51 protein-coding genes and 1 tRNA gene (2 of these 52 cut by a window edge) are annotated in these 57,671 nt (G+C 42.0%); 41 read left to right on the forward strand and 11 right to left on the reverse strand.

The window, feature by feature from the left end; translation table 11 throughout:
• From ACQRBH_RS03670 to ACQRBH_RS03695, 6 genes are all read left to right on the forward strand, one after another.
• Nucleotides 1-253, forward strand: partial view of an ATP synthase subunit C gene (locus ACQRBH_RS03670; protein WP_427760918.1) — the 3' portion only. 182 nt of this gene lie to the left of the window's left edge; only the last 253 of its 435 coding nucleotides appear in the window; its start codon lies off the left edge, out of view; the stop codon is at nt 251-253.
• A gap of 1 nt (nt 254) precedes the next feature.
• Complete coding sequence (locus ACQRBH_RS03675) at nt 255-563, forward strand: V-type ATP synthase subunit F (RefSeq protein WP_235232004.1); 309 nt, start codon at nt 255-257, stop codon at nt 561-563.
• A 37-nt stretch (nt 564-600) separates the two neighbouring features.
• Complete coding sequence (locus ACQRBH_RS03680; RefSeq protein ID WP_235232003.1) at nt 601-1,188, forward strand: V-type ATP synthase subunit E; 588 nt, start codon at nt 601-603, stop codon at nt 1,186-1,188.
• Complete coding sequence (locus tag ACQRBH_RS03685; protein WP_427760919.1) at nt 1,181-2,953, forward strand: V-type ATP synthase subunit A; 1,773 nt, start codon at nt 1,181-1,183, stop codon at nt 2,951-2,953. Before ACQRBH_RS03680 ends, ACQRBH_RS03685 begins: the two co-directional genes overlap by 8 nt.
• A 14-nt stretch (nt 2,954-2,967) precedes the next feature.
• Complete coding sequence (locus tag ACQRBH_RS03690; RefSeq protein ID WP_235232001.1) at nt 2,968-4,350, forward strand: V-type ATP synthase subunit B; 1,383 nt, start codon at nt 2,968-2,970, stop codon at nt 4,348-4,350.
• 70 nt (nt 4,351-4,420) lie between these two features.
• The gene (locus ACQRBH_RS03695; RefSeq protein ID WP_347376170.1) at nt 4,421-5,038 is read left to right on the forward strand and encodes a V-type ATP synthase subunit D; all 618 of its coding nucleotides are present in this window, start codon (nt 4,421-4,423) and stop codon (nt 5,036-5,038) included.
• Between the two features lie 784 nt (nt 5,039-5,822).
• On the opposite strand, the gene proC is transcribed toward ACQRBH_RS03695, so the two are convergent.
• The 4 genes from proC to ACQRBH_RS03715 form a co-directional block, all read right to left on the reverse strand.
• A complete protein-coding gene (proC, locus tag ACQRBH_RS03700; protein ID WP_427760920.1) occupies nt 5,823-6,620 on the reverse strand; it encodes a pyrroline-5-carboxylate reductase in 798 nt (265 codons plus the stop codon).
• A gap of 79 nt (nt 6,621-6,699) precedes the next feature.
• Nucleotides 6,700-7,989 (reverse strand): amidohydrolase, encoded by a 1,290-nt coding sequence (locus ACQRBH_RS03705; protein WP_427760921.1) that lies wholly within the window; start codon nt 7,987-7,989, stop codon nt 6,700-6,702.
• Nucleotides 7,990-8,021: 32 nt separating this feature from the next.
• Entirely contained in the window at nt 8,022-8,723 is a 702-nt protein-coding gene (locus ACQRBH_RS03710) for an L-2-amino-thiazoline-4-carboxylic acid hydrolase (RefSeq protein ID WP_235231997.1), read from the reverse strand.
• A 121-nt stretch (nt 8,724-8,844) separates the two neighbouring features.
• A complete protein-coding gene (locus tag ACQRBH_RS03715) occupies nt 8,845-9,360 on the reverse strand; it encodes a DUF6512 family protein (RefSeq protein WP_427760922.1) in 516 nt (171 codons plus the stop codon).
• Between the two features lie 141 nt (nt 9,361-9,501).
• Here ACQRBH_RS03715 and ACQRBH_RS03720 point away from each other — a divergent pair.
• The 13 genes from ACQRBH_RS03720 (at nt 9,502) to ACQRBH_RS03780 (ending at nt 21,417) form a co-directional block, all read left to right on the forward strand.
• Nucleotides 9,502-9,574, forward strand: a tRNA-Lys gene (locus ACQRBH_RS03720).
• A gap of 161 nt (nt 9,575-9,735) precedes the next feature.
• Nucleotides 9,736-11,661, forward strand: coding sequence for an AAA family ATPase (locus tag ACQRBH_RS03725; RefSeq protein WP_427760923.1), 1,926 nt, complete (start codon nt 9,736-9,738; stop codon nt 11,659-11,661).
• A gap of 99 nt (nt 11,662-11,760) precedes the next feature.
• Complete coding sequence (locus tag ACQRBH_RS03730) at nt 11,761-12,192, forward strand: MarR family winged helix-turn-helix transcriptional regulator (protein WP_235231994.1); 432 nt, start codon at nt 11,761-11,763, stop codon at nt 12,190-12,192.
• Between the two features lie 216 nt (nt 12,193-12,408).
• Nucleotides 12,409-12,693, forward strand: a complete 285-nt coding sequence (locus ACQRBH_RS03735) for a co-chaperone GroES (protein WP_235231993.1) — start codon at nt 12,409-12,411, stop codon at nt 12,691-12,693.
• A gap of 34 nt (nt 12,694-12,727) precedes the next feature.
• Entirely contained in the window at nt 12,728-14,341 is a 1,614-nt protein-coding gene (groL, locus tag ACQRBH_RS03740) for a chaperonin GroEL (RefSeq protein ID WP_427760924.1), read from the forward strand.
• Between the two features lie 49 nt (nt 14,342-14,390).
• Nucleotides 14,391-14,909, forward strand: coding sequence for a hypothetical protein (locus tag ACQRBH_RS03745; RefSeq protein ID WP_427760925.1), 519 nt, complete (start codon nt 14,391-14,393; stop codon nt 14,907-14,909).
• Nucleotides 14,881-16,227 carry a citrate/2-methylcitrate synthase gene (locus ACQRBH_RS03750; RefSeq protein ID WP_427760926.1) on the forward strand — a complete coding sequence of 449 codons (1,347 nt, stop codon included), beginning with the start codon at nt 14,881-14,883 and terminating at the stop codon, nt 16,225-16,227. Before ACQRBH_RS03745 ends, ACQRBH_RS03750 begins: the two co-directional genes overlap by 29 nt.
• A gap of 43 nt (nt 16,228-16,270) precedes the next feature.
• The gene (locus ACQRBH_RS03755; protein ID WP_427760927.1) at nt 16,271-16,828 is read left to right on the forward strand and encodes a TetR/AcrR family transcriptional regulator; all 558 of its coding nucleotides are present in this window, start codon (nt 16,271-16,273) and stop codon (nt 16,826-16,828) included.
• 91 nt (nt 16,829-16,919) lie between these two features.
• Nucleotides 16,920-17,576 (forward strand): hypothetical protein, encoded by a 657-nt coding sequence (locus tag ACQRBH_RS03760; protein WP_427760928.1) that lies wholly within the window; start codon nt 16,920-16,922, stop codon nt 17,574-17,576.
• A gap of 7 nt (nt 17,577-17,583) precedes the next feature.
• Nucleotides 17,584-18,030 carry a hypothetical protein gene (locus ACQRBH_RS03765; RefSeq protein ID WP_235231987.1) on the forward strand — a complete coding sequence of 149 codons (447 nt, stop codon included), beginning with the start codon at nt 17,584-17,586 and terminating at the stop codon, nt 18,028-18,030.
• Between the two features lie 163 nt (nt 18,031-18,193).
• Nucleotides 18,194-19,075, forward strand: coding sequence for a 16S rRNA (adenine(1518)-N(6)/adenine(1519)-N(6))-dimethyltransferase RsmA (rsmA, locus tag ACQRBH_RS03770; protein ID WP_427742755.1), 882 nt, complete (start codon nt 18,194-18,196; stop codon nt 19,073-19,075).
• A 50-nt stretch (nt 19,076-19,125) separates the two neighbouring features.
• Nucleotides 19,126-20,496, forward strand: coding sequence for a citrate/2-methylcitrate synthase (locus ACQRBH_RS03775; protein ID WP_347376177.1), 1,371 nt, complete (start codon nt 19,126-19,128; stop codon nt 20,494-20,496).
• A complete protein-coding gene (locus ACQRBH_RS03780; RefSeq protein WP_427760929.1) occupies nt 20,497-21,417 on the forward strand; it encodes an alpha/beta fold hydrolase in 921 nt (306 codons plus the stop codon).
• On the opposite strand, the gene ACQRBH_RS03785 is transcribed toward ACQRBH_RS03780, so the two are convergent.
• The gene (locus tag ACQRBH_RS03785) at nt 21,412-23,196 is read right to left on the reverse strand and encodes a bifunctional homocysteine S-methyltransferase/methylenetetrahydrofolate reductase (RefSeq protein WP_427760930.1); all 1,785 of its coding nucleotides are present in this window, start codon (nt 23,194-23,196) and stop codon (nt 21,412-21,414) included. The genes ACQRBH_RS03780 and ACQRBH_RS03785 overlap by 6 nt on opposite strands.
• A 337-nt stretch (nt 23,197-23,533) precedes the next feature.
• Between ACQRBH_RS03785 and ACQRBH_RS03790 the strand changes: the two genes are divergently transcribed.
• The 7 genes from ACQRBH_RS03790 (at nt 23,534) to malQ (ending at nt 32,929) form a co-directional block, all read left to right on the forward strand.
• Nucleotides 23,534-25,159, forward strand: coding sequence for a response regulator (locus tag ACQRBH_RS03790; protein ID WP_427760931.1), 1,626 nt, complete (start codon nt 23,534-23,536; stop codon nt 25,157-25,159).
• Nucleotides 25,156-26,922 carry a sensor histidine kinase gene (locus tag ACQRBH_RS03795; RefSeq protein WP_427760932.1) on the forward strand — a complete coding sequence of 589 codons (1,767 nt, stop codon included), beginning with the start codon at nt 25,156-25,158 and terminating at the stop codon, nt 26,920-26,922. The genes ACQRBH_RS03790 and ACQRBH_RS03795 overlap by 4 nt, the downstream gene beginning before the upstream one ends.
• Entirely contained in the window at nt 26,912-28,210 is a 1,299-nt protein-coding gene (locus tag ACQRBH_RS03800; protein ID WP_427760933.1) for an ABC transporter substrate-binding protein, read from the forward strand. Before ACQRBH_RS03795 ends, ACQRBH_RS03800 begins: the two co-directional genes overlap by 11 nt.
• Nucleotides 28,211-28,335: 125 nt before the next feature.
• Entirely contained in the window at nt 28,336-29,631 is a 1,296-nt protein-coding gene (locus ACQRBH_RS03805; RefSeq protein WP_427760934.1) for an ABC transporter substrate-binding protein, read from the forward strand.
• 74 nt (nt 29,632-29,705) lie between these two features.
• Nucleotides 29,706-30,548 carry a carbohydrate ABC transporter permease gene (locus ACQRBH_RS03810; protein ID WP_235231978.1) on the forward strand — a complete coding sequence of 281 codons (843 nt, stop codon included), beginning with the start codon at nt 29,706-29,708 and terminating at the stop codon, nt 30,546-30,548.
• A complete protein-coding gene (locus ACQRBH_RS03815; protein WP_235231977.1) occupies nt 30,549-31,385 on the forward strand; it encodes a carbohydrate ABC transporter permease in 837 nt (278 codons plus the stop codon).
• A 50-nt stretch (nt 31,386-31,435) separates the two neighbouring features.
• A complete protein-coding gene (gene malQ, locus ACQRBH_RS03820) occupies nt 31,436-32,929 on the forward strand; it encodes a 4-alpha-glucanotransferase (RefSeq protein WP_427760959.1) in 1,494 nt (497 codons plus the stop codon).
• 276 nt (nt 32,930-33,205) lie between these two features.
• On the opposite strand, the gene ACQRBH_RS03825 is transcribed toward malQ, so the two are convergent.
• Nucleotides 33,206-33,556 carry a sporulation initiation factor Spo0A C-terminal domain-containing protein gene (locus ACQRBH_RS03825; protein WP_427760935.1) on the reverse strand — a complete coding sequence of 117 codons (351 nt, stop codon included), beginning with the start codon at nt 33,554-33,556 and terminating at the stop codon, nt 33,206-33,208.
• A 219-nt stretch (nt 33,557-33,775) separates the two neighbouring features.
• On the opposite strand from ACQRBH_RS03825, the gene ACQRBH_RS03830 reads away from it, so the two are divergent.
• The 9 genes from ACQRBH_RS03830 to ACQRBH_RS03870 all read left to right on the forward strand — a co-directional run bounded on the left by ACQRBH_RS03830 (nt 33,776) and on the right by ACQRBH_RS03870 (nt 45,028).
• Nucleotides 33,776-34,471 carry a response regulator transcription factor gene (locus ACQRBH_RS03830; RefSeq protein ID WP_427742764.1) on the forward strand — a complete coding sequence of 232 codons (696 nt, stop codon included), beginning with the start codon at nt 33,776-33,778 and terminating at the stop codon, nt 34,469-34,471.
• 12 nt (nt 34,472-34,483) lie between these two features.
• Nucleotides 34,484-37,096, forward strand: coding sequence for a histidine kinase dimerization/phospho-acceptor domain-containing protein (locus ACQRBH_RS03835; protein WP_427760936.1), 2,613 nt, complete (start codon nt 34,484-34,486; stop codon nt 37,094-37,096).
• Nucleotides 37,097-37,194: 98 nt separating this feature from the next.
• Nucleotides 37,195-38,352 carry a class I SAM-dependent methyltransferase gene (locus tag ACQRBH_RS03840; RefSeq protein WP_427760937.1) on the forward strand — a complete coding sequence of 386 codons (1,158 nt, stop codon included), beginning with the start codon at nt 37,195-37,197 and terminating at the stop codon, nt 38,350-38,352.
• A 13-nt stretch (nt 38,353-38,365) separates the two neighbouring features.
• On the forward strand, nt 38,366-40,804 hold the full coding sequence (locus ACQRBH_RS03845; RefSeq protein WP_427760938.1) for a hypothetical protein: 2,439 nt from the start codon (nt 38,366-38,368) through the stop codon (nt 40,802-40,804).
• A 119-nt stretch (nt 40,805-40,923) separates the two neighbouring features.
• On the forward strand, nt 40,924-41,751 hold the full coding sequence (locus tag ACQRBH_RS03850) for a transporter substrate-binding domain-containing protein (RefSeq protein WP_427742769.1): 828 nt from the start codon (nt 40,924-40,926) through the stop codon (nt 41,749-41,751).
• 24 nt (nt 41,752-41,775) lie between these two features.
• Entirely contained in the window at nt 41,776-42,441 is a 666-nt protein-coding gene (locus tag ACQRBH_RS03855; protein WP_427742770.1) for an amino acid ABC transporter permease, read from the forward strand.
• A gap of 19 nt (nt 42,442-42,460) precedes the next feature.
• Nucleotides 42,461-43,648, forward strand: a complete 1,188-nt coding sequence (locus tag ACQRBH_RS03860) for a GNAT family N-acetyltransferase (RefSeq protein WP_427760939.1) — start codon at nt 42,461-42,463, stop codon at nt 43,646-43,648.
• A 47-nt stretch (nt 43,649-43,695) separates the two neighbouring features.
• Nucleotides 43,696-44,853: a MalY/PatB family protein gene (locus ACQRBH_RS03865; protein ID WP_427760940.1), complete on the forward strand. Its 1,158-nt coding sequence runs from the start codon at nt 43,696-43,698 to the stop codon at nt 44,851-44,853.
• A 37-nt stretch (nt 44,854-44,890) separates the two neighbouring features.
• Complete coding sequence (locus tag ACQRBH_RS03870) at nt 44,891-45,028, forward strand: hypothetical protein (protein WP_427742773.1); 138 nt, start codon at nt 44,891-44,893, stop codon at nt 45,026-45,028.
• A 354-nt stretch (nt 45,029-45,382) separates the two neighbouring features.
• On the opposite strand, the gene ACQRBH_RS03875 is transcribed toward ACQRBH_RS03870, so the two are convergent.
• Nucleotides 45,383-45,880, reverse strand: a complete 498-nt coding sequence (locus tag ACQRBH_RS03875; protein WP_427742774.1) for a QueT transporter family protein — start codon at nt 45,878-45,880, stop codon at nt 45,383-45,385.
• Nucleotides 45,881-46,249: 369 nt separating this feature from the next.
• Here ACQRBH_RS03875 and asnS point away from each other — a divergent pair, with 369 nt between their 5' ends.
• The 5 genes from asnS to ACQRBH_RS03900 all read left to right on the forward strand — a co-directional run bounded on the left by asnS (nt 46,250) and on the right by ACQRBH_RS03900 (nt 52,187).
• On the forward strand, nt 46,250-47,641 hold the full coding sequence (gene asnS, locus ACQRBH_RS03880) for an asparagine--tRNA ligase (protein WP_427760941.1): 1,392 nt from the start codon (nt 46,250-46,252) through the stop codon (nt 47,639-47,641).
• 120 nt (nt 47,642-47,761) lie between these two features.
• Nucleotides 47,762-48,451 carry a VanR-ABDEGLN family response regulator transcription factor gene (gene vanR, locus ACQRBH_RS03885; protein ID WP_235231957.1) on the forward strand — a complete coding sequence of 230 codons (690 nt, stop codon included), beginning with the start codon at nt 47,762-47,764 and terminating at the stop codon, nt 48,449-48,451.
• Nucleotides 48,441-49,679, forward strand: a complete 1,239-nt coding sequence (locus ACQRBH_RS03890; RefSeq protein WP_235231956.1) for a sensor histidine kinase — start codon at nt 48,441-48,443, stop codon at nt 49,677-49,679. The genes vanR and ACQRBH_RS03890 overlap by 11 nt, the downstream gene beginning before the upstream one ends.
• Nucleotides 49,585-50,640 carry a metallophosphoesterase family protein gene (locus tag ACQRBH_RS03895; RefSeq protein ID WP_427742777.1) on the forward strand — a complete coding sequence of 352 codons (1,056 nt, stop codon included), beginning with the start codon at nt 49,585-49,587 and terminating at the stop codon, nt 50,638-50,640. The genes ACQRBH_RS03890 and ACQRBH_RS03895 overlap by 95 nt, the downstream gene beginning before the upstream one ends.
• A 2-nt stretch (nt 50,641-50,642) precedes the next feature.
• Complete coding sequence (locus ACQRBH_RS03900) at nt 50,643-52,187, forward strand: ATP-binding protein (protein ID WP_427742778.1); 1,545 nt, start codon at nt 50,643-50,645, stop codon at nt 52,185-52,187.
• Between the two features lie 23 nt (nt 52,188-52,210).
• Here ACQRBH_RS03900 and ACQRBH_RS03905 read toward each other — a convergent pair whose 3' ends face one another.
• The 4 genes from ACQRBH_RS03905 to murC all read right to left on the reverse strand — a co-directional run bounded on the left by ACQRBH_RS03905 (nt 52,211) and on the right by murC (nt 57,007).
• The gene (locus tag ACQRBH_RS03905) at nt 52,211-53,395 is read right to left on the reverse strand and encodes a ribose-phosphate pyrophosphokinase (RefSeq protein ID WP_427760942.1); all 1,185 of its coding nucleotides are present in this window, start codon (nt 53,393-53,395) and stop codon (nt 52,211-52,213) included.
• Nucleotides 53,382-54,395 (reverse strand): ATP-binding protein, encoded by a 1,014-nt coding sequence (locus tag ACQRBH_RS03910; RefSeq protein ID WP_427760943.1) that lies wholly within the window; start codon nt 54,393-54,395, stop codon nt 53,382-53,384. The genes ACQRBH_RS03905 and ACQRBH_RS03910 overlap by 14 nt, the downstream gene beginning before the upstream one ends.
• Before the next feature lie 29 nt (nt 54,396-54,424).
• Nucleotides 54,425-55,477: a DnaD domain protein gene (locus ACQRBH_RS03915; protein WP_235231951.1), complete on the reverse strand. Its 1,053-nt coding sequence runs from the start codon at nt 55,475-55,477 to the stop codon at nt 54,425-54,427.
• Between the two features lie 150 nt (nt 55,478-55,627).
• The gene (murC, locus tag ACQRBH_RS03920) at nt 55,628-57,007 is read right to left on the reverse strand and encodes a UDP-N-acetylmuramate--L-alanine ligase (protein WP_347376194.1); all 1,380 of its coding nucleotides are present in this window, start codon (nt 57,005-57,007) and stop codon (nt 55,628-55,630) included.
• Between the two features lie 231 nt (nt 57,008-57,238).
• On the opposite strand from murC, the gene ACQRBH_RS03925 reads away from it, so the two are divergent.
• Nucleotides 57,239-57,671: the 5' end (the start) of a glucose-1-phosphate adenylyltransferase gene (locus ACQRBH_RS03925; protein ID WP_427760944.1), read on the forward strand. The gene runs 842 nt beyond the window's last position; only the first 433 of its 1,275 coding nucleotides appear in the window; the start codon lies at nt 57,239-57,241; its stop codon lies off the right edge, out of view.

Consider the following 57,671-nt stretch of genomic DNA (forward strand, 5'->3'; position numbering starts at 1 on the left):
GGTACAGGCTGCTGACACTGCAGAAAATGTTGCTTCAAATGCTACAGGATTCGGTTACCTTGCCGCTGCACTTTCAACCGGTTTGTCTTGTGTAGGTGGTGGTATTGCCGTTGCCAGTGCTGCCAGTGCTGCTCTTGGAGCAATCAGTGAAGACTCCAGCGCACTTGGTAAGTCTCTGATCTTCGTAGGTCTTGCAGAAGGTGTATGTCTGTATGGACTGATCATCTCCTTCATGATCTTAGGTAAATTGTAAGATGAAGATGTATCTGATCAGTGATAATATCGATACGCTGACAGGAATGCGGCTGGCTGGTGTCGATGGTGTAGTGGTTCATGAAAGAGAGGAGCTTCGGGAGGCCATTGAGACTGCGATGAATGATAAGACAGTGGGAATCATACTGCTGACGGAAAAGTTCGGCAGAGAATTCCCGGATCTGATCGATGAGATCAAGCTGGGACGAGAGATGCCGCTTTTGATAGAGATTCCTGACAGACACGGAACCGGACGTAAGAAAGATTTTATCACATCATATGTAAATGAGGCGATTGGCCTGAAATTATAGATGGAATGAAATTCCAATTGAAAAGAAGGTGACACACTTGACAATAGAAGAGAAGATATCACATTTGCAGGCCGCAGCGATGGAAGAAGCCAGAACAGAGGGCAATGCTATTATGAAAAAGCATGAAGATGCGCTGATGGGCGTATTTGAGCAGCACCGCATAGAAGCAACCCGACAGTCGGAGATGAGAGTGAAGGCGGAAAGAGTCCATGCAAAGCAGCAGCTGAATATGGCGATGTCCAAGGCGCAGCTGGAATTAAAAAGAGAACTGGGAAAGACACAAAAAGAGTTGAAAAAGGAGCTGTTCCGGGAGGTTGAGGAACTGATACGGGACTTCATGAAGACGGAAGAATATAAGCGTCTTCTGATTGAGTATATTAATAAGTCGGCCCGATTTGCAGATGGGGCAGCTATGACGATCTACATTAATCCGACGGATGAAGATAAGAAAGATTATCTGGAGGAACATACCGGCATGGCACTTACCGTAAGTAAAGAGGACTTTATCGGAGGTGTGCGGGCCGTGATCAGAGAACGGAATATTCTGATTGATCATGCGTTCAAGGGCGCAATTGAAAAAGAATATCGTGAGTTTGTATTCAGAGGAGGTGCGGGAGTTGAATAGTGTATCAACTGGAAAAATCTACGGAATCAATGGTCCCGTTATCTACTTGAAAGGTATGACTGATTTTAAGATGTCAGAGATGGTATATGTAGGGGAACAGAGGCTGGTGGGCGAAGTGATTTCCCTGGATAAGGATCTGACAACGATACAGGTATATGAGGAAACATCAGGATTAAAACCGGGCGAGATCGTGGAGTCATCTGGATCAGCAGTATCCGTTACTCTGGCACCGGGAATTCTGAATAATATATTTGATGGAATTGAACGTCCGTTGGATCGAATCGCGGATACTGCCGGGTCATTTATCACCCGAGGAATCAGTGTGGATTCGCTGGACAGAGAAAAGTTGTGGGATACGCATATGACGGTGTGTGTTGGAGATGTGGTCCATGGCGGAAGCATTATTGCGGAGGTTCCGGAGACACGTGCAATTGTTCATAAGTGTATGGTGCCGCCAGATGTAGAAGGAACGGTTGTCTCCGTTGTTCCGGATGGGCAGTATACGATAGAGGATGTGCTGGTTACGCTGGAACTTTTGGATGGCAGCAGGAGAGATCTTACGATGACACAGCGCTGGCCGATCCGTGTTCCGAGACCGTCGGCTCATCGATTCCCGGCAAATATTCCACTGATTACAGGACAGCGTATCGTGGATACCATGTTCCCAATTGCAAAGGGAGGAACTGCAGCGATTCCGGGAGGCTTCGGAACAGGAAAGACGATGATGCAGCATCAGATTGCGAAGTGGGCGGATGCAGACATTATTATCTATATCGGATGTGGAGAGCGTGGGAATGAGATGACGCAGGTATTGGAAGAATTCTCTCAGCTGGAGGATCCGAGAACCGGTAACCCATTGATGGATCGTACCACTTTGATTGCCAATACTTCGAATATGCCTGTGGCAGCCCGTGAGGCTTCTATCTATACAGGACTTACACTGGCAGAGTATTATCGGGATATGGGATATGATGTGGCTATTATGGCTGATTCTACTTCGCGTTGGGCAGAGGCTCTGCGTGAGTTGTCCGGACGTCTGGAAGAGATGCCTGCTGAGGAAGGCTTTCCTGCATATCTGGCTTCCCGGCTGTCAGCATTTTATGAAAGAGCTGGTATGATGCAGACTTTGAATGGCAAGGTGGGGTCTGTATCCATTATCGGAGCAGTATCTCCTCAGGGAGGAGATTTTTCAGAACCAGTTACGCAGAATACCAAGCGATTTGTGAGATGCTTCTGGGGACTGGATAAATCTCTGGCGTATGCAAGACATTTTCCGGCAATTCACTGGCTGAACAGTTATAGTGAATATTTGAATGATCTCAGTGGATGGTACGCAGACCATGTGTCGCCGAAGTTTACAGATTATCGAAACAGAATGATGACCATTCTGAGCCAGGAGAGTAACCTGATGGAGATTGTAAAATTGATCGGCGGAGATGTACTTCCGGATGATCAGAAACTGATCCTGGAGATCGCCAGAGTAATCCGTCTGGGCTTCCTGCAGCAGAATGCTTTCCACAAAGATGATACCTGTGTATCGCCGGAAAAGCAGTTTAAGATGATGGATGTTATCTTATATCTGTATAAAACATCCCGGGCTCTTGTTGCAATGGGAATGCCGATGTCTGTGTTAAAGGCGGAAGGAATCTTCGAGAAAGTAATTGCAATGAAATATGATGTTCCAAACGATGATCTGCAGCTGCTAGATCTATATAAAGTGGAGATTGACCATTTTTATCAGAGAGTAATCGAAAAGAATGCATAAAGGAGGGACCGTAAATGGCAATAGAATATCTTGGACTGAGTAATATCAACGGACCTCTTGTTGTACTGGAAGGAGTGCAGAATGCTTTCTTTGACGAGATTGTTGAATTTGTCGTAGAAGGCAACATCAAGAAGATGGGCCGTATTGTTGAACTGAATGAAGACAAGGCGATTATACAGGTGTTTGAAGGAACGGAGAATATGTCCCTTCAGAATACGCATACAAAATTGACCGGGCGTCCGATGGAAGTGGCAGTATCACCGGATATGCTGGGGCGTACTTTTAACGGAATCGGAGAACCAATCGATGGACTGGGCTCGATTACGGCAGTGGAGCGAAGAGATGTCAACGGACTTCCACTGAACCCGGTGCGCAGAGAATATCCGCGAAACTATATCCGGACTGGAATCTCTGCAATTGATGGACTGACAACACTGATTCGTGGACAGAAGCTTCCGATCTTCTCGGGAAATGGACTGCCGCATGATCAGCTGGCAGCACAGATTGTTAAGCAGGCATCTCTGGGAGATGGCGCAGAAGGAGAATTTGCGATTGTATTTGGAGCAATGGGTGTAAAGCATGATGTGGCGGAATTCTTTCGGAAAACATTTGAAGAAAGCGGAGTATCTGACCATGTATGTATGTTCCTGAACCTGGCAAATGACCCAGTGGTGGAACGTCTGATCACACCGAAAGTTGCGCTGACAGTGGCAGAATATCTGGCATTTGAATGCAATATGCATATCCTTGTTATCCTGACGGATATGACCTCGTTTGCAGAAGCGTTACGAGAAGTCTCATCCTCCAAAGGAGAGATCCCTTCTCGAAAGGGATACCCGGGTTATCTGTACAGTGAGCTGGCAACCATCTATGAGCGTGCCGGAATTGTAGAGGGTTCAAATGGATCTGTAACGCAGCTTCCGATCCTTACGATGCCAAATGATGATATTACACATCCGATCCCGGATCTGACCGGATATATTACAGAGGGCCAGGTTGTATTAGACCGAAGCCTTCATGGGCAGGCGATCTATCCGCCGATCAGTGTACTTCCGTCCCTGTCACGTCTGATGAAGGATGGAATTGGAGCTGGATATACCCGTGAAGATCATCAGGATTTGGCAAACCAGTTGTTTTCTGCATATGCAAAAGTAGGAGAGGCAAGAAATCTGGCTTCTGTTATCGGCGAAGATGAATTGTCTCCGATTGATAAAAAATATCTGAAGTTTGGTGTAGAGTTTGAAAAACGTTACATCGGCCAGGGCCCGACGGAGAATCGGACGATTCAGGAAACGCTGGATCTGGGCTGGGAACTTCTGCGGTTATTGCCAAAAGAAGAGCTCGACCGAATTGATACAAAACTGATCGATAAATACTATACACCGGCAACAGACTAGTTGCGATATTTGGAAATAGCAGATAGTCTGTAGACTGTAATAAGATTAGCAGTAGAAAAGAGGTTTGTATATGGATCCGAGAGAATTTCCTACAAAAGGAAACTTAATGCTTGCTAAGAATTCGCTGGCACTTGCGCGTCAGGGATATGAGCTGATGGATAAGAAACGTAATATCCTCTTAAAGGAATTGATGGGGTTGATTGATGAGGCGAAAGATATCCAGGAAGAGATTGATTCGACCTTTACGAAAGCATATGCCTGTCTGCAGCGTGCCAATATTGAGCTGGGAATCAGTAAAGTACAGGAGTTGGCCTTTACTGTTCCGATAGAGGATTCTATCCGTATTCAGACGCGAAGTATTATGGGAACAGAAATTCCGCATATAAAATATGATGAGAAACAGAATAAACTGACTTATGCATTCGGTGCCACGCATGAGTCTATTGATATTGCCAGAGAGGCATTCCGTGAGGTGAAAGCATTGACGATCAAGCTGGCTGAAGTTGAAAATTCAGCTTATCGCCTGGCTACGAATATCAAGAAGACACAGAAACGCGCCAATGCACTGAAAAATATTACAATCCCGATGTATACTAATCTGGTTTATAACATCAGTAATGCCCTGGAAGAAAAAGAAAGAGAAGAATTTACCAGATTAAAGGTAATTAAAAGGATGCAGGGGAAGTAGGAATTTAGTTGAGTTAGTTGGTAATTGGAAGGTGTACGGCGCAAGGGAGCTGGATAGGCTGGTCTGTTTCCGGTATCCTTCGCTGAGAATCCATAACAGAAAAAAGAGTTGTAATTTCGTGACCGGACTGATTCACCGAGAAATTTGGATAATTTCTCGATTCAGCAGTCCTTTCGAATTTGGCTGGATGCCAAATTCTCACACGGAATTGCAACTCTTTTTTCTGTAACAGATTCTATCGCTTGGCTAGACGGAAACAGACCAGCCTATCCAACTCCCTTGCGCCTGACATTCCCAATTACTGAACGAACTCATCTGGAGGAATTCATGGCGCGAAGCGCAATGGGGAGCGATGTTTTTATACTATTCATCATTATTTCAATGGAAGAATCAGTTAGTTATTCTGCCAGTTTTTTGACAATATCTTTACTATGATCTTTCCCTCTGCATGACGCGCAGGAATTCTCTCGGATGAGGAAGTCGCGGATTTGGGGGATGTCAGGCGAGAAGATGGAGGGGATGGTTGCCATTCGTTGGACAAGCGATAGAATCCGTTACAGGAAAAGAAGCAGATATTTTGCGCGAAGATTTGGCTTCAAGCCAGATCTGAGAAGGCTGCTGAGCCTCGAAATCATCAGGATTTCGGGGTGAATCAGCCTGGTCACAAAATATCTGCTTCTTTTCCTGTTATGGATTCTTAGCGAAGGACTCCGCAATGGCAACCATCCCATCCATCCTCTCGCCGTACACACCCAATCACCAACTAACTCATCTAAATTCCCATCTATAACTTCTTGGATTTTTCAGCGGCTTTGTTGATGCAGTCGATAACGGCACCTCTCATGCCGCCTTTTTCCAGTGCCTCACATCCTTCGATGGTTGTTCCGCCTGGGGAGGTTACCATGTCTTTGATTTCACCTGGATGTAATTCTTTTTCAAGAATCATTTTGGCTGTACCGAGAGCAGTCTGTGCTGCAAGGCGATAAGCTGTTTTTCTAGGAAGCCCCTGTTTTACTCCACCATCGGCCATGGCTTCAATGAACATAGCAACGAAAGCAGGACCACCGCCGTTTAATGCACAGGCAGCATCAATCAAGTGTTCCGGTACCATTTCAATAATTCCGATTGTGCTGTAAATGGATTTTGCAATCTCTAATTCTTCTTCTGTAAAGTCATTGTCGGAACAGATTGCGAATGCTCCTTCGAATACCATAGCAGGAGTATTTGGCAATAGGCGAAGAATCCTTGGAGTACCGTCAATCATATTTCTCAGGCGTTCTACGGTTACTCCGGCAACGATTGACATCATTGCTTTTTCATCTAACGCTTTTTTACATTGAGATAACGCTTCGGCAGCATTCTGTGGTTTTACGGCCAAGAGGATAATATCGCTGCTTAAGCAGACATCTTCATCATCTTTAGCAAGGTTCACACCCCAGCCCTTGGCTTTTTCCATCATAACAGGATTAATGTCATATACATAGACATTCTCCTTAGGGAGAACGCCACTTTCCAATGCGCCGTAGAGAATAGCGCCACCCATGTTACCACATCCAATAACTCCAATTTTCTTTGTAATCATATTATGTACCTCCTTTATTGGGGACGTAGTAAAATGCAATTTTACTACGTCCCCATTTAACATTTGTGGTGTCACTTTTTTATAAATGGGGTGTCCCCAAATGATACTTCCATACTTTTTGTAAATTTTCTGGTTTCTCAAGTAATAATTTTGTTCCTTCTGCCATGCATCTTGCAGCGTATAGCATTCCTTTGTGGCCGATGCTCATTCCGGCTTGTTTGGCGGCTGCCCAGTGGTGCAGTGGTGTGCCTTTGCACATGGTTGCTGCGCTGATTGTGATGAGGGGAACGGTATGGCTTACTTCGGAAGCGTCTGTTCCAATGGATATGGGGACTGGTTCGTCTTCCAGTGGTTCTAATCCGGTGAAGTAGATACCGTTATTTTGAAGGCCTGCCTCGCGGGTAATATCTGCGGCAAAGGCGAGTTCTTCTTCTGTATATTCAGGGGTCGGAATCTGAGTCATGGCTTTGTAGTAGATCTCGGTCAATGGACGGTTGACTTTCATCTCTTTGCAACTTCCGACCAGTTCAATGTCGACGGATGTTCCAGTCATCATGGCAGCGCCTCTGGCGCAATTGTCGACTCGGATGCTTGCATCTTCGGTACGGGCACGTTTGGCGGATCGGATGAAATAATTGGTCTTGGCAAAGTCGGGGACGACATTTGCCGGCAAGCCGTTATCGATGTATGCATAGTGCATACGGACGTCGCCGGGGACGTGTTCTCTTAGATAATTGACGCCAATATTCATAAGTTCCGCTGCATCCAGTGCGCTTCTACCAGCTTCCGGTGCCTTGGAAGCGTGGGCGCTGATGCCGTGGAATGTGTAGTTTTTGATATCCTGAGATTGCCAGATATCGTTGCTTATACGGTTTCGGTCGAATGGATGCCACATGACGGCTGCATCCAAATCATCGAATACCCCTTTCTCATTCATTTTTATCTTGCCGGACATGATCTCTTCTGCCGGACAACCATACACGCGGATCGTTCCAGGTGTATGATTTTTTTTCATATCTGCTTTTAATGCGCAGGCTGCAGCACAGACTCCGGTGCCGAGAAGATTGTGCCCACAGGCATGTCCCAGTTCTGCAAGTGCATCGTATTCTGCAAGGAATCCAATAATTGGTTTTTCTTGAACAGGAGTACTATGCCATACAGCGGTAAATGCGGTCTCAATGTCGGCTGTTTTATATGTGACTTCGAATCCATGACCTTCCAGGTATTCTGCCAGATATCTGGAGGAAAGAGTTTCCTGGTAGGCGAGTTCCGGATGTTGGAAGAGGTAGCTGGCGGTTTCGATTAGTTCTGGCTTATGTTGGTCAATCCAGGATGCGATAATGTTCGTCGCATCTGCTTCATGGTTCATGTCATACCTCCTTGTAGTCAATGTGTTTTTAATTACTCTGCCGGATAAACATTTTCCAGGACATCCAGATATTCCTGACCGAAGGTGTCGGCATAATCCTTCAATGCCAGATCAACAGCTTTTTGCCCGTCTTTACCAAGAGTATCGATTAATGTCTTGCTGATTGTGTGCTTGATATGAGCAGTGTGAAAATTAAAATCTTTCATGCAGGAAGTTCCAAGCTCTTTTTTCTTTTCTGCGAGCTGAGTGACCTCATCAGGTGTCAGAGGATATCCCCAGTCAAATTCACATCTTTCTCCGCCCCAGCTCATGGAAGTGGCAGTTGGAGTGCAGACAAAATCAGAACGGAATCCCTGGTAAACTGCATTGTCAACATTGACACAATAAAATTTGCCGTATTCGGTCAATCCGTGTTTTTTCCAGGCATCGCACCAGGCACACTTGGAAATGTAGGTCTGCAGCGTTGGCTCGGTTCTCAATTGGCCGAATTCCATCTGACCGTTGTAATCGGGTTTCCATTCACCATATGCCTGATTAGTCATGGTTGTCAGCGGGTCTCCATGGGCAATTGCGTTGGCAGCCATACGGGCACCTCGTTCGTTGCCATAGGTAGTCATTCCGGTAAGAATGGCTTCTTTTCCTTTTTCACCGCATAATTCGATCGCGTGTTTTGCAAAGAGTGCAAATAAAACTGCATGGTGCTCTATCTTACATTGAACAGGTTTATTTTCCATAATCCCACGCTCCTTTCTTGTAACGTAATAAAGTATCAACACAATTATACTACAGTTATCTGAAAAATGCATTGCGGATTTGTGGATTGTGAAATAAATTCGTCGACACCCTGATTAAGAGTCAGAGTGTGGGAAAAAACAGAGGGATATCTGGTGGAAAGCAGGTAAAAGCAAAGAAACATATGGATACCAGAATCCAAAGAGAAAATACAATAGTCTGTGAAGGAAGCGTAAGTTCTCTTTGCTGTAGATAATGACAGATGGAGAAGGAGAGAAAAACACTAAAAATAAAGATAAGAAGATCAACGAAGAGAAAATGTTGTCCTATGACTCCTGTATACGTGTAAAATAATACAATAATAGAAAGTATTCCGCATAGAGCAGCGATAAATCGATAATAGAAGAAACGAATTGTATGGAAGTGAAATTTAAAATACTGGAAAACAGATACGAAAAGAAAAGGAAAGAACAAAAGCTTCAAATGTTCCCAGGTAGATTCATTTACCGGACAGAATATGGAGACCCCTGCCAGTTTTCCAGAAATATCATATAAAAAGTGATTCAGACAGCCCAGAACAATTACGATAAGTATATAAGGCTTGTCTTTTGCGTCAATATATTTTGATAAAAATTTCATAACAATACGCCTCCCTTCACTAGTATATGAAGGAAAATGCAAATATATGAAAAAAATATAAAAAAACACTTGCTTTTTTCAGAATGCTATTATATAATATCAATTGCGTTACGGAAGACGCAATAAAAATCAATAGTAGATGCGCGATTAGCTCAGTTGGTAGAGCACCTGACTCTTAATCAGGGTGTCCAGGGTTCGAACCCCTGATCGCGCACTTAGGAATCACTGTTTTTGGCGACATGAGAGCGTTGGGGGCGGTGATTTTTTTGCTGTATTTTTTTACAATAAAATGTTGCAATACGACACGACATAATGTTGCGATATGAAACATTACATGTTATACTTTAGGAAAGTACAAAGGGAGTTGATTCGGACATGAAAACGAAATTTCATGAGTATTTGATGCATCTGCGCAGAGTAAGGGGATATACGCAGGCAGAGATGGCAGAAAAGTTGAATATTTCCCGTTCCACTTATACGAATTACGAATCAGGAAAGAGATCACCGGATCTGGAGACATTAGAGAGGATTCGAGATGTGCTGGATTGTTCGATGGATGAACTCTTTGGAAGAGCACCGGCAGCAAGGTATGGCGTGTTGTGCGAGAATATGGTATCCTATCAGGCGCAGCATAAGAAGTCGTGGAAGAATATCAGGAAAAAGCTGGTAATTGGAGAACAGAATTTTCGTAGTTTGCGTGAAAAAGGCGGATATTATGTGGATAAGACGAAGATGATAGAGGAATTCCTGGAATCCTGGTATCAGATCACGCTGGTCACGCGCCCCAGAAGATTCGGGAAGACATTAAATATGTCCATGTTGGCTGAATTCCTGGATTGTACAAAATATTCCGGCGATGTGTTTGCAGGGACCAGAGTTACCGAAAGCTATGTCATGGAAGAGATGAATGAACATCCGGTCATATTTCTGTCATTTCTGAATGTCAAGGGCAGTTCGGCGAACGAGATGTTGTATAAGTTATGTGATGTGATTCAAAAAGAATATCAGCGGTATTCATTTGTATGGAAGGAAGCGCGATTGCCCAAGGAGCAGAATGCGCAGGCACAGAGGATATATCGCTGTCTTTGCCAGAGGGAAATGGATGATAAGGGGAGAAATTATCTTGTTGCATCGATTTCTGTATTATGTCATTTGATGGAATTATATTATGAGAAAAAGGTATACCTTCTTATAGATGAATATGATACACCATTTATTTCTGCAAATGATAGCGGATATTATGAGAATATACGTGGCGTACTGGCAGAACTTTTAAGCTCTTCGCTCAAAGGGAATCCGTCTCTTGAAAAAGCGATGTTGACTGGAGTGCAGCGTGTTGCCAAGGAGAATATATTTTCCGGACTCAATAATCTGGTTGTCTGTACGGTAAAAGATCCGGAATATGCAGAATGTTTTGGATTCTCAGAGAAGGAAGTCAAAGCACTTTTGCAATATTGTGAACTGGAATTTTCAAGTGATATTAAGGCAATGTATGACGGATATCTGTTCGGTACAGAGGAGGTATATAATCCGTGGTCGGTAACATGTTATGCATCCAGAAAGAAGCTAGAAGCCTATTGGCTGAATACCAGTGAGAACAGTATCATTAAAAATGCACTTGCGCAGCGGGGCGAATCTTTTTCCCGTGGCTATAATGAATTGATTGAAAAAGGAACAGCAACTGTCAGTGCAGAACTGTCAATGGCATATTATGAGAAGCAGGATGATGCTTCTCTTTGGGGACTGTTAATCAACGCAGGGATGGTAACGGTCCAGGAGGAATTAAGTGAAGGAATCTATAAGCTTCGGATTCCAAATTATGAAGTGTGGAAGGCTTTTCAGGAACTTACAGCATTTTATATGCAGGTAGAAGAAGGACATATTGACCTGATGCTCTTGAATCTGAGAACAGAGGCTATGGAGAGATTTGCAGAAGAATATCAGTGGATTCTAATGAATCTGCCATCCTGTCATGATTTAAAAAGTGAGAACAGCTATCATATGATGATGCTAGGAATGTGTACTTTTCTGCATCCATATTATGATGTGCAAAGTAACCGGGAGAGTGGAATGGGAAGGGGAGATATTCTCCTTTATGCCAGAAAACCAGAACTGCCACATATGATACTGGAATTCAAATATACCAGAGACAAGTCACAGAGTCTGGAAGAATTGGCACTGGATGCAATACGGCAGGCGAAGGAAAAGAAGTATGATGCACAGATGGAAGGGACAGTGTATTATGTTGGGCTGGCGCATTATGGCAAGAAAGCAGAAGTAAAGTGGGAAAAAAGAGAATAGCTTGTTATTCTTGAGCATAAATATTCGCAAGTCCTTTATTGCCTTACATTCTCTTATTTGATAAAATGATACTTAATATTTGAAAAAGTAGGTGATGTTATGGACGGACAGATGGAATCTATCTTGCAAGGCGGACAGTTTAAGAAACTGTTGGATGAACAAAGTATAGAATTACGCCAGAAATATGACTTGAAAAAAGCAGAATTAGAGATTTTGTATTTCTTATCCCGTTGCGGCAGCCATAACACTCCCACGGATATCCATACACAATTAATGATGAACAGGGGCCATATCTCACAGGCGGTTGACAGTCTGTGCAGGCGGAAGTTTATTATGGCGATTCCAGACGAAAATGATCGTAGATATGTGCATTATGAAGTACTGGATTCTGCGAAAGAGATTGTTGCAGAGATGGCAAAAAGAAGAGAAGAGATGAACCGGCAGATCCTGCAGGGAATATCAGAAGAAGAACTTCGGGTATTTCTGGAAGTTTCCTTGAAGATAAAAAGTAATATAGAAAATATCATATAGTCTGATGAAAATGCAAGGTATAAAAATATGCTTTGCATTTTTATTTAAAAAAAAGTATAAACTCTGTTGACAAAGAAAAAACAAGTGATATAATACTTTAAAAATAAACAGTTTAAAATTAAAATAATTACTTCGCGAGGAGTAATATATTTTTTAAACTAAACCTGGCACTCGGATAGAAAGAGTGCTGACAAAAATGAAAGGCAGGTTATTGTAATGAAATTAAGACCATTAGGAAACAGAGTTATTTTGCAGCAACAGGAAGCAGAAGAGAAGACACAATCTGGAATTATCCTGCCAGACAGTGCCAAAGAAAAACCACAGGATGCAGTTGTGATCGCGGTTGGACCTGGAAAGGGAGACGACGAAAAATGTAGCGGTATGCAGGTAAAAGAAGGGGATAAAGTTATATATTCTCAATATGCCGGAACAGAAGTTAAGATAGATGATGAAGAGTATATTATTGTAGATCAGAGCGATATTATGGCAATTGTAGAATAGATTTTGAAAAGTTCAGAGAAAGAAGGAATTCATTATGGCAAAGGATATTAGTTTTGATATTGATGCAAGAAAGAAAATGGAGATAGGTGTCAATAAACTTGCAGACACTGTAAAAGTAACACTTGGACCAAAAGGAAGGAACGTAGTATTAGAGCAGTCTTATGGTGCGCCATTGATCACTAATGATGGTGTGACAATCGCAAAGGATATTGAACTGGAAGACCACTACGAGAACATGGGTGCGCAGCTGGTTAAAGAGGTTGCAACGAAGACGAATGATATCGCAGGTGACGGAACGACAACAGCAACCGTTCTGGCACAGGCACTTGTCAACCAGGGAATGAAGAACATTGCGGCCGGAGCGAATCCGATCATCCTGAGAAAAGGTATGAAAAAAGCTTCCGATGCTGTCTGTGAAGCGCTGGAGGAGATGAGCCAGCCGGTAACTGGAAAAGATCATATTGCAAAGGTTGCCGCCATCTCTGCCGGTAACGAAGAAGTTGGTGAGATGATCGCAGATGCGATGGAAAAGGTCGGAGAGAATGGAGTCATCACCATTGAGGAAGCCAAGACCATGAAGACAGAAATTGATGTGGTAGAAGGTATGCAGTTCGATAATGGATATCTTTCCGGTTATATGTGTGATGACAAAGAGAAGATGGTTGCCAATATGGAGAATCCATATATCCTCATGACGGATAAGAAGATCTCTAATATTCAGGACATTCTTCCGATTCTGGAAAATATCATGAGAGAGGGAAAAGAGCTTCTGATTCTTGCAGAAGATGTAGAAGGCGAAGCTCTTACTACATTGATCGTAAATAGATTAAGAGGAACCTTAAAGGTTGTTGCAGTAAAAGCTCCTGGATTCGGAGATAATCGGAAAGAAATGCTGCAGGATATTGCAACTCTGACGGGTGGACAGGTCGTTATGGACGATCTTGGAATGCAGCTGAAGGACACAACAATGGATATGCTTGGACGTGCCAGATCCGTGAAAGTTACCAAGGAGAATACAACCATCGTTGATGGCGCGGGTAACAAAGCCGGAGTGGAAGAACGAATTGACAGCCTGAGAAGACAGATGGCAGATACAACATCTGATTTTGACAAAGAGAAACTGATGGATCGTATTGCCAAATTAGGCGGCGGTGTTGCAGTGATCCGTGTCGGAGCAGCAACAGAGACCGAGATGAAGGAAGCCAAATATCGTATGGAAGATGCAATGAACGCTACCAAAGCTGCAGTGTCTGAAGGAATTATCAGCGGCGGCGGATCTGCGTATATCCATGCACAGAAGAAAGTCCATGAACTTGCAGCAACACTGACGGGCGATGAAAAGACAGGTGCAGAGATTGTAGCAACAGCATTGGAAGCACCGCTTTACGCGATTGTAGAAAATGCAGGACTGGAAGGCTCTGTCGTTGTAAATAAAGTAAAAGAAAGTGAAGATGGAATTGGATTCGATGCAATTCATGGAACGTATGTAGATATGCTCAAAGAAGGAATTATCGATCCTGTCAAGGTCACAAAACATGCACTTGCAAATGCCGTCAGCGTAGCGGCTACACTTCTGACTACAGAAGCTGCTGTGGCAGATGTCAAGGAAGCAGCACCGGCAGTATCTCCGCAGCCGGATATGTATTAGGATAAATAGGAAGACCGATAAAAGATAGCTGATTCGGAGTGATAGATGTATGAAGAACTTATTAGAGAATAATGAAGTAGCAGAGCTTTCGAATGAACTGATATATCGACATTACCTGATGAACAGGGGTAAAATCCGAGAACTTTTTTGTGAAATGACCCTGGCCGAATACATTGCTCTGCATATGATTGCTTCAGAGAGTAAGAGTTCTATCATATATGAAGGAAGGACTTATTTAAAAGATCTGTCTGATAAGATGCAGATGACTATTCGGCAGACTTCCAAGATGATAACGGAATTAAAAGACCGGGGGCTGGTTCTGTGGTCCCATGATGGAAGTGGAAAAGAAGGGACCTATGTCACAATAACAGATACGGGAAGCAGTCTGCTTGCCAGACAAGAAGCCTGTCTGAAAGATTATTATGGAAAAGTAATCGAAGCATTTGGAAAAGAGAATCTGATTAAATTACTACAGATGATGAAACAACTGGATACCGTTATGACCAGTAAGATAGAAGAAATGGAGGTGTCGGAAGAAAATGACAGAGATGATGGAATTGATGAATGATTATACAAAACGAGAAGAAGATATCTGCCGTAAAAATGATAACATTGACCGGCGCCTGTATGATGAGTATGGTGTAAACAGAGGCCTGCGTGATGAGAATGGAAATGGTGTTCTGACAGGACTCACGAAGATATCAAAGATTGTATCAACACGTATAGAAGGCAATAAAAAGGTTCCCTGTGATGGAGAGCTGTGGTACAGAGGATATAAGGTGGAGAATCTGATTCACAGTCTGGGACCGGATCAGATGGGATTCGAAAAGATTGCTTATCTACTGCTGATGGGCGAATTGCCTTCAAAGGAAGAAGAGGCAACATTTCGTGATATCATCGGAAGATGCCGGACGCTGCCGACCAATTTTACCAGGGATGTCATTATGAAAGCACCATCTGAGGATATCATGAATTCTATGACAAGGAGCATTCTGACCCTGGCTTCTTATGATAAGAATGCGAAAGATATCAGTGTCAGCAATTCCCTTCGGCAATGTATCCAGTTAATTAGTGAATTCCCGCTGCTTGCTGTGTATGGTTATCATGCATACAACCATTATGAAAATAATCAGAGTATGTATATTCACAATCCTGATCCAGAGCTGTCTACCGCAGAAAATCTTCTTCGAATGTTACGTCCGGATATGAAGTATACGCCGACAGAAGCAAAAGTTTTGGATACTGCATTGATTCTCCATATGGAGCATGGAGGAGGAAACAATTCTACTTTTACAACGAGAGTCGTAACTTCTTCCGGATCGGATACCTACTCTACGATAGCAGCAGCAATGTCCTCCCTGAAAGGGCCAAAACATGGCGGAGCGAATATCAAGGTCATGGAAATGATGGAAAATATCCGGGAAAATGTAAAAGATTATGCGGATAAAGAGGAAGTAGCAGCCTATCTGAATAAGATTATTGATAAACAGGCATTTGACCGGAAGGGTCTGGTCTATGGAATCGGCCATGCAGTCTACTCGCTGTCTGATCCGAGAGAAAGAGTGTTCAAGCAATATGTGAAGCAGCTTGCAAAAGAAAAAGGAAGAGAAGAAGATCTGACACTTTATGAAAATATAGAGGAGCTTGCTCCGGAGCTGATTGCCAAGAAACGCCATATATTCAAAGGAGTCAGCCCGAATGTAGACTTCTACAGTGGATTTGTGTACGATATGCTTGGAATTCCAAAGGAATTATACACAGCAATATTTGCAATTGCAAGGATTGTCGGCTGGAGTGCACATCGCATCGAAGAACTGATCTGCACAGATAAGATTATACGTCCGGCTTACATGAGCGTGATGGAGGAGAAATTGACAATTGAGTAAGAAAATGCTATGATGAACAATGTTCACATAGGAGGTGAGTATATTGAATACAGGTATCACATCAAAAGAAGCGATCCTTCAGGTGTGCAGAGGGATTGTGGCTTCCAAAGGGTTATCTGCAGTGAATATGCGATCCGTTGCTGATGAATGTCATATTGCACTTGGGACATTATATAATTATTATTCTAATAAAGATGAATTACTGCTTGCGATTGTAGAAGATATATGGAAAGCGATTTTCCATATGGATCACAAGTGCCCAACGGACTTCACTTTCCCAGAATATGTAGCGTATATTTTTGAATGTATACAGAAAGGTGCTGAAGATTACCCGGATTTTTTCACAGCGCATTCTGTCAGTATCGCCAACTCTGAAAAAGGGAAGGCAAAAAGCACAATGAAGCATTATTTCAACCATATGAAAACAGGCATGCTGGAGGTATTACAGGCGGATGACCGGGTATCAGGAGAGGCATTTTCTTCAGCATTTACAGAAATGGAGTTTATTGATTTTGTGCTAGACAATTTGTTGTTATTACTTATACAGGGAAAGACAAGCTGTGAAGTGTTGAAAGAGACGATACGAAGAACGATTTACTAATAATTATTGATTCATATAATAGAATTCCCGTCTTTTGACGGGCTTTCTTTTCAAATAAAATGAACAATGTTCACCTAAGGAGGAAGAGCTTATGCAGGCAATTTTTGAGACACTGTTTGATATCGTATATCTGGTGTCGGTTATTACACTTGGTGTTCTTATGATTCGTGGAAGCCAGGGACGCAGACAATATTTTCTATATGGGATGATGGCGGTCGTACTTGGATGCGGGGATGCATTCCATCTCGTACCAAGAGCGATTGCGCTCTGTACGACAGGATTAGAAAACTATACGGCAGCGCTTGGTGTCGGGAAACTGATTACATCCATTACAATGACATTATTCTATGTGCTGCTCTATTATGTATGGCGGCTTCGGTATCAGGTCAACGATAAAAAAGAACTTACAATGATTGTGTGGATTCTGGCACTCTTGCGTATTGTATTATGTCTGATGCCGCAGAATGCATGGATGAGCGCTGAGGCACCACTTTCTTGGGGAATTTACCGTAATATTCCGTTCACCATTCTTGGTGTGTTGATTGTGGTTCTGTTTTATCGCAGTGCGAAGGCAGAACAGGATAAGCCGTTTCGGTTTCTGTGGCTTGCGGTGGTCATAAGCTTTGCATGTTATATTCCGGTGGTTTTGTTTGCAGATACCGTGCCGCCGGTTGGAATGTTGATGATTCCCAAGACATGTGCTTATGTGTGGGGTGTTTTGATAGGATATAAAGCGATGGGACGGTGATGATTCTATGAGCAGACGTTCTTTCTTTCATGTAAAAAAGCGTACATTGCTTGCGGTTGCAGGCTGTGTCTGGATGATTGCCGGATTTAATGTGGCAAGGCTTGGCATACTTTCTTATCAGAAGATCCTGCCGTTTTCAGTAATACATATCTTGTTATCCGTTCTTGTTTTTGCTGCGTTTGGAATGATGTTTTATAAAATGAGCATCAAGCATACCAAGCGGATCAAGGGCTATAAAGAAGAGTTCCGCCCGGTATGGCATTTCTTCGATCTTAAGGCGTACTGTATCATGGCGGTAATGATGGGCGGCGGAATCTGGCTTCGCAGCTCCGGGCTTGTGCCGGATGTATTCATTGCTGTGTTCTACACAGGGCTGGGGTGTGCGCTGGCACTTGCCGGAGTGTTGTTCTGGCTGATGTTCTTTGGATATCGTGAACACAACATAGAGGTATAGTATAGGAATATAAAAGGATTCACAGTGGTTGAAAACCAAGGTGAATCCTTTTTTTGATATATAAATTCACATTTTCTTAATTATTATTTAATTCTTTAGACATATCAAAAAGTCTGAAAATATTGTATAATAACAAAATACTATAAAAATCAGGAGTAGATCTATGAGTAAACCGACTTTAGGAAATCCCCAGAATACCATTGAGATTTTGCAGAAATATAATTTTACATTTCAGAAAAAATTTGGCCAGAATTTTTTGATCGACACACATGTACTGGATAAGATTATCCGTGCAGCTGAGATTACCAGAGAAGATATGGTGCTGGAAATAGGACCGGGTATCGGAACGATGACGCAGTATCTGGCAGAGGCAGCGGGAAAGGTCGTTGCGGTAGAGATTGACAAGAATCTGATTCCAATCTTATCGGACACACTGAGTGCGTATGAGAATGTGACGATTATCAATGAAGATGTTCTGAAGCTGGATATCCAGAAGCTTGCCAATGAGGAGAATCAGGGAAGGCCGATCAAGGTAGTGGCGAATCTTCCTTATTATATTACAACTCCGATCATTATGGGATTATTCGAGAATCATGTACCGGTAGAGAGCATTACTGTCATGGTGCAAAAGGAAGTTGCAGACCGGATGCAGACCGGACCGGGGAATAAGGATTATGGAGCATTGTCGCTCGCTGTTCAGTATTATGCAGAGCCGTATATTGTGGCGAATGTTCCGCCAAACTGTTTTATGCCAAGACCCAAGGTGGGGTCAGCAGTCATCAGGCTTACCTGTCACGAACAGCCACCGGTGGAAGTGAAGGATGAACGCCTGATGTTTGATATTATAAGGGCATCTTTCAACCAGCGCAGAAAGACTCTGGCCAATGGCCTGAATAATTCAGACAAGTTATCATTTTCAAAAGAAGAGATCACAGAAGCAATAGAGTCTTTGGGGAAGGGCTCCAGCGTCAGAGGAGAGGCTCTTACGTTGGAAGAATTTGCAGGGCTGAGTAATTATTTGTGGAAATATTCGCATAATGATTAAGTATGCGCAATAAGATAATAGATTAGAAGAGAAAGAAAGGAGTGCTGCCTATGGCGAGAAAAGGAGAATTTGTATTATTTGAGGTTACACCGGAGATAGAACATTTCGCAGAATTGTGTAATAAAAATAACGCAATTGACAAGGAATTATATACAAAGTATGAGGTGAAGCGGGGCCTTCGTGACTTGAATGGAAAAGGCGTTCTGGCGGGTCTTACGAATATCTCTGATGTATGTGCGAAGAAGATCGTGAATGGCGAAGAGGTCCCTTGTGAAGGAAATCTGTATTACCGAGGATATAATATTAAAGATCTGGTAAGAGGATTTTTGGAAGATGGGCACTTTGGATTTGAAGAGGTTGCGTATCTTCTGCTGTTTGGAGAATTGCCAACAGCAAAGGAGCTGGAGATGTTCCATGAGACATTGGTAGAACGACGTACATTGCCTCCGACATTTGTAAGAGATGTGATCATGAAGGCACCGAGCAGAGATATGATGAATAGTCTGTCACGTTCTATCCTGAGCCTGTATTCCTATGATGCATTGGCAGATGATACATCGATTCCGAATGTGCTGCGGCAGTGTCTGAATCTGATCAGTCAGTTTCCGATGTTGATGGTATACGGTTATCACGCGTACAATTATCGCCTGGGCGAAGATCTGTTCATTTATGCCCCATCTCCAGAATTATCTACGGCGGAGAATATCCTGATGATGCTTCGAGAGGACAGAAAATATACACAGTTAGAAGCAAAGATATTGGATATGGCTTTGGTACTGCATATGGATCATGGTGGAGGTAATAACTCTACATTTACAACACATGTGGTAACTTCTTCTGGAACGGATACCTATTCTACGATTGTTGCGGCACTGGCTTCTTTGAAGGGGCCGAAGCATGGAGGTGCCAACATCAAAGTTACACAGATGTTTGAAGATATGAAAAACGTGGTAAAAGACTGGAAAGATGAGGATGAGGTTCGGCAGTATCTCTATGATCTTCTGGATAAAAAAGCTTTTGATCAGAAGGGGTTAATCTATGGAATGGGCCATGCAATCTACTCTGTATCTGATCCAAGAGCTGATATTTTCAAGGGATTTGTGAAGCAGCTTGCTGCAGAAAAGGGCTATGAAGATGAGTATGCATTGTACGAGACGGTAGAGCGTCTGGCACCGGAAGTAATTGCAGAAAAGAGAAAGATCTATAAGGGTGTCAATGCAAATGTAGATTTCTATAGTGGTCTTGTGTACAGCATGTTAGATCTTCCGCCGTCATTATACACACCAATCTTTGCGGCGGCGCGTATCGTAGGATGGAGTGCGCACAGACTGGAAGAGTTGAAGAATGTTGATAAGATTATCCGACCGGCGTATAAGCCGCTGGCTGAGCATAAAACATATCTGAGAATGGATGAACGATAGATGAAAAAGGAATTTTGTTATCCTTCCCGGGATGGAGTGACGCAGATTCATGCAGTAGAATGGATTCCGGAAGGAGAAGTTAAGGGAGTGCTTCAGATCTGCCATGGTATGGTGGAATACATCAACCGATATCATGATTTTGCAGAATATATGTGTGAGCGGGGGTATTATGTAACGGGGCATGATCACCTTGGACATGGAAAATCCATACGCAATGAAGAAGATTATGGGTATTTTGAAGAGAAAAAAGGGAATCAGTTTGTCATTGGTGATATTCAGAAGCTTCGGGAGATGACGACTGAAAAATATCCAGATGTTCCTTATTATATGTTAGGACACAGTATGGGATCATTTTTGCTGCGGCAATATCTGACCATGTATGGAAAAGGTCTGTCAGGTGCGATTATCATGGGAACTGGATATCAGGGAGGTGCGGTATTGAACATGGGGCAGCTGGTATGCCGTGTGATCGCAGCATTCAAGGGTTGGAGATACCGCAGCAGATTCGTCGATAAACTGAGCTTTGGCAGCTATAATAAAAGATTTGAACCTGGAGAGACTTCAAAAGATTGGATCACCTCGGATAAAGACCACAGACAGAAATATGTCAATGACCCGTTATGTTCCTTTATGTTTACACTGGGCGGCTATTACCAGATGTTTGAAGGGATGAAAGTACTGACACGAAAAGAGAGCATGGAACGTATCCCGAAGGACTTACCGGTACTGTTCGTGGCAGGAGCAGATGATCCTGTGGGAGCATTTGGAAAAGGAGTCGAAAAAGTATATAAAAAGTATAAAACGGCCGGAATGCAACAGGTATCCATGCATCTCTATGAAGGAGACCGGCATGAGATCCTGAATGAGACCGACCGTGAACAAGTGTATGAAGACTTATATCAATGGATTGAGAGTCTATAGAGACTTTCGAATCTCTTTCAGCAGATGGACTCTATTAAATGGAAATGAAAAATAGTATCCATCTGCGAAGTCTTTGGTGTATTCTATGATTTCTCTGGCGATTGCAACACCGACTGCTTCGCCTTCTTCTTTGGTGCCATGTTCCGGATATCGTTGGATGATCTCATCAGTAACATCGACACCTGCGATTTCATTTTTCATAAATGATGCATTTTTTCTGCTGATCAGAGGCATAATTCCACAGAGAATCCGAGCTCCGGTGGATTCCTTAATGTAGCGGACACGATCAGCGTCATTCTTAGAGAAAACCGGCTGAGTCAGGAAGAATTCAGCACCGACTTCCATCTTACGTTTTACTCGCTTAATCTCCACTTCAATATTGCGTCTTCCCTGGTTGATTGCGCCTCCGTAAACCATCGGTGCATCTGGGAAATATTCCTGGTTCATATCTCTTACAATCTTCATCAGACCTACAGAGTCAAAGTTGAATACTGATTTTACCGTCTGTCTTGCCAAAGATGGAATCGGATCACCAGTAATAATCAGCAGATTATGAATATCGTTGATATGTGCGCCTAAGATCAGAGATCTCATGGCGATGGCATTCTTGTCACGGCAGCAGATATGCGGCATGACGCACATACCTGTGGAACGTCGTATCTTTTCGGCCATCAGCACAGAGTCGATTCGTGTTCTTCCGGACGGAGAGTCTGGGAAAGTCAGTACATCTACATCTTCATTGCGCAGAAAATGTGCTGCTTCCAGAAGCTTCTCATCATTGGCAGAGACTGGAGGGGCAAGTTCTACGGCAATGAGCTTTTTGTCTTTGACAGTACCGTCTTCCTGACAGAAGAAGCCGGATTTCTTTTTGTATGCTTCGACTTCTGTGTGAGACAGGATAGAAGCAGATTTTACTGATTGTCGGATGTCCAGTGCAGACGAAATTGCCTTGATAAAAGATGGATTTGTTCCGCAGCATCCTCCAAGAATGTCAACTCCGGCAGCGGAAAGTTCGGTCATCTTTTCTGTAAAATAATCTGTATTGTTGTTAAAGAAGATCTGGCGTCCACGGAGACGTTTGGGATATCCGGCGTTTGGCAGAGCTATCAGGTATTTGTCTGAATGGAGATCTACTTTTCCATATATCTGGTTCATATGTCCGGGACCAACACCACAATTCAGGCCGATTGCATCAATCTCTGGTACGGAAGCTGCCTCTTCCAACAATTTCTTTGCACTCAGTCCGGAAGCACTGTAACCAAACTGGTCTACGCAGAATTGCATCATGATAAAAAGTGGATATTCTTTTTTAATACGAGAGATTGCCGGAAGAATATGTTCCATGTCAGGAAATGTCTCAAAAGTCAGTACTTGAATTCCTTCTTCGGCAAATATCCTTGCTATCTGGTAATATTCTTCGGCCAGAAGATCTGTCTCGGTATTCGGAGAAGAAGTATCTGGAATCGGACCGATATCACCGGCAATAAAGATGTCTTTGCTTTTGACCGCATCTTTTGCAAGCTGTATTGCTGCACGGATATTCTGCTCCACCGAAGCCCAGTCAGAAGACAGCAATACCGTGTTAGATGCAAATGTATTTGTACGGATCAGCCGGGCACCAGCTTCAATATAAGAGTGGTGGATATTGCTGACGCGGTCTGGATACTCTGTGTTTGCAGCCTCTGGGATCTCGTCTGTCTGATATTTCCCGACATAATAGGTTCCAAAAGAACCGTCAGTAATTAATTTGTTTCTTTGTAAATATTCTTGAATCGTCATATGTATATTCCCTTTTTATGATTTAAATTTGTAATGTGGTATATTGAAAAAGTATAACACATTTTGCCCTGTTTATAAAAAGTTTTTGTGATATGATGTTATAGAAAACAACTATTATGAGTGATAGAAAATTATTATATAATCTGATCTTTGTGATTATTCAGAGATACAATCGGCAAGACTTATGAAGCTGTTGAAGTAAAATAATTTAATTTCGCTGTATATCTTACATCCGGGACAGGAAAATTACGAAAAAGTATGTTTTTTGGCATAAAAAGTATACTTTTTTATAAAATGATTCCCTGTTTGAACAATAAAATGAAAGGAGAAAATAAAAATGTATTTACGTTTATATCAAATGGGGATAATTATGAAACTGTTAAAACTGGTAATTGTGGACGACGAACCGATTCTTTTACAGGGACTTTTGCATACCTATGACTGGGAGAGTATGGGATTTGAAGTAGTGGGTTCTGCTTCAAGTGGAGAACAGGCATTGGAGGTTATCCGTGAAGTGAAGCCGGACGTGGTGCTGACAGACATACGGATGAAGCAGATTACAGGCCTTATGGTTATAGAAGAGATACAAAAGGAAGGCCTGGAGTGTCTGTTCGTGGTACTAAGTGCATATCGGGATTTTGAATATGCCAAGCAGGCGTGTGATCTGGGAGCTTTTGCGTATCTCTTAAAACCGATTGAGGATGATAAGCTTCAGGAAACCATGGAATCTGCTTATCAAAAATGCATGGAGAGGCAGAAAGCGGATGAAAAGTATGAAAGCTGGGAAAAACTGCTCGTGTCAGATTCTACCAGTTTTCTGCAGGTAGTTGTGCAAAAATATGTACAGAATCGTCTGGAATATGATAAAGTTAAGGAAGTGTTTGACGCAATCGGTAACATACTTCTAGAAAATGACCGGTTTATTACAGTATGTGCTGATATAGATATTGCATATAAGATTACGAATTCTCTGGATTATGAAGCATCCAGACTGAAATTATTGAATCTTCTGGAAGAGCCTGTCAAAGAGAGATATTTTTACTGGAAGATGGAAAATCAGGAAGGAAATTATATCTTCATTATTAAGACTCAGGACAATGCAGTGGTGAGAGAGCTGAAGCATCTTTTGGAAGATATTAAGCAAAAAGGGACAAGCCCGGTTATTGCCGCAATATCGAAGCCATACAAGGGCATTGAAGGAATCAAACGCAGCTATGAGGAGGCGCAGAAGCTGTTCGGAATTGCCGGGGCGGCAGGGGCAAGTGCCCTTGCGGTTTCAGAGGAGCTGGAAGATTATACGGATAAGGGTTCCTCAGGCGATGGGGATATCTTGATTGTCAATGCAGTGAGAAAGAATAATGCGAAAGAGCTTAAGGATGCTTTTATTCATATGATATATCATCTTCCAAAGGATGAGGAGCTGCAGTGCAAGTATTTCCATAAGGTTATGCTGAATGTAGAACTAATGGTCAAGGATTCCTATGGAATGACGGATGAATTGAAGGAGAAGTTCCAGAATTATTACTCTAACATGCAGAATCTGAACGCTGCAAGAGCAGTAGATGTATGTTATAAGATTATCGGCAATGTGATCGAAGAGCGTCAGAAATGTGCGGAAAAAGATGAAACAAAATATTTCAAAGAATATATTCAGGCAGCTGTTGCGTATATAGATGAACATCTGGATGATGAAGAATTGTCTATTGTGTCGGTTGCGACGCATGTTTATCTGAATCCTGTTTATTTTGGAAGAGTATTTAAGAATACATTTCATATGACTTTCAAGAAGTATATCCTTCAGCAGAGAATGGAGAAGGCAAAGCGACTTCTGGAAGAAGGAGATGTAAGTATCGGAAATATATGTGAACAGGTCGGAATTAATAATCCGTCTTACTTTTCACATCTTTTTAAGCAATATACCGGAAAGCTGCCCAGTGAGTATAAAAAGGAATACGAAGTATGAGAAAAAGAATGCTGCAGTCAGGCATCCAGAGAAAATATTTAAAATATACAATTACACTTCTTGCACTTGCATTATGCCTTTCCAGTATTGGAGTATGGGCATATATGCAAAAAAGCGTCAGAAAGACAATCGTTGATAAATACCGGTTCATTGATGAGAAAATGGGAATTGCGTTAGATAATATGTATCGGAAAAGCGATGAGGTGACCGCAGAGTGTATTGTCTATGATGATGTACAGAAAAGTCTTCAGAAGAATGAGATGGAAGAGGTGAATCGTACTGCTCTCAGTAAGTATTTTGCATATATTGATCTGGATTATGTGTCGGAATATTGTTATGTAGATAATAAGTGCAATGTGTACAGCCGTTATTACTCAGATGTTTCTTACGCTGATTTTAAACAGAGTGGATTTGAGGGTAAGCTGGGCGGAGATTATTCGAAAACAGTATGGTTCTGGGCAGATGATAACTTGTTTGGTACCGGTGAACCGTCTCTTTTTATCGGCCGCTATGTAAGGAGTATGGAATATGCGCATGAACCGGGCATGTTGTTCCTTAAGATGGACGAGAAATATCTGGACAAGGTTGTGTCCAATGGAGTATCAGAGGAAGCGTTTGCTTCGGGAATCATGGATGCAAATGGAAATCTATGCAGTCTGAATGCACCAGAAGAAATGTGGATCCCCATGGAAGATATTTCCCTGAAAACCACTGACAGAGAAGGCGATGGCATGATCTTAGACGGCATGGAAGTGTCAGGCGGTGTGGTATCGGCGTATCGGCAGAAAGAAAGTGGGTTTATCGTATTTTCATTCGTGCCGGACAGTGTGTTGAACAGCGGAACAAGAAGTATGCTTTTTGTGTTGGCAGGAATCTATGTCATTGTCATTGCAATTGCGTTAGTCTTGAGTATTTATTTTTCGCAACGTTTTACCAGACCGATTCAGGATATCAGCGAAGCGATGAGTAGTTTTGATGGAAAAGATTTTGATCATACGATTGAACTGGAGACGCATACGGAATTAGATCAGATTGGGCGTTCTTATAATGAAATGCTTGGAAATATCGAAGAGTTGCTGGAAGAGATTAAAATACAGCAGCAAGAGTTAAGGACAAGTGAGTTGAATATGCTGATCAGCCAGATCAATCCACATTTTCTCTATAATACGCTGGATACAATCTATATGCTTGCCCGTATTAATAAAGAAGAGACAACGATGAAGATGATACAGGCGTTGTCCAAATATCTTCGTCTGTCATTGAGCAAAGGAAAAGATGTGGTTACAGTCGAGGATGAATTGGAAAATGTAAAGAGTTATATGGAGATACAACAGATTCGGAATGAGAATCTGTTCCGATATGAGATTGACTGTCAGGTGGATCCAAAGCAGACGTATGTGTTGAAGCTTGTGCTTCAGCCGCTTGTTGAGAACGCGATAAAATATGGCTTCTGCGATATTTTTGAAGGAGGTTTTATCCGAATTGAAGTAAAGAAGGCGGAGGAAGCACTGGAATTTGTTGTGTATAATAACGGCACGTCCATGGAAGAGGAGACGGTGCAGAAACTCAATGATTTGAATGAATTGCCGCTTAGTAAGGTGAAAGGCTGTTTCCCAGATAAAAACCGTGGATATGGGCTTGTGAATATTATTACCCGGCTGCGGCTAAAGTATGGAGATGAAGTGAGAATCCTTTATCATGTGGAGTCGGAAGGAACAAGCTGTGTTATTCGTATTCCGGGAGGTGAAGGACATGTGGAATAAAGAATCGTATAGTAGATGGTTCTCTGCATTCTTGTGTGTAGTTCTGGTTGTGATGCTGCTTGTCGGCTGCGAATCGGAAGAGGAGAAGAAAACGCAGAACAGTCAAAGTGAAATAAAGATTCCGATGATCCTTACCGTAGATCCTTCCACCGGTAAGAAGAACGAAGAAAAAGTGGTCGTAAAGTTCAATGAGGAATATGATGGAATCTACGAGATAGATGTAGAGTGGGTCATGGAGACAGAGGATGAATATCGGCAGAATCTGAAACGGTTGAATGTTACGGATAAATTGCCTGCAATCATCACGGATCTTCGTATGCTTCCATCTTTCTATCAGATGATGATAGAAGATGAGAGGATTGAGGATCTGTCTCCTTATATCCTGGAAGATGATGAATGGATGGGCATGATAGAGCCAGTCGTGTTGGATAGTTTTCGTGAATCGGACGGAAAGATATATCTGGCGCCTCTTAGTACGGCAGCTTTCTCGTGTTCGGGAGTATTCTGGAATGAGGAGCTGTTTGAAAAGGCCGGGATTGAAGAATTCCCGGAAACTTGGGAAGAATTCTGGAATGTGTGTGAAAGACTTGAGTCTTATGGGATAACGCCCCTTGCGTTACACACAGAAGGAACTGCCTGGGCGGCAATGCTTTTGGCTACGGCAGAGCTTTCTGATACACCAGAAGGCGCAGAGTTCATGAAGGAGATTTTCCCGGAGTCCTATCAGAATGAAAGTGGCCTGCATATGGCAGAAACGTTAAAGAGATTGTTCTCGTATACAACGAAAGATGCGATTGGGCAGAACTTTGATGTGTCCTATGAGAATTTCTTCTCTGGCAAGACAGCTATGATTCCCAATGGATACTGGATGATTGATCAGATTCCGGAAGGAGAATGGGAGGAAAGGGTGCGATTCTCGCCATTTCCGGGGAATAAGCTGGTCTCTTCGCCGGAGACTTTTGGCTGGTCGATTGTATCCAGTTATAGTGATGAAGTGAAGAAAGGCGCAGTAGAATTTCTGAAGTTTCGGACGAAGCTGAATAAAGAAGAAAAAGAAGAATTGTTCCGGGATAACGGCGCCAGCGGCGGCCAGGTGGTTCAGGATTATATCCGGGCATATCAGGGGAATCCACAGATCGTGCCGAACTACCAGGTGAAGTGGAATTCAATTCTCCAGGAGGAGACACTGGGAGCATATCTGCCAGATCTGATCTCTGGAAAGATTACTCCGGAGCAGTTTACACAGGAAGAGGATAAGAGTATAGAACAATTTGAGGCGGAGCAGTGATGCTTCGCCTTAAAGTTTATTTTTTTGCATAGTTGGTTTTTTTATTGTTAAATGTTTTGCATTCATTTTTGTTAGTATATCTCCAGAAACAAAAAAACGAAAGTTTTAGAAAAGAGGAGAACATTATGAAAATGAAAAAAGTTTTATCAGTTTTACTGGTAGCAGCAATGTCCTTAAGCCTCCTTGCAGGATGTGGAAGCTCTTCATCCGATGAAGGATCTGAGGATGCAAAGGGTAAAGTATATTACCTCAACTTCAAACCAGAAGCAGACGAGCAGTGGCAGGATCTTGCAGAAGCTTATACAGAAGAGACTGGTGTTCCTGTAACCGTTCTGACAGCAGCATCTGGAGAATATGAGAAGACATTAAAATCCGAGATGGCTAAGACAGACGCTCCGACATTATTCCAGGTAAATGGACCGGTAGGTCTTGCAAGCTGGAAGGATTACTGCTATGACTTATCTGGTTCTGATATCGCAGGCGAACTTACAGATGACAGCTTCGCATTGATGGACGGAGATAAAATGGCAGGTATCGCATACGTTATTGAAAACTACGGTATTATTTACAACAAAGCACTTTTGGAAGAAGCTGGATATACAGCAGATGATATCACAAATTTTGACAGCTTCAAGAAAGTAGTGGAAGATATCACAGCACGTAAAGATGAACTTGGATTCTCTGCATTCACATCCGCAGGTATGGACGGATCTTCTGACTGGAGATTCAAGACACATCTTGCAAACCTTCCGATCTACTATGAATACAAAGATGAAGGTATCGACAACACAGATGCAATCAAGGGTACATATCTTGATAACTACCGTGCAATCTGGGATCTGTATATTAACAATGCAACCTGTGATCCTGCACTTCTTTCTACAAAGACAGGCGACGATGCAGTAGCAGAGTTTGTTACAGAAGAAGCAGTATTCTATCAGAATGGTACATGGGCATATAACGATGTAGCTGACCTTGGCGATGAGAATCTTGGAATCCTTCCAATCTACGTTGGCGTAGAAGGTGAAGAAGATCAGGGTGTCTGCACAGGTACAGAGAACTACTGGTGTGTCAATGCAAAAGCTTCTGAAGATGATATTCAGGCAACACTTGACTTTATTAACTGGTGTGTAACATCTGATACAGGTGTTGAGGCTATGTGCAAAGATATGGGATTCGTAATTCCATTCAATTCTAACCTGGAATCTGATAACGTACTTGTAAATGAAGCTAATAAATATCTGGAAGAAGGCAAGACTCCTGTAACATGGTGCTTCTCTACAATGCCTTCAGAAGAGTGGAAGAACGGTGTTGGTTCTGCTCTTACAGCATACGCAGCAGACCAGACGGATGCGAACTGGGATGCAGTAGTAGCCGCATTCGTTGACGGATGGGCAACAGAAGCTGCAGCAGCAAAATAAAAAGAAACCATAAGAGACAGACGGCGGGCGACGAATAGTTCGCTCGCCGTTTTTAGAGAGAAGGAGGGAGTTTTATGGAAAAAGCCATAAAACGTTATATGCCGATATTTGTACTTCCGACATTCTGTGCATTTATCATCGGCTTCATTGTTCCGTTTATTATGGGTATCTGGCTGTCTTTCTGTAAGTTCACGACAGTTACAGATGCAAAATTTGTAGGATTCTCCAATTATATCGAAGCATTAAAGGATACCATGTTCCGTCATTCATTCTGGATGACTGTTCTCTTTGCAGTAGTATCACTTATTGTAATTAATGTAATTGCATTTTTACTGGCTATGGCACTGACGCAGAAGATGCGTGGAACCAATATCTTTCGTACTATCTTCTTTATGCCGAATCTGATCGGCGGTATCGTGCTCGGTTATATCTGGCAGTTGATCTTTAATGGTTTCCTGGCTCGTTATAACACTGCAATCAGCCTGAATCAGTGGTACGGTTTCTGGGGACTCATTATTCTGGTAAGCTGGCAGCAGATTGGTTATATGATGATTATCTATATCGCAGGATTGCAGGCGATACCGGGGGATGTTATGGAAGCAGCACAGATTGACGGTGCATCACCGATCCAGAGACTTTTCAAGGTTACGATCCCGATGATGATGCCTTCCATCACAATCTGTATGTTCCTGTCCATTACCAATGGATTCAAGCTCTTTGATCAGAACCTGTCATTGACAGCAGGTGAACCGGCAAAACTGTCTGAGTTAATGGCACTGAATATCTTCAATACGTTCTATGGACGTACCGGATGGGAAGGTGTCGGTCAGGCAAAGGCTGTAATCTTCTTCCTGATTGTAGTGGCAATCGGAATGATACAGCTTCGTGCAACACGTTCCAAGGAGGTGCAGCAGTAGATGAAAATAAAAGAAAAATTAAGCTGGGTAGGTACTGGTGTATTTACGATTATCGGTATTGTTTACATTGCACCAATTTTAATCGTGCTTATGAACTCCTTTAAGAAAAAGGTATTTATCAATAAGGAACCATTTGCGCTTCCGACCGAAAAGACCTATGTAGGATTCGAAAATTATTTTGCTGCGATTGATAAATATGAATTGTTAAGTGCAGTCGGATGGACGGTATTTATTACGATTGGTTCTGTGTTGGTGATTCTTGTATGTACTTCCATGTGTGCATGGTATATTACAAGAGTAAAGACAAAATTTACAAAGCTTCTTTATCTGCTTTGTGTATTTTCAATGGTAGTGCCATTCCAGATGGTCATGTTCACACTTTCACTGGTTGCAGACCGTACCGGACTTAACACACCATGGGGAATCATCATTATATATCTGGGATTCGGAGCGGGACTTGCAGTCTTTATGTTCTGTGGATTTGTAAAGTCTATTCCTCTGGAAATCGAAGAAGCTGCTATGATTGATGGGTGTACTCCACTTCGTACATTTTTCTCAGTAGTTCTTCCGATCATGAAACCTACCTATATCTCTGTAGGTATTCTGGAGACGATGTGGATCTGGAATGACTTCCTGCTTCCGTATCTGGTACTTGACCTGAATAAGTATAAGACGATTTCTATTGTTATTCAGTATATGAAGGGAAGCTACGGACGAGTAGATATGGGCGCGATTATGGCTGCTCTTATCCTTGCCGTTATTCCGGTAATTATCTTCTATCTGTCCTGTCAGAAACATATCATCAAGGGTGTTGCGGCAGGTGCTGTAAAAGGATAACTCGGGAGCCCGCATGAAAGCGGGTTCCTTTTTAGTAAAGGAGAAACATGATGAGAAGAAATGGAATGTTAATGCCGATATCATCACTGCCATCTGCCTATGGAATCGGCTGTTTTTCGAAAGAGGCATATGAGTTTGTGGATCTATTGAAAAAATCCGGCCAATCTTTGTGGCAGATTCTGCCTCTTGGACCTACCGGGTATGGTGATTCCCCCTATCAGGCATTTTCCACATATGCAGGAAATCCATATTTTATTGATCTGGAGTCATTGATCGAGGAAGGTTATCTTACACAAGAGGAATGTAAGGCGGCTGATTTTGGAGATGATGAAGAATCTGTAAATTATGAGAAAATCTTTCGTGCAAGGTTCTTGATTTTGAAGATTGCATATGGAAGAATCAAAGACAGCGGCGGACTTCAGGAAGAAGACTACCGTGCATTTAAAGAGAGAGAAGCATACTGGCTGGAGGATTATGCACTCTATACAGCAGTAAAGAACCAGTTTGACGGAAGAAGCTGGGACAGCTGGGCAGAAGATATCCGTTTCCGTAAGGCTGAAGCAATGGCTTATTATAGGAACGAATTGAAGGATGAGATAGAATTCTATGAGTATCTGCAATATCTTTTCTACACACAGTGGACCGAACTTAAGTCTTATGCCAATGAAAATGGGATTCAGATTGTTGGTGATATTCCAATATATGTAGCATTTGACAGTGCAGATACGTGGGCCAATCCTGAGTTGTTCCAGTTGGATGAGAATCATCTTCCGACTGCAGTGGCAGGATGTCCGCCAGATGGATTCTCAGCGACAGGTCAGCTCTGGGGGAACCCATTATATAAATGGGATTACCATAGAGAAACAAATTATGAATGGTGGGTACAGCGTGTCGCACATTGCTTCCAACTGTATGACATTATGAGAATTGATCATTTCCGCGGATTTGATGAATATTACTCGATTCCATATGGAGATACGACAGCAGAGTTCGGACACTGGGAAAAGGGACCGGGGATGGAACTTTTTAACGCGTTAAAAGAGAGGCTGGGGAATCTCCCAATTATTGCAGAAGATCTTGGATTCCTGACAGACAGCGTAAAGCAGCTTCTTTCAGACAGTGGTTATCCGGGAATGAAAGTGTTGCAGTTCGCATTTGATTCCCGTGAGGAAAGTGATTATCTGCCACATAATTATGGAACGAACTGTGTAGTATATACAGGAACGCATGACAATGATACGTTACAGGGCTGGTATCAGTGCATCAGCGCAGAAGATAAAGAGATGGCACTGACATATCTGAATAATTGGGCGACAGATGAAGAAGAGATCCACTGGGATTATATCTGTCTTGCAATGCGCAGCGTAGCAGATACGTGTATCATTCCAGTGCAGGATTTCCTTGGCCTTGGATCACAGGCGCGTATGAATACACCATCTACGCTTGGTGGCAATTGGCAATGGAGAATGAAAAAAGGTGCATTGACAGATGAGATTCTGGAGAAGATATATGCACTTACCAAAGTGACAGGAAGAGTAAGATGAACACGAAAGAATAGAAATATCAGGATAAAGAAAATCCGCTAACTCAAACGAGTTAGCGGATTTCTTGTTGTTATAGTTATCTAAAGGAATGAGAGTAAAGTGTGACATCAAGAACATGTATTTCTTGATGTTTTACTTTATGAGGGGGGAGATAGTGATTTGTTTATCAACTATCTGTAACTAAGTATAAAAGAAAATTATGTCTAAAGTATGTTAAAACTCTAAAAGAAAAAGAAAAATTCTTAAAAAGGCCTTAAGATGACAAAAAAAGAAATGCTAAAAATAGAATTTTTCAATATTTTTTTGCTTTAGATGGGCAGTTAATATATCTAAAAATTCACTGGAAGCGGGACGAATCTCCAGAGGGTGCATGGCAATTTTCCGGAGTAGTTCGCGGTTTCCTCGCTCCCAGCAAACATTAATTACGGTTCGGATATCCCTCTCGACGCTGTAGCTGCTTGTGCAGTAATGGTTTGCGATTTGGGGATAGAGGGATTTGCTGACAGAGAGAAGATAGTCTTCGTTCTCCAGGCAAAGTTTTATCCCATATTGAAGATAATGATATCCTCGGTATGTTGCGCCAATGCCAAGAGAACGAATCAAGCGTTCAATTTCTATTTCACTCATGTTGTCTCCTGTTCTATTTACGTTTTATTACAATGAGAAACGAAAACATGCTATAGGGACATTATATCGGAAATATAGTATTTAATATATTTCGCGACATGAACAGTAAAAATTCGACATTTTTCGACAGAAAAGATTTTCAGAATATCTTAAGAATTTCCACAAACTGGTCTTAAAAAATTACTGCTATTCTTGTATAGTATAAGGGAGGTGATAAAAATGGCTAATATATTAGTTTGTGATGATGATAAAGAAATTGTAGAGGCAATCGATATTTATCTGTCTCAGGAAGGGTATCGTGTGTTGAAGGCTTATGACGGTGAGGAAGCGCTAAAGGTTCTGAAGAACGAGAAGGTAGATCTTCTTGTGATTGATGTTATGATGCCAAGGCTTGATGGAATACGGGCGACGCTTAAGATTCGGGAAGAGAATAATATGCCGATTATCATATTGTCTGCAAAATCTGAGGATGCTGATAAGATTCTTGGGTTGAATGTCGGGGCTGATGATTATGTTACCAAGCCATTTAATCCATTGGAACTGGTAGCCAGAGTTAAATCACAGCTTCGAAGATATACGCAGCTTGGAAGTACGGTGAATCATGAGAATCAGGCGGTGTATGAGGTTGGCGGACTGTCAATCAATGATGAACTGAAGAAAGTAACGGTAGATGGGGAGCCTGTGAAGCTGACACCTATCGAATACAATATTTTACTATTATTAATGAAGAATCAAGGGAAAGTATTTTCTATCGATCAGATATATGAGAATATCTGGAATGAAGAAGCCATTGGTGTGGATAATACGGTGGCGGTACATATCCGGCATATTCGGGAGAAGATTGAGATCAATCCTAAGGAGCCGCGCTATCTGAAAGTGGTGTGGGGTGTTGGATATAAGATAGAGAAACTTTAGAAGGGAGTATATATGAATCGTCGATGGTATCGGGCGCCGATCATAAAAGGGCTTTTGATCGTTGCCGAACATATTCTGTTGGTGATTATGGCGGTCAGCATCATCTGGCTTTTGTCTTATCCGGCCGGGCGCAATGAGATGTTTGAAGGAAAGCCGGCAAAGAATTATGAAGAGACGAAAAGTTTTAACGAGCTGTTGCGCACATATAGCCATCAGGTAATGAACGGAATTGGAATGCGGGATCGGTTTGAGACGGATGGGGTCTATAATCCGCAGAAGATTGTTGATATACAGGAATATTATAATGAGTCAGAGATTACGAATGAAAATCTAAGTGGTCTGGCATATCGGCTGCAGGATCTGTCTGACTGGGCGCAGCAATGGCTCGACCGGGGAGAAAAGAATTCATCTTACGATGATAATGTAGGTATGGATGATAATATTATTGTTTGTAAAAGATCTGACAATACCTATCATTATTATTACTATAGTGAATTTAAGCAACTGATAGACAACGGCGATCTGCGTTTTGTAATTGCAAGCGATGAAGCTGGAATTTCCGAAGAGGATATTCTGAATGAATTGCAGGATGGAAATTTCTATAATAATACAGAGACTGCCTTCAAAGGGCTTCAGGATGCAGAAGGAAAGATAGCATACATTGACTGCTGGAGTTATGATGGGCAATGGCTGGCCGAAGAATATCAGACGGTAGATGGAAAGAGTGTTATGGAGATTGCCAATGACAATCCTCGTTGGAATGGTCGGCTGAGTGAAGCTTATGAAATGCTGAGATATTGTATCTACCAGGTCGAAAGTGAACTGGGAGAATATAATGATCTGAGTGAGTTCTATCAGGAAGGAGATACGAACTTTGCATATTTGTATGTAGATACTGATACTAAGCGGGTGTATACGAACCGGAAAGCGTATCAGAATTATGACAAGGCGCAGGAGAATCTGGAAATGTTCCGGGAGATGGGAAAATATGCAATCATTATGCCGAAGCTTGCAGATTTTGAGACGAACTTTAATAATATAGATGCTTCGGACTGGCAGGAAGAGGTGAAGAGCTCCGGCAATAAAGAAGAGGGATTCATCTATGCTGTAGGAGTGGATACGACCTATCCGATTAAGGATGCATTTTATACGGAATCCCAGTTATATGATAAATACGGAACAAGTGCGAGGGGTATCCTGGTGATGGGATGTGCTGCGAGTATTGTATTCCTGATACTTCTGGTATGGCTTACGGTGATTGCCGGGCGTAGTCCGCAAGATGAGGAATTACATCTGAATGGATTTGACCGCTGGAAGACCGAGATTGCTGCTCTGGTGGTGATTGGATGCTGGTGCGTTCCTGTTGCGTTGGGGGTATCTGGAATTACGTCTTCGTATTTTCCATCGTGGGGAGGAGATTATCAGCTATATCAGGCAGATTATATCCAGAGCGCAATCCCTTATATGATATGTGGAGCTTTACTTGCAGTTTATTCCTGTGCATTATTCCTGATAGGTTTCTTAAGTCTGGTACGAAGAATAAGGGCAAGGACATTATGGAAGAACAGTCTGTTAAGATGGTTCGGCGGATTTATAAAGGTATTATTCTGTAATTTCAATGAAGTGTGGCAGGTTATTATTGTATTTGGCGTTATCGGGCTGTTTTCATTCTTTGCACTGATCGAGTGGGCATCAGTCATGGGGATTACTTTTCTGTTGCCTGCGCTGATACTAGGAGCAGAGTTGGCTGCATTTGTCTATATGGTTAGACAGGCTATCGGAAAGCAGAGAATTAAGGAAGGAATTCTTAAGATTGCGGAAGGTGAAGTAGAATATAAGATTCCTTTGAATGGATTGAACGGAGATCAGAAGATCATTGCTGAAAAGATTAACTCCATTGGAGAAGGCCTGGATCGGGCGCTGGAAGAAAGTATGAAGAGTGAACGGCTCAAAACAGATCTGATTACCAATGTTTCCCATGATATTAAGACACCGCTTACTTCTATTATTAATTATGTGGATTTGTTAAAGAAGGAAAATTTTGAAGATCCGAAGATTCAGCGGTATCTGGAGATCCTGGAGGCAAAAGCCCAACGGCTTAAGACCCTTACAGAAGATGTAGTAGAGGCATCCAAAGTAAGTTCTGGCAATATTACACTACAGTATATGAATATTAATTTTGTAGAGATGATTCAGCAGACCAGCGGAGAATTTGAAGAAAAATTCAAGGTCAGAGAGTTAAAAGAAGTGTTGATCCTGCCAGAGAGAGAAGTCGTGATACGGGCAGACGGAAGACGCCTCTGGAGAGTATTGGCCAATATTTACAACAATGCCGCCAAATACGCTATGGAAGGGACCCGTGTATATGCAGAATTAAAAGTAGTAAATGATTCGGCAGTATTCAGTCTGAAAAACATATCCCAGCAGCCGCTCAATATCTCGGCAGATGAGCTGACCGAACGATTCATTCGGGGAGATATCTCACGAAGCACAGAAGGCAGCGGCCTCGGACTATCTATCGCCAAGTCATTGACCCAGATGCAAGGAGGCAAATTCGAACTGTATCTGGACGGAGATCTGTTCCGGGTGACCATAACATTTCCAATAGGGACAGGGCAAATGTAAAAAGGGACAGGGATATTTTAATTTGGGACGGAGGAAAATGAAAAAACCCCCGTCCCAAACTTGCGCTTGTCAGGAAAAAACATTACAATAATAATACTATGAATGAATTAAGAGAATTATTACAGGACAATCTAAATATAGAATTTATTACGGCAACGCTTAGTAATCCGCGGCGAAAGGATGGCCCGGTCAAGATTAAAGTGCGCCCCTTGCTTCAGAAGGAGCATCTGCTATTTCAGCTTGAATTGTTCCAGAATAATCAGGCTTTTCACAGGAATGCAGATTCGCAGGAGGCGTGTGAACTGATTCTGGGGCATATGGAGAACATGCGTCAGATGCAGATGGAGACGCAGAAGTACCAGTATACGGTTTTGGTGAGCAAAAAGGGAAAGGTGACGATTAAGAAGAAGGCTCAGAAGTGTGAAAGAAAGGATGTAGATATGAGCCATAATCGGAAGAAGCATTATGTCTTGGAAGAAGGTATTCCGGTTCCGTTCCTTCAGGATCTGGGGGTCATGACGCAGGAGGGAAAGGTCGTCCATTCCCGATTTGATAAATTCCGGCAGATCAATCGCTTTCTGGAGTTTATTGAAGATATTTTGCCGGAGCTTGATAAGGGAAGGGAGCTTACAATTCTGGATTTCGGATGTGGCAAATCTTACCTGACATTTGCGATGTATTATTATCTGCATGAGCTGAAGCATTATGACATACGTATTATCGGACTGGATCTTAAAAAGGATGTTATCCGACATTGTAATGAGCTTAGCCAGAAATATGGTTATGAGAAGTTGGTGTTTTTGGAGGGAAATATCGCTGACTATACCGGTGTAGATAAGGTGGATATGGTGGTAACACTTCATGCCAGTGATACGGCAACAGATTTTGCCTTGGCCAAAGCTATCGGCTGGGATGCTAAAGTAATCTTATCTGTACCATGCTGTCAGCATGAGCTGAATCGCCAGATAAAGAATGAGGTACTGGAACCGGTTTTCAAATATGGCTTGATTAAGGAACGTATGGCTGCGCTGGTGACAGATGCATTGCGTGCTGAATATCTGGAAAGGGAAGGTTATGATGCTCAGATTCTGGAATTCATAGATATGGAGCATACACCGAAGAATATATTGATTCGTGCAGTGAAGACCGGAAAAAAAGGGGAGAATACAGAGGCTATTCAAAAGTGTGAAGAATATCTGCACGTTGAGCCGATGTTGGGACGGTTATTACAAGATGCGAATCGTGCCAGAGCATGAAGGGGATTTGTAAATGAAGTGGAAAAATAGATTAATTGAAGCAGGAGTCCTTATCATAGTATTCATCATTGCTGTGTTAGGGTTCAGCTATTATACGAATAAAGGCAATGATAACATGACGGCTGACATGGGAGCAGCAACCTATCCACAGGTTTCATTTTCCTACCAGGGTTATGCGTTGAATATGCTGAGTGGGTATGCAAAAGCGATGGACATTCCAGCTATGAGGGATACCATAACGCCGGTGACAAATCAGCGTCTGGAGATCAACGTTCAGGCATATGGCAATAAGATCAGCAGTGCTTCTTATACCATCTATACATTGGATGGCGAAGAAAAGCTAAAGGAAGAAAAGGTAAAGAATCCTGGAGAAAACATCACGGCAGATTTGAGCGATGAAGGGTTAATGGATGAAGAACGTGTCCTCGAGATCTCGCTCTATACAGAAGATAAGACCATTTATTTTTACACCAGGATTGTAAATGCATCAGATGCGTCTGTTATGGAATGTCTGGATTATATACGGAATTTTCACGAGAGTGCCCTTGGAAAAGTAGAGGGGGCCGGCGTAGGTGCAGCCATTGAACCGAGCGAAGAGGGAGATAATACCAGCTTTCAGCATGTGACCATTCACTCCGATTATGACCATGTATCCTGGGGAAGCCTGGAGCCGGAAGTTGAAAAAGGCGAACGCTGGAATATTAAAGAGATTAACAGTAATTCTATCTCGGTACAGTTGGAATATCGCGTGAGATGTAAAGGCGAAGAGAATGAGACGGATATCTATGCGGTCAAAGAATTCTTCCGTGTGCGCCATATTGCAGATGCACAGAAAACTTATCTGCTCAATTATGATAGAACGATGGAACAGATATTTGACGCAACAAAGCAAGTGTTGAATGAAAAAGGCGTTTTGCTTGGAATAGCTCCAAAGAATATTTCTTATATGGTAAATGATGACGGTTCTGTTGTGTCTTTTGTTGTGGCAAATGAATTGTGGAATTACAACAAAGATACCGATGAAGTGTCTCAGGTATTCAGTTTTGCAGATGCTGAAAATAGCGATGTACGTAATCTTGTGACAAAGCATGAGATTAAGCTTCTGGAAATGGATGAGATAGGGAACACAATCTTCGCGGTATGTGGTTATATGAATCGTGGAAGCCATGAGGGAGAAGTTGGAATTGCCGTCTATTATTATGACATGGAGAAGAACTCCGTGGAAGAAAAAGTATTTATCTCCAGCGATAAGTCATATGAAAACGTCATAAATGAAATGAGCAAGCTTGTCTATTACAGCGCCAGCCGCAATATGTTATACATCATGGTGGAAGGTACGCTCTATGAATTCGATGTGGAGATGGAGGAGAATACGGCGCTTGTTGAAGCTTTGAACGAGGACCAGTATGTGGTATCAGAAGATGGACATCTGGTCGCTTATCAGGAAAATGGAGATTTGAACACAGCGACAAAGGTGGTTGTCAAGAATCTCGAGAGTGGCAAGGAACGAACGGCAGAATGCGAATCGGATGAATGTATCCGCCCGTTAGGTTTTGTAAAAAATGATTTTGTCTATGGAGTGGCCAAGACTGCCGATACAGGTAAGACGGTTTCCGGAGAAATGACGGTTCCAATGTACAAAGTAGAGATACAGAACAGCAAGAGCGAAATTGTAAAGACCTATCAGGCAGATGGCACATATGTGTTGGATGCATATTTGAAAGATAATATGGTGACATTGAATCGTGCAGTAAAAGATGGAAATACGTATACCAGTACCTCTCAAGATTACATCACGAATAATACCGAAAAAGAAAAGAGCAATATCTATCTGGAATCGTATGTGACAGATCTTAAGGAGACACAAGTCCGGCTTACCTTTGAAGATGGAATCTCAGATAAGGAGCCGAAGGTACTGCGTCCAAAGCAGATTGTAATGGAAGATCCGGTAGTCGTTGAATTCGAGGATGTAACCCATGCAGATAAATATTATGTATATGGGTATGGACAACTGCAAGCCTGTTGTGAAAAGGCGGGTGAAGCAATTCGGCTGGCTGATTCTTACAGTGGCGTTGTAGTAGATGCCACGCAAAATTATGTCTGGGAGCGCGGAAACAGGGACCTGCAGTACACAATCACTGACAAAGATGATGTGATCCAGAGAATTGCCGACCGGTTAAAGCAGAAAGAAGCACCGGTAGATATTATGAAGAGTCTGAATGACGACCGGTATCTGGATCTGACCGGCTGTGCAACAGAGGAATTACTATACATCATTAACCAGGGATCGCCGGTGATTGGCATGTTGAATGCAGAAAATTCAGTTATATTGATCGGATATACGGATACAGTTGTTATCTATGTCGATCCGGAGACCGGGGAACGATCCAGTGTGACTTATGAAGAAATGGATCAGATGACCCAGGGAAGTGGAAATACGTATATAGGATAAACTGCTACTTATAGATCCTATAAATATATATATGATAAATAACAATTATTGGTCTCTGCGGGTTATGTGTTATAATTCTGACGATAAAACGTTGGATATCACATAAGGAGGAAGAACGAATGAAAAAAAGAATAATAAGCGTACTTTTGTGTGTTACTATGATAATGGCAGTGGCTGTGGGATGCGGTAGTAAAAAAAGTGAAGAGTCTTCTGATGAAGGAAGTAATTCTGAAGAAGAAAAAGTAATCCATGTTGCATGTGAAGCTACAACACCTGGCTGGATTCAGACGGATGAAGACGGTAATCTTTCCGGTTATGATTATGATATATGGCAGGAGATTGGAGAGCGTACTGGTTATGAAATTGACTACCAGATCATGGAATGGGATGGTATGTGGGTTATGCTGGATGATAATCGAATTGATACGGTAGGGGAACAGATTTCCGTTACAGATGAAAGAAAAGAGAAATATACATTTTCTGAACCATATGCTTACAATGTTTATTGCCTTCTTGCAGCAGCTGATAATGAAAAGCTTCAGTCCATGGATGATCTTGCAACTGGTATGACAATTTCCTGTGAGACAAATACAAGTGATGAGATTATTGTAGATGCAATTAATAAAGAATATGGTATTGAATTGACACCAACATATTATGATGGTATGTCTGTACAAGATGTTGCTCTCGGAAGATGTGATCTGTGGCCAAGAGCTGAAACTTCCTGTAATACAACAGTGAAAGAAGTAGATAACTTGAAAATCCTTGGAAGAACAAATGTCCTGGAGACAAATGCATATCCGTTTACTAAGACAGAACGTGGCGAAGAGCTTTGCAAAGTTGTTTCCAAAGCAATTCAGGAAATGCGTGAAGATGGCACCTTAAAGAAATTATCTGAGAAATGGTTTGAGATGGATATCACTGAAAAACCAGAAGATGCACAGTAAGGATAAGATGCAGGGAGGAACAACGTGGATTTAGAGTTTTCATTAACAGCGTTAAGGGCAATGCTGCATGTGCTTCCGGTTACTTTATCTTTGACAGTACTTTCCTTTGTGGCGTCATTGATTTTAGCTGTTCTGATTGCGGTTATTGATTATTTTAAAATACCGGTATTGAGACAGATTTTTGCAGTATATGTATCATTTTTTCGAGGAACTCCACTGATTCCACAATTGTTTTTACTATACTTTGGTATACCAACATTTGTACCAGAACTTCGGGATGTACCGGCATTTTATGTATGCGTAGTAGGATTGACATTGAATTCGGCTGCCTATATGAAGGAAGTTGTACGAGGAGCGCTCCTTTCTGTTTCCGATGGACAAAAGGAGGCAGCACTGGCACACGGAATGACCCCGATGCAGACGATGTTTCGTATCGTGCTGCCACAGGCAACGAGAGTTGCAGTTCCGTCTTTGTTCAATAATCTGGTAGATATTGTGAAAGGCACCTCTATGGCATTTACAATTGGGGTGATTGAGATTACGGCAACAGCCAATCTGCGGGCTTCAGTTACATTTAATTATTTTGAAGCTTACATGGTTCTGATGCTTTTGTACTGGGTGATTATTCTTTTTTTAGAACGAATAGAAGCCATATTGGAAAAGCGTCTGGAAACAGGGTATAAGAGGTAAGAATGAAGGAGTAAGAGTAATGATTAAGATTCAGAATTTACAGAAACGTTTTGGTACTCTGGAAGTTCTTAAGGGAATTGATCTGGAAGTGAAAAAAGGAGAAGCTGTAGCAATTATCGGTTCTTCGGGAACCGGGAAATCAACACTTCTCAGATGTATGAATTACCTCGAGACACCGGATGCAGGTTCGATCACGATTGGAGATATTACAGTTGAATCGGGAAAAGCATCTAAAAAAGAGATTCATGAACTTCGCAAGCATTCTGCCATGATCTTTCAAAATTATAATCTCTTTGCAAACAAGGATGTATTGCATAATGTCATGGAACCACTCCTGTCGGCGCAGAAGATGGGTAAACAGGAAGCAGAAAAGGTGGCGATCGAATATTTGGAAAAGGTGGGAATGGCAGATAAGCTTCGTCAATATCCGGTCACACTTTCAGGTGGACAACAACAGAGAGTGGCGATTGCAAGATCGCTGGCGACAAAGCCAAATGTGTTGCTTTTTGATGAACCGACTTCCGCTCTTGATCCGGAATGGGTGCAGGAGGTACTGGAGGTTATACGGAAGCTTGCAAAATCACATTATACAATGCTTATTGTGACGCATGAGATGCAATTTGCAAAAGAAGTGGCAGACCGGGTCATCTTTATGGATGATGGAAAAATTGTTGAAGATGGAAAGCCATCGCAGGTGCTTGAGTGCCCGAAACAAGAAAGAACAAAGCAGTTTCTGAAACTTAGGGTAAGAGAAGAACATAAAAATGATGATTATGAGATTATAAAATCTATGAATTATCATGAGATGGTACTGCTATTTATTGAGGCCGGACTGGAACTTAAGCCGGAAGATCCGGCACCGGAGGGACTGATTGTCTGCTTTGAGCTTTGGGACAGAAAAAAGGTAAGGCGAATTGGTGGGGCTGCACTTGCAAAGCAGTGTGATGAATATGTTGTGCGGACAGTCGCGATCGAGAAAGAGTATCAGGGCCAGGGGCTCGGACGAATGTTGGTAGAACGAGTTATTGAAGAAGCAAAAGAGTGGGGCGCATCTCGAGTCATGCTAAATGCAAAGGTACCAGGATTTTATAAAAAGCTTGGTTTTGTAATTGTACCAAGGGATGAAGCACCGCCAATCTCAGATTGTCTGAGCTGCCCGAGATTTCATAATGGCTGCGATTCGGAAATCATGCAGTTGGATATATAGGTACGCACAGTATATGCGAAAACCGAAAGGACAGAGGAGAAGAAGATATGTATCATTTTGAAGAAGGAATCGAAAGACGAAATACAAATTGTGATAAATGGGATGCACCATTTGTAGGTCAGGATGTAATCCCTATGTGGGTGGCAGATATGGATTTCGCGATTGCACCTGCAATTACAGAACGACTTGTCAAAGTTGCCGACCAGGGGGCATTTGGTTATCAGTTCCTGTCAGATACATATTATGATGCAGTGCGATGCTTTATGAAAGAACGCCACAATTATGAAGTGAAAAAAGAATGGATCTGTTTCGTGCCAAATGTAGTATTAGGGCTGTTTTTTGCACTTCAGACTGTAACGGAAGAAGGAGATGAAATCTTGATCCAGACGCCGGTATACGGACCATTTTTTAAAGTTATTAATGAGAGTAATCGAGTGTTGGTAGAAAGTCGTCTTCGAAATGTGAATGGCTATTATACGATGGATATGGAAGATCTTGAGAAACGAATCACACCAAAAACAAAAGCACTTCTTTTGTGTAACCCACATAACCCTTCCGGAAGAGTATGGAAGAAAGAGGAGTTGAGGGAACTTGTAAAGATTTGCGCAAAACATGACATTTGTATTATTTCCGACGATATTCACAGTGATATTATCAGAAAGGGCCAACAGCATACAATGATTGTGCCGATTTGCCGTGAGATGGGTGTAAAATGTATTTCGTGTACCTCTCCGTCCAAGCCTTTTAATCTGGCAAGTATCCACGTGGCAAACTGTATTATAGAAGATGATGAAATCAGAGAAAAGTTCCAAAAACTTCTTCAGATACATCATGTGACGGAATGCAGTGCATTTGCAGAAGCTGCACTTGTAGGTGCATATAATGAGTCCCGGGACTGGCTGGATGAAGTAAATAAATACAGTGATGAAAATGTAGAATATTTTGTCAATACAGTTCATGAGAAACTTCCGTTTCTTCATGTATGTAAGCCAGAAGGAACTTATTTGATATGGGTGGATTTTTCCGATACGACTCTCCAACAGGATAAGATAAAGGAATACCTGCATGAAAAATGCAAGGTGCTTGTGAATCCAGGTGAATTTTTCGGAGAGGCGGGGAAAGGATTCGTAAGATTCAATGTCGCCTGCCCAAGAAAAAATATAGAAGAGGCGTTGGATAGGATATGTAGGAATTTAATTCAGTGATTTTATCTGAAACAGGACTGTGACGCGAGGCAGCAGTATGATTGATACTGCTAAGGCAGTGGCAGTTGGTGTTGCGAATCCGGAAGTAGATATGTGGGATGTGTGGATGGGAAAGGCTTCTGTCTGCAAAGCGAAAACGAAATTCTTATCATTTCTGCGGCGGGCAGTGAGATGAGCGATTCTACTGTACTTACAAATGAAGAGAAGACAGGCTTTAATTCGGATATTGTCAGATCGAAATTTGCCATTCCAACTGTACATCAGCCTACCTATATTCGAGAGAGTCTCATAGAACTCATTTCTGTAAGGACAGCTGCTACACAGTTTGAATGTTATATATCTTGCTGAATGAACTGCTTTTGCAAAAATCTTCAGTAGTTATTGTAATCAGTTTCCTGTTTATGTACTCTATGCTGGTGATTAGGAGTATTCTATACATTTGTGTAATAGATCAGAAATAAAAAGAACCATTTTAGCAAAAGCTGAAATGGTTCTTTTTAAACTATCTGAGTAGCATATTCAGGATATTTTATAAATTTGATATCGGTCTGAATACAATATTTTTATATTTTCTCAGTGCAAAATACAATACCATACCAAGTACACCGCAGGATAATACTTCCCCGACTCCAACGGTAAGCATCATAAATGGAATCGGCAGTGCAACACCATAACCATAGCGCAGCACAAAAGGTACGACAATTGTATTTGCTGCAATTGGAGGCAACGGTGCCAGAAACTTATTCTTGTCTCGCAACTGGTAAGTGAAAAATGCGCCGATTAAGGTCGCAAGACTTCCGAAGATGATGTCTGGAAGGATCGCGCCGCCCAGAATGTTCCCAATCAGGCATCCTACGAATAAGCCGGGAATAGCGGCTGGTGTGAATACCGGAAGGATCGTAAGGGCTTCTGCAATTCTCACCTGTACTTCTCCGAAAGAAAATGGTGCGAATACATAGGTCAGCACCACGTAGATGGCAGCGATCATGGCCGCCTGGGTCAGAAAGTTGATGTTTTTGTTTCTCATATGAAATTCTCCTTTAGTTTTGTTTTACGAGTGGAAGGTCTCGAACACTCGGCACATTTTCCGCGAAGCAATGAGCCATGCGGACATACTTGCATGTCCATCTGGCGAATGCCGCGAGACTCAGGTACCGCAGGTATCTGAGTACCGCCGGGAAGCGGCGGCAAGCCCGATAGACCTTGGTTTTGATGGGCTTTGTTGCGATAGAGAGTATAGCATAGTGTGAGTGGAAATGCAAGTCCGTTTGATGAATCAGTAAATAGATTCTCTATCATGTCTGAAATTGTCTTCTGCCTTTTAAAACATCCATTATTATGTTATAATAACTCCAAAGCGTCAAACGCAAGCAATCACAAAAAGGAGTAAATTGGTATGGATTTGATTACGATTAAGGAACTATATAAGGAAAAAGAAAAGTATCTGGATCAGAAGATTACTGTTGGGGGATGGGTGCGCAGTATCCGGGATTCCAAGACTTTTGGATTCATTGTATTAAATGATGGAACATTTTTTGAACCTTTGCAGATTGTTTACCATGATAAGATGGATAACTTTGCTGAGATCTCCAAGTTAAATGTGGGAGCAGCATTGATTGTTACAGGAACATTGGTGGCAACACCGCAGGCAAAGCAGCCTTTTGAGATTCAGGCCGATACTGTAGAGGTAGAAGGTGCATCTGCGCCGGATTACCCGCTGCAGAAGAAGCGTCACAGCTTTGAATATCTTAGAACAATTTCACACTTAAGACCAAGGACTAATACTTTCCAGGCAGTATTCCGTGTGCGCTCTCTGACAGCCTATGCAATTCATAAGTTTTTCCAGGAGAGAGGATTCGTGTATGTAAATACACCGCTTATCACCGGAAGTGACTGTGAAGGTGCAGGAGAGATGTTCCGTGTTACAACACTGGATATGGAGAATCTTCCAAAGACCGAGGATGGAAAAGTCGACTATTCTCAGGATTTCTTTGGCAAAGAGACAAGCCTTACGGTAAGCGGTCAGTTAAATGGAGAGACATATGCTCAGGCTTTCCGCAATATCTATACATTCGGTCCGACCTTCCGTGCAGAGAATTCTAATACGACAAGACATGCGGCAGAGTTCTGGATGATTGAGCCAGAGATGGCATTTGCAGATCTGGATGATAACATGATGCTGGCAGAAGCAATGTTAAAATATGTTATCAACTATGTGCTGGAAGAAGCACCGGAAGAGATGAATTTCTTCAATTCATTTGTGGATAAAGGCTTATTGGATCGTCTTCACAATGTAGTTTCTTCCGATTTCGCAAGAGTGACCTACACAGAAGCGATTGAGATATTGGAGAAAAATAACGATAAATTCGAATACAAAGTTTCCTGGGGGACAGATCTCCAGACTGAGCATGAACGCTATCTGACCGAGCAAGTATTTAAACGCCCGGTATTTGTGACCGACTATCCAAAAGAAATCAAGGCCTTCTACATGAAGCAAAATGATGATGGCAAGACTGTGGCGGCAGTAGATTGCCTGGTTCCCGGCATCGGAGAGATCATCGGCGGAAGCCAGAGAGAAGACGATTACGATAAACTTCTGAACCGGATGAACGAATTGGGATTAAAAGAAGAAGATTACAAATTCTATCTTGACCTTCGCAAATACGGCTCCACCAGACATTCTGGATTTGGACTTGGGTTCGAAAGATGCGTCATGTATCTGACAGGAATGAGCAATATCCGCGATGTTATCCCATTCCCAAGAACCGTAAATAACTGCGAATTGTAGAAAATTATGTGTGGAATTCAAAAAGGGACAGGGGGATTCAAAAAAGGGACACGGTAAATTTAATTGGGGACGGAGGAAAATGAAAAAACCCCCGTCCCCAAATGGCAAAGGAGGGCTAGTATGAATATTTTAGTTGTTGATGACGAGAAGGAAATTGCGGATGTTGTAGAACTGTATCTCCAGAATGATCAGTATAATGTGTACAAGTTCTATACTGGTCAGGATGCGTTGGATTGTATTAAAAGCAGGAAGATTGATCTGGCAATTCTGGATATTATGCTTCCGGATATTGATGGTTTTCAGATTCTTAAGATGATTCGGGAGAAGTATACTTTCCCGGTGATCATGCTGACGGCGAAGACGGAGTATATGGATAAGATTACGGGTCTTACGCTGGGGGCGGACGACTATATTCCGAAGCCGTTCAATCCTTTGGAGTTGGTGGCACGTGTAAAAGCGCAGATTCGTCGATATACGCAATATAATGATGGGGGAAAAGACGAAGGAGATGTCATTGATTTTGGAGGACTTGTTTTGAACCGAACGTCTCATGAATGCGTTTACAATGAGGTCCCTCTGACGTTAACTCCGATTGAATTTGATATCCTTTGGCTTCTCTGCGAGAATCGGGGAAAGGTCATCAGTTCGGAGGAATTGTTTGAAAAAGTATGGCATGAAAAATATTATAAGAACAGTAACAATACGGTGATGGTGCATATCCGTCATCTGCGGGAGAAGATGAGTGCACCGACCGGGAAATCAGATTTTATCAAGACAGTTTGGGGAGTAGGTTATAAGGTTGAAGAATAACTATCGTAAGTTAAAGGTCAGTATATTGCTCCAGACGGTATTTGTCACGGCAGTGACGGTTCTGGTCGGCGGATTTTTGCTGAATTACGTGATCGACGGTATTTATAATGACAGTTTTGCCAAAATATTTGTCAATTGTATGATGGCGTTCAATATGAATGAAAGTCAGGCGAAAGACCTGTACTGGAAATTAATCGGGGACAACAAGATGTTCTTTATGATTGTTGGTTTCCTGTTACTTTTTGCGCTATTTTTCTATGTGGCACTTTCTAAGATGACCAGGTACCTGGATCAGATTGGATATGGAATTGAAAATATTGTGTCAGAATCTACGGAGCCGATTCATCTGATTACGGAATTAAAACCAATTGAAATTCGTCTGAATGAGATTAAGGCAACTTTGAAGAGGCAGGAATTAGAGGCGGAGGAGAGTGAGAAGAAGAAAAATGATCTGGTACTTTTCCTGGCACATGATTTGAAGACGCCGCTTACATCGATCGTTGCTTATCTCAGCATGCTGGACAGTCACCCGGATATGCCGGAAGAAGAGCGAATCAAATATACCCATATTGCCATGGAAAAATCTCTCCGCCTTGGGGAGCTGATCAATGAATTTTTTGATATTACCCGTTATAATCTTCAGAATATTGAGCTGGAGCCGGTAGAGATCAATCTGTCTTTTATGCTGGAACAACTGGCAGATGAATTATATGGTGTTTTGCAGGAGAAGAAATTATCCTGTGAGGTTAACGTTGAAGAGAATCTGATGGTATACGGTGATCCGGATAAACTTGCCAGAGTATTTGACAATATATTAAGAAATGCAATCGCATATTGTTATGCAAACACGGTGATTCGGATAGAAGCCCAGATGAAAAAGGGAGATGTAGAGATTATTTTTACCAATCAGGGCGATAAGATTCCGGGAGCAATGCTCCAGACGATATTTGAGAAATTTTACCGGGTGGATGGTTCCAGATCCAGTGGAACCGGCGGTGCAGGGCTGGGACTGGCCATTGCAAAACAAATCGTAGAGTTGCATGGTGGGCTGATCCGTGCGAAAAGTGATGATCTGAGGACACAGTTTATTGTAACTTTGCCATCAAAGACAGAGAAGGAAGAGGGAGCAGCAGATGAAATTCATACACATCGCAGACGTACATTTAGGGGCAAGACCGGACGCAGGAAACGCATACAGCGCAAAGAGAACAAAGGAAATATGGAATAGTCTGAGAAGGATTATTGAGGTATGTAATGAAGAAACTGTAGATCTTCTTCTGATTGCGGGAGATCTGTTTCATCGACAGCCATTGTTGCGAGAATTAAAAGAAGTAAATTATCTTTTTGGTTTATTAGAAAATACTCAAGTTGTACTGATTGCAGGAAATCATGATTATGTTAAGAAAGATTCTTATTATAGAAGTTTTCAGTGGGCAGAAAATGTTCATATGATTTTAACCGAAGAAGTTACCAGTGTCGAGATACCGGAATTGTCGCTGGCAGTGTATGGATGCAGTTATCATACGAAAGAAATCCCAGAAGGACGATACGATCACGCCTGTCCTGAGAAAAAGCAAAAGTATGAGATATTGCTGGCACATGGCGGAGATGAGAAGCACATTCCGATTCAGAAGAATCAGGTGATGTCTCTTGGGTATGATTATGTGGCATTAGGTCATATTCATAAACCACAAGTGATCGTTGCGGATCGAATGGTATATGCAGGAGCCTTGGAGCCAATTGACAAGAACGATACCGGCCCACACGGTTATGTGTCAGGGCAGATGTCGGAACAAGGATGTCAGATAAGGTTTGTACCAATGGCGTCCAGAGAGTACATTCATCTGGAGGTGCAGGTTCATAAAAAAATGACGGGGAATGAACTGAGAATGCAGATTGCATCTCAGATTCAGGAACGAGGCATACAGAATATATATAAAGTGGTCGTAACAGGGTTTCGGGATCCAGATATCATCTTTGATTTGGAGGATATGGACACTTATGGAAATATCATAGAGCTGACAGATGAGACCAGACCGGCATATGAATTTGAAAAGCTTATGGACCAGAACCAGGATAATCTTCTTGGACAATATATTAAAAGCCTGAAAGATTATGAGGAAGACAGCATAGAATATATGGCATTATGTGAAGGTGTGCAGGCACTGATGGAAACGAGAAGAGGCTAGATATGATAATTCAGGAATTGAGATTAAAGAATTTTGGAAAATTTACAGACAAGTCCATACAATTAAAAGAAGGTATGAACCTTATGTATGGCGAAAATGAATCCGGCAAATCTACGATCCATACCTTTATCAAAGGGATGTTTTTTGGAATGGAACGAGGCCGTGGAAGAGCGTCTGTTTATGATACATACAGTATCTATGAGCCGTGGGAGAATCCGAATTATTACGCTGGCTCATTGAGATTTCAAGTAGGGCAAAAGACCTTTCGACTTGATAGGAATTTTGACAAGTACTCAAAAAAGGCAGAATTAATCTGTGAAGATGACGGAGAAGAATTGTCGGTTACGGATGGAGATCTGGATGTATTATTGGGAGGGCTGAATGCCGGAAATTATGAGAATACGGTATTTATCGGTCAGTTAAAGATAGAGACCGGTCAGTCTCTGGGAATAGAATTAAAGAACTATGCGACAAATTATTATGCAACGGGAAATAGTGAACTTGATCTAGGTCGAGCATTGCAGTCTCTTCAAGAGAAAAAGAAGCTTCTCGAGCGTGATGAGAAGAATTATCTTATGAAAAAGCAGCAAAAAAGGGAACGGATGGAACAGGAAGCTTCTTATGTATGGAGAGATATCCATCACCTGGAAGAAGAGTGTGAACGTATTACAGGAGAATTAGAACATCGCCAGGAAAAGGAGAAGGATCAGGAAGAGAATCGGCGAAAGATTGATGAACTTAGGCCGGCAAAATGGAGAATTCACCCGGTTGAACTTTTGCTGTTTGCTGTGTTTGTGATACTTGCTTTTGCGTTGATCGCAAAACCATGGAATTATCTGGTCGCAATTGTAATTTTTCTTGCTTGTGGATTATACACCTGGAATCGGATGAAAGTGGGGAAAAAGCAGGAAAAAACGGCACCTGAGATTTTGCTGGAAGAGATTACACCAGAAGAAGAGAAGATTCCGTTAGACAGACTTGTCTGGGAAAAATCACATGTGGAAGAGGAATTGAGAGAAAAGCAGGTTCAATACAGTAATTTACAAGAACAATTGACAGAATTAGATGAAGTCAGTGAGGATTACCGAGAATATGACAGAAAGCGCAGAGCCCTCCAGTTGGCTATGGATCAGCTGAATAATCTGTCTGCAAAATTGCAGCAACAGTTGAAGACGATGCTGGATGGGAAGGCATCGGAGATCCTGGAATATATTACGGATGGAAAATACACCAGACTTTTTATTGAAGAGAATCTGCATATGAGTGTTATGGCAGAAGGAAGAAAAGTTCCAATGGAGCAGTTGAGCAGGGGGACGATAGAACAGATATATCTTGTCCTTCGCCTTGCAGCAGGCGAGCTATTGTTTGAGGAAGATTATCCGGTGATTCTGGATGATACGTTTGCATATTATGATGAAAATCGATTAAAAAAAGTGATGCAATGGCTGAGCATTCATAAGAAACAAGTCCTGATCTTTACCTGCCAGAAGAGAGAAAAACAACTATTGGAAGAACTGAATATCGCCTATCATGAGGAGATCATATAAATATAAAAGGAGAGGAAATCTGGTTAGATTTCCTCTCCTCTGTTATATTTATCCACAACGTTATGGATACGATCTACTGGGTTCAAGATACTGCTGATAGATCCATCATGATTCAATGTATCGATCATGAGTGCAATATATTTACTCATATCACAGTTGATATAATAAGGACGATCCAACAATTCCGGTGTCTGATAGATTAAGTTGGTGGTAAGAATTGCATCGATAGTCCCTTCTTCATATGCTTTGTCGAATTTGTCGAGTCCGTTTGTGAACAGACCGAATGTTGCGGCAGCAAAGATTCGTTTGGCTTTGCGCTGTTTCAATTGACGGGCAACATCCAGGATACTGTCTCCAGAAGAAATCATATCATCCAGAATAATGACATCTTTGCCTTCGACAGAAGAACCTAAAAATTCATGAGCAACAATTGGGTTGCGTCCATCGACGATCTTGGTGTAATCACGTCGTTTATAGAACATACCCATATCAAGATTCAATACGTTTGCAAGGTAGATCGCACGTCCGGTAGCACCTTCATCAGGACTGATTGCCATCATATGTTCGCTGTCAATCTGCAGATCTTTAAAACGGCGAAGAAGACCCTTGACGAACTGATAAGTCGGGCGCACCGTTTCGAATCCATTCAGTGGAATTGCATTCTGAACTCTTGGGTCATGAGCATCAAATGTAATGATATTGTCGACACCCATACGGACAAGTTCTTGAAGTGCAAGTGCACAATCCAGAGATTCCCGATTGCTTCTTTTGTGCTGACGGCTCTCATATAAGAAAGGCATGATGACATTCAGACGTCGAGCTTTTCCTCCAACTGCAGCAATTACACGCTTCAGATTCTGGTAATGATCATCCGGAGACATGCGGTTGGTGTGACCGGTCAAAGAGTAGGTCAGACTATAATTGCAGACATCAACCATAAGATATAAGTCTTTTCCACGGATAGATTCATTGATAATACCTTTGGCTTCGCCGGATCCAAATCGTGGAACTTTTGCATCAATAAGATAGGTATCTCGTTCATAACCGTTGAAGACAACATCGTCTTTATAGGCAGAGCCATCTTCCTTTCTCCATTTTACAAGATAATCGTTCACCCTATTGCCCATCTCGGTGCAACCGTCGAGAGCAATAATTCCAAGTGCTCCGACAGGTATGTTTTCTAGAATGCGATCATTACGGCGTAACATCATTTGTACCTCCCAGGTTTAATAATTTTTTTTGGATGCGGATATCGTCACCAGTCAGCCTCAGAATCGTATAATTACTGCTGATCCGGGAAAAAGTCCGCTCTGAATAGATTGATTTTATATCTTCCAACGCGAGGTTGGTAGAGATAATAGTAGATTTCTGTCTTAATATACGTTCGTTCAGACAGCTGAACAATTGTGATACCGTGAATGTATTGGAAAACTCGGTTCCCAAATCATCAATAATCAGAAGATCACAATCGTAGATCAGTTCTTGAGCCTGCAAATTCTGTTCCTCTTTTTTACCAAATGTGTTCTTTGCCAGGATATCAAATAATTGAGCTGCAGTAAAGTATACAACAGAAAAGGAAGTATCCATCAATTCCTTGGCAATGCAGTGGGAGAGGAAGGTTTTGCCGACCCCGGTGTCGCCATATAATAGAATATTGTGAAATTCATCGGAAAATGTATCTACGAAATCATGACATACCTTTAATGCGGTCTGCATGGATTCCAACGAAGATCTTCCTGTAAGAGGATCTATGTGGTTGTTGGAATAATAACTTAGAGAACAGGTAGAAAAGTTCTCTTTATCCAGGACTTCCTGTAAATTGGATTGTGTATATAGAAGCTCCACGATTGCCTGCTTGAAACAATGGCATTTTTCAGTTCCAATATAACCTGTGTCCTGACAGTCAGGACAGTTGTAATGGAGCTCCAGATAATCTGCCGGCAATCCATGGGATTGAAGAAGCCGCTTTTTCTGTGCAATCAGGAAATTCAAATCCTCTTTTAAAGAAGACAATGCCTGACTGTCTCCGGCAAGGAGTCGGCGTGCTTTTTGAACACTCATGGCAGAGATAGATTGATCCAGCTCTTCTAACTCTGGAATGAAAGAATATGCCTGCCTGTAGTGTTCCCTGAGTTGATGTTCATTATCCAGTTGTTTTTGTTCATAAGTACGCATCAATTGATCGTACTGAGAATTGGAAAGTGCCATGCCGGGGAAAATCTCCTTGCGTTATGTATTTATTGCTGAACTAACTTGCGCTCTAAATCGTTCATATCGTATGAGCGACCATCGAAATTGTTGAACTTTGTCGTCTTTATATGCTTGTCTGGTTTTGTGGCCTGAGCTGTCTTCTGCTCTTTTGATTTTAGATAATCGGCATCCAGTGCCTCGATATCTTTTAGATAATGTACATTCTTGCTTCGCCAATTCTTTAAAATGGTATCTGTATATTCAAAGTTAGGCTGATGAATCGTATTCATCGTGCGGTTGCATGCTTCCAGAATAATGTCCAAAGTGAATCCGTATTCTTCATTCCATTTTTTGATATAAGTAATCTCTGAAGCAGCAGGTGCACGTCCCTTGATTCCATATGCGTTCAAGACAGAATAACAGTTCTTGTTATACGCTACGGTGCTTGCTTTTGCATCGGAAACGGTCGTGATCTTCTGCTCGTTCCAGGATAAAGCAACTTTTTGGATATAATGCATGCTTTTATGACCATTTTCCACACAGTATTCAATTAAATACTCAATTAATTCTGCAGACATATGCAGAGTATCAAAAAAGTATGTAATGGTATCAATATCAACAGCAGACAAAGTCTTACCGAGATACTGTTCGGCAACGAAAAGAAGCTCTTTGAATTCCTTACGTTCCTTGCGACTTCTGTATTGCTGTATGTTAGGCACAGCGGCAGAATCATTGTCGGAGACAGCTCCTGTGTCGGAAACAGTCATAGTGGCTGCAGCAGAATGAGCAGATGTCTCTGATGTCTCTGCCTTGCTTCTGCCAGTATCTGCATTATGCTCTTCGGTATGGTCACAGTAGTCCAAAAGTCCTTGATTCTTCCAGTACTTCAGTGCGCGCAGTACATCCTTTTCTGTACATTCCAGGATATCAGCAATCTCAGAGATGGACAGCATTCCAGAAGCTTCATTCAAATGGCGCAAAAGAAGAAGATATACTTTTACATATTCGCCGTTTGCCTTGATCATATAACGGTCTATAAATTCATTCTCCAGCACAGTAGTATTTCCCTGTGCATAATTAGTAAGGGTCAATTTCTTCATAATTCTTACGCCAGTCCTCCTCGTTGGTTCCATACACATTTTTAGAAATATCGTAGAGATATTATAGCACCAGAAAGACAGGGACAAAAGAAATTTCTGACCCAAAAATCAAGTTTTTTGTGGATAAAAATCTGTGGAAAATGTGGATAACTAGCGTTTCAAAAGGTCTTCGCCAATATTTACAACGTCTCCCGCTCCCATAGTTATCAACAAGTCTCCTTTTTGACATTTTTCCATACAGAAATCTTCAATCTCTTTAAATGATGGGAAATAATAAGCGTCACGTCCATTTTCGATTAATGCATCGGCAATATCCTTGGAAGATATTCCCAGGGTGTCTGTCTCTCTTGCGGCATAGATGTCGGCAAGGATGATATGATCGGTATGCGATAATGCTTCCACAAACTCAGGGAATAAAGCCTTGGTTCTGGTATAAGTATGTGGCTGGAAAATGCACCAGATCTCTCTGTGAGGATAATTCTTTGCAGCCGTCAGGGACGCGTTGATCTCTGTTGGATGATGTGCGTAATCATCAATAATTGTAATTCCGTTTATATCACCTTTGTGTTCAAATCGACGGTTAGTTCCATGGAATTCTTTCAGTCCTTTTTTCATGGTTTCCACAGGGATATCCAGAAGATCAGCGGCAACTATTGAGGCCAATGCGTTAGATACATTGTGGTCACCATTGACGGAAAGGGAAATCCTGTCAACAAATGTTCCAGATTTTACCAGATCAAAAGATGCCTCACCTAAGTTATTATGGGAGATGTTGGTAGCACTGTAATCCATGGAACTGTCATTTCCATATACAAGAACCCTGCATTTCAGGCCATCAATGATCTCTCCCAGGTCTGGAATATTGCCATTGATGATTAAGGTCCCGTCTTCTGGCAGGAGTTCAGCAAATTTACGGAAAGAATTGCGGATATCAGCCAGATCTTTAAAGAAATCTAAATGATCTTCATCAATGTTCAAAATGATACCGATCTTCGGGAAAAAGTGAAGAAAGCTGTTGGTATATTCGCATGCTTCTGTTACAAATAATCCAGAATCTCCTACGCGGATATTACCGCCAATTGCCTTTAAAATTCCTCCGACTGAAATGGTAGGATCCATCTCGCCAGCAAGCAGAATATGAGAAAGCATAGATGTCGTTGTTGTCTTGCCATGTGTTCCCGATACGGCGATCGGAACGTCATAGTTGGTCATCAACTGCCCGAGAAGCTCTGCTCTGCTTAACATAGGAAGTCCTTGTTGTACGGCAGCCTGAAATTCTTCATTATCTTCATGAATTGCGGCGGTGTAGACAACAACATCAATTCCCGGGATGATGTTGGATGCTTTCTGTCCGTAAAAAATGTTGGCGCCCAGCTTGGACAGGTGGTCTGTCAAGGCAGATTCTTTGTTGTCAGATCCAGATATGGTAAAGCCCTCTTTTAAGAGAATCTCGGCAAGACCGCTCATGCTGATACCGCCGATTCCGATAAAATGTACGTGTGCAGGCTGATGAAAATTAATTTTATACATAAGATACCTTCCTTTTTCATGAATGTTCTATTTTTATAAAAAAATAGTCATAAAAGTATTTCTCTATCCATATTATTATATACATATATGAGAAAAAAACCAAGTCGTAAATATTTGTGATATTTTAATAAAATGTTCACGAAAAATTCATTTTTTTTGTAAAATTTGTTCACTACTAAAAGAAACTGTGGTATAATGTGAACGACAAGATTACTGAGAAGGGGTGATGACATGAGAAAAAAAGAGATGATAGCAATGCTGCTGGCAGGAGGACAAGGAAGCCGCTTAGGGGTTCTTACAGCAAAAGTTGCGAAGCCGGCTGTTGCTTTTGGAGGAAAATATAGAATTATTGACTTCCCGCTCAGCAACTGCATAAACTCAGGAATTGATACGGTCGGAGTGCTAACGCAATATCAGCCATTACGATTGAACACACATATTGGAATTGGAATTCCATGGGATTTGGATCGTAATTTTGGAGGAGTTACGATTCTACCTCCTTATGAGAAGAGCAGCAACAGCGAATGGTATACCGGTACGGCGAATGCGATATACCAGAATTTGGATTATATGGAGACCTTTAATCCGGACTATGTATTAATTCTGTCAGGTGACCATATTTATAAGATGGATTATGAGGTTATGCTGGATTATCATAAGGAGA

The organism is Bariatricus sp. SGI.161 (genome assembly GCF_050313695.1).
Classification (GTDB): Bacteria; Bacillota; Clostridia; order Lachnospirales; family Lachnospiraceae; genus JAFBIX01.

What these genes read in the sequence shown, in the direction of transcription:
- ACQRBH_RS03725 (WP_427760923.1), top strand. Translation starts at nt 9,736, where the DNA reads ATGAAAACGAAATTTCATGAGTATTTGATGCATCTGCGCAGAGTAAGG.
- ACQRBH_RS03835 (WP_427760936.1), top strand. Translation starts at nt 34,484, where the DNA reads ATGAATCGTCGATGGTATCGGGCGCCGATCATAAAAGGGCTTTTGATC.
- ACQRBH_RS03735 (WP_235231993.1), top strand. Translation starts at nt 12,409, where the DNA reads ATGAAATTAAGACCATTAGGAAACAGAGTTATTTTGCAGCAACAGGAA.
- ACQRBH_RS03695 (WP_347376170.1), top strand. Translation starts at nt 4,421, where the DNA reads ATGGATCCGAGAGAATTTCCTACAAAAGGAAACTTAATGCTTGCTAAG.
- ACQRBH_RS03785 (WP_427760930.1), bottom strand. Translation starts at nt 23,196, where the DNA reads ATGACGATTCAAGAATATTTACAAAGAAACAAATTAATTACTGACGGT.
- ACQRBH_RS03825 (WP_427760935.1), bottom strand. Translation starts at nt 33,556, where the DNA reads ATGAGTGAAATAGAAATTGAACGCTTGATTCGTTCTCTTGGCATTGGC.
- ACQRBH_RS03850 (WP_427742769.1), top strand. Translation starts at nt 40,924, where the DNA reads ATGAAAAAAAGAATAATAAGCGTACTTTTGTGTGTTACTATGATAATG.
- groL (WP_427760924.1), top strand. Translation starts at nt 12,728, where the DNA reads ATGGCAAAGGATATTAGTTTTGATATTGATGCAAGAAAGAAAATGGAG.
- ACQRBH_RS03795 (WP_427760932.1), top strand. Translation starts at nt 25,156, where the DNA reads ATGAGAAAAAGAATGCTGCAGTCAGGCATCCAGAGAAAATATTTAAAA.
- ACQRBH_RS03765 (WP_235231987.1), top strand. Translation starts at nt 17,584, where the DNA reads ATGAGCAGACGTTCTTTCTTTCATGTAAAAAAGCGTACATTGCTTGCG.
- ACQRBH_RS03875 (WP_427742774.1), bottom strand. Translation starts at nt 45,880, where the DNA reads ATGAGAAACAAAAACATCAACTTTCTGACCCAGGCGGCCATGATCGCT.
- ACQRBH_RS03910 (WP_427760943.1), bottom strand. Translation starts at nt 54,395, where the DNA reads ATGGCACTTTCCAATTCTCAGTACGATCAATTGATGCGTACTTATGAA.
- ACQRBH_RS03840 (WP_427760937.1), top strand. Translation starts at nt 37,195, where the DNA reads ATGAATGAATTAAGAGAATTATTACAGGACAATCTAAATATAGAATTT.
- ACQRBH_RS03745 (WP_427760925.1), top strand. Translation starts at nt 14,391, where the DNA reads ATGAAGAACTTATTAGAGAATAATGAAGTAGCAGAGCTTTCGAATGAA.
- ACQRBH_RS03830 (WP_427742764.1), top strand. Translation starts at nt 33,776, where the DNA reads ATGGCTAATATATTAGTTTGTGATGATGATAAAGAAATTGTAGAGGCA.
- ACQRBH_RS03775 (WP_347376177.1), top strand. Translation starts at nt 19,126, where the DNA reads ATGGCGAGAAAAGGAGAATTTGTATTATTTGAGGTTACACCGGAGATA.
- ACQRBH_RS03905 (WP_427760942.1), bottom strand. Translation starts at nt 53,395, where the DNA reads ATGTTACGCCGTAATGATCGCATTCTAGAAAACATACCTGTCGGAGCA.
- ACQRBH_RS03865 (WP_427760940.1), top strand. Translation starts at nt 43,696, where the DNA reads ATGTATCATTTTGAAGAAGGAATCGAAAGACGAAATACAAATTGTGAT.
- ACQRBH_RS03860 (WP_427760939.1), top strand. Translation starts at nt 42,461, where the DNA reads ATGATTAAGATTCAGAATTTACAGAAACGTTTTGGTACTCTGGAAGTT.
- rsmA (WP_427742755.1), top strand. Translation starts at nt 18,194, where the DNA reads ATGAGTAAACCGACTTTAGGAAATCCCCAGAATACCATTGAGATTTTG.
- ACQRBH_RS03715 (WP_427760922.1), bottom strand. Translation starts at nt 9,360, where the DNA reads ATGAAATTTTTATCAAAATATATTGACGCAAAAGACAAGCCTTATATA.
- ACQRBH_RS03705 (WP_427760921.1), bottom strand. Translation starts at nt 7,989, where the DNA reads ATGAACCATGAAGCAGATGCGACGAACATTATCGCATCCTGGATTGAC.
- ACQRBH_RS03730 (WP_235231994.1), top strand. Translation starts at nt 11,761, where the DNA reads ATGGACGGACAGATGGAATCTATCTTGCAAGGCGGACAGTTTAAGAAA.
- ACQRBH_RS03895 (WP_427742777.1), top strand. Translation starts at nt 49,585, where the DNA reads ATGAAATTCATACACATCGCAGACGTACATTTAGGGGCAAGACCGGAC.
- ACQRBH_RS03845 (WP_427760938.1), top strand. Translation starts at nt 38,366, where the DNA reads ATGAAGTGGAAAAATAGATTAATTGAAGCAGGAGTCCTTATCATAGTA.
- ACQRBH_RS03780 (WP_427760929.1), top strand. Translation starts at nt 20,497, where the DNA reads ATGAAAAAGGAATTTTGTTATCCTTCCCGGGATGGAGTGACGCAGATT.
- ACQRBH_RS03710 (WP_235231997.1), bottom strand. Translation starts at nt 8,723, where the DNA reads ATGGAAAATAAACCTGTTCAATGTAAGATAGAGCACCATGCAGTTTTA.
- ACQRBH_RS03790 (WP_427760931.1), top strand. Translation starts at nt 23,534, where the DNA reads ATGTATTTACGTTTATATCAAATGGGGATAATTATGAAACTGTTAAAA.
- ACQRBH_RS03805 (WP_427760934.1), top strand. Translation starts at nt 28,336, where the DNA reads ATGAAAATGAAAAAAGTTTTATCAGTTTTACTGGTAGCAGCAATGTCC.
- asnS (WP_427760941.1), top strand. Translation starts at nt 46,250, where the DNA reads ATGGATTTGATTACGATTAAGGAACTATATAAGGAAAAAGAAAAGTAT.
- malQ (WP_427760959.1), top strand. Translation starts at nt 31,436, where the DNA reads ATGAGAAGAAATGGAATGTTAATGCCGATATCATCACTGCCATCTGCC.
- ACQRBH_RS03675 (WP_235232004.1), top strand. Translation starts at nt 255, where the DNA reads ATGAAGATGTATCTGATCAGTGATAATATCGATACGCTGACAGGAATG.
- ACQRBH_RS03870 (WP_427742773.1), top strand. Translation starts at nt 44,891, where the DNA reads ATGATTGATACTGCTAAGGCAGTGGCAGTTGGTGTTGCGAATCCGGAA.
- vanR (WP_235231957.1), top strand. Translation starts at nt 47,762, where the DNA reads ATGAATATTTTAGTTGTTGATGACGAGAAGGAAATTGCGGATGTTGTA.
- ACQRBH_RS03690 (WP_235232001.1), top strand. Translation starts at nt 2,968, where the DNA reads ATGGCAATAGAATATCTTGGACTGAGTAATATCAACGGACCTCTTGTT.
- ACQRBH_RS03810 (WP_235231978.1), top strand. Translation starts at nt 29,706, where the DNA reads ATGGAAAAAGCCATAAAACGTTATATGCCGATATTTGTACTTCCGACA.
- ACQRBH_RS03800 (WP_427760933.1), top strand. Translation starts at nt 26,912, where the DNA reads ATGTGGAATAAAGAATCGTATAGTAGATGGTTCTCTGCATTCTTGTGT.
- ACQRBH_RS03815 (WP_235231977.1), top strand. Translation starts at nt 30,549, where the DNA reads ATGAAAATAAAAGAAAAATTAAGCTGGGTAGGTACTGGTGTATTTACG.
- ACQRBH_RS03750 (WP_427760926.1), top strand. Translation starts at nt 14,881, where the DNA reads ATGACAGAGATGATGGAATTGATGAATGATTATACAAAACGAGAAGAA.
- ACQRBH_RS03900 (WP_427742778.1), top strand. Translation starts at nt 50,643, where the DNA reads ATGATAATTCAGGAATTGAGATTAAAGAATTTTGGAAAATTTACAGAC.
- ACQRBH_RS03760 (WP_427760928.1), top strand. Translation starts at nt 16,920, where the DNA reads ATGCAGGCAATTTTTGAGACACTGTTTGATATCGTATATCTGGTGTCG.
- proC (WP_427760920.1), bottom strand. Translation starts at nt 6,620, where the DNA reads ATGATTACAAAGAAAATTGGAGTTATTGGATGTGGTAACATGGGTGGC.
- ACQRBH_RS03915 (WP_235231951.1), bottom strand. Translation starts at nt 55,477, where the DNA reads ATGAAGAAATTGACCCTTACTAATTATGCACAGGGAAATACTACTGTG.
- murC (WP_347376194.1), bottom strand. Translation starts at nt 57,007, where the DNA reads ATGTATAAAATTAATTTTCATCAGCCTGCACACGTACATTTTATCGGA.